This is a genomic window from Altericroceibacterium xinjiangense (assembly GCF_003958635.1).
Classification (GTDB): domain Bacteria; phylum Pseudomonadota; class Alphaproteobacteria; order Sphingomonadales; family Sphingomonadaceae; genus Altericroceibacterium_A; species Altericroceibacterium_A xinjiangense.
Genome location: NZ_RSEK01000003.1, coordinates 224,499 through 279,815 on the forward strand (window position 1 = coordinate 224,499; position 55,317 = coordinate 279,815).

At 63.6% G+C, this 55,317-nt stretch carries 57 protein-coding genes, 1 tRNA gene and 1 pseudogene (2 of these 59 running past the window's edge); 38 read left to right on the plus strand and 21 right to left on the minus strand.

Annotated elements, in window-relative coordinates; genetic code table 11:
• Together gshB and ELY13_RS05025 are read left to right on the plus strand one after the other, a co-directional pair.
• Positions 1 to 37 carry the final stretch of a glutathione synthase gene (gshB, locus tag ELY13_RS05020; protein ID WP_126172795.1) on the plus strand. The gene continues 929 nt to the left of window position 1, outside the view, so only the last 37 of its 966 coding nucleotides appear in the window; its start codon lies beyond the left edge, outside the window; the stop codon is at positions 35 to 37.
• A 55-nt stretch (positions 38 to 92) separates the two neighbouring features.
• Entirely contained in the window at positions 93 to 704 is a 612-nt protein-coding gene (locus ELY13_RS05025) for a DedA family protein (RefSeq protein WP_126172796.1), read from the plus strand.
• Positions 705 to 707: 3 nt separating this feature from the next.
• Here the strand turns inward: ELY13_RS05025 and ELY13_RS05030 are convergent, their stop codons facing one another.
• Genes ELY13_RS05030 through rph form a run of 4 tightly spaced genes read right to left on the minus strand, consistent with a single transcriptional unit; the run spans position 708 to position 4,113 of the window.
• A complete protein-coding gene (locus ELY13_RS05030) occupies positions 708 to 1,604 on the minus strand; it encodes a tyrosine recombinase XerC (protein ID WP_126172797.1) in 897 nt (298 codons plus the stop codon).
• Entirely contained in the window at positions 1,601 to 2,752 is a 1,152-nt protein-coding gene (gene hemW / locus ELY13_RS05035; protein WP_126172798.1) for a radical SAM family heme chaperone HemW, read from the minus strand. Before hemW ends, ELY13_RS05030 begins: the two co-directional genes overlap by 4 nt.
• Positions 2,753 to 2,761: 9 nt before the next feature.
• Complete coding sequence (rdgB, locus tag ELY13_RS05040; protein WP_126172799.1) at positions 2,762 to 3,388, minus strand: RdgB/HAM1 family non-canonical purine NTP pyrophosphatase; 627 nt, start codon at positions 3,386 to 3,388, stop codon at positions 2,762 to 2,764.
• An 11-nt stretch (positions 3,389 to 3,399) separates the two neighbouring features.
• Positions 3,400 to 4,113, minus strand: coding sequence for a ribonuclease PH (gene rph, locus ELY13_RS05045; protein ID WP_126172800.1), 714 nt, complete (start codon positions 4,111 to 4,113; stop codon positions 3,400 to 3,402).
• A gap of 79 nt (positions 4,114 to 4,192) precedes the next feature.
• On the opposite strand from rph, the gene hrcA reads away from it, so the two are divergent.
• The 3 genes from hrcA to ELY13_RS05060 all read left to right on the plus strand — a co-directional run bounded on the left by hrcA (position 4,193) and on the right by ELY13_RS05060 (position 6,187).
• Positions 4,193 to 5,236, plus strand: a complete 1,044-nt coding sequence (gene hrcA / locus ELY13_RS05050) for a heat-inducible transcriptional repressor HrcA (protein ID WP_126172801.1) — start codon at positions 4,193 to 4,195, stop codon at positions 5,234 to 5,236.
• Between the two features lie 10 nt (positions 5,237 to 5,246).
• Positions 5,247 to 5,822, plus strand: a complete 576-nt coding sequence (locus ELY13_RS05055; protein WP_126172802.1) for a nucleotide exchange factor GrpE — start codon at positions 5,247 to 5,249, stop codon at positions 5,820 to 5,822.
• A gap of 71 nt (positions 5,823 to 5,893) precedes the next feature.
• A complete protein-coding gene (locus ELY13_RS05060) occupies positions 5,894 to 6,187 on the plus strand; it encodes a glycine zipper domain-containing protein (protein ID WP_126172803.1) in 294 nt (97 codons plus the stop codon).
• Positions 6,188 to 6,220: 33 nt separating this feature from the next.
• On the opposite strand, the gene ELY13_RS15625 is transcribed toward ELY13_RS05060, so the two are convergent.
• Positions 6,221 to 6,373, minus strand: coding sequence for a hypothetical protein (locus ELY13_RS15625; RefSeq protein WP_206435981.1), 153 nt, complete (start codon positions 6,371 to 6,373; stop codon positions 6,221 to 6,223).
• A 106-nt stretch (positions 6,374 to 6,479) separates the two neighbouring features.
• Positions 6,480 to 6,956: a vgr related protein gene (locus ELY13_RS05070; RefSeq protein WP_126172897.1), complete on the minus strand. Its 477-nt coding sequence runs from the start codon at positions 6,954 to 6,956 to the stop codon at positions 6,480 to 6,482.
• Between the two features lie 251 nt (positions 6,957 to 7,207).
• On the opposite strand from ELY13_RS05070, the gene ELY13_RS05075 reads away from it, so the two are divergent.
• Positions 7,208 to 7,801 (plus strand): hypothetical protein, encoded by a 594-nt coding sequence (locus ELY13_RS05075; RefSeq protein WP_126172804.1) that lies wholly within the window; start codon positions 7,208 to 7,210, stop codon positions 7,799 to 7,801.
• 363 nt (positions 7,802 to 8,164) lie between these two features.
• On the opposite strand, the pseudogene ELY13_RS05080 reads toward ELY13_RS05075, so the two are convergent.
• Positions 8,165 to 8,416, minus strand: a pseudogene (locus ELY13_RS05080) (vgr related protein); the annotation flags it as partial.
• A complete protein-coding gene (locus ELY13_RS05085; RefSeq protein WP_164549699.1) occupies positions 8,413 to 8,898 on the minus strand; it encodes a copper chaperone PCu(A)C in 486 nt (161 codons plus the stop codon). The pseudogene ELY13_RS05080 and the gene ELY13_RS05085, both read right to left, overlap by 4 nt.
• A gap of 177 nt (positions 8,899 to 9,075) precedes the next feature.
• On the opposite strand from ELY13_RS05085, the gene dnaK reads away from it, so the two are divergent.
• The 11 genes from dnaK to rnr all read left to right on the plus strand — a co-directional run bounded on the left by dnaK (position 9,076) and on the right by rnr (position 23,314).
• On the plus strand, positions 9,076 to 11,016 hold the full coding sequence (gene dnaK / locus ELY13_RS05090; RefSeq protein WP_126172806.1) for a molecular chaperone DnaK: 1,941 nt from the start codon (positions 9,076 to 9,078) through the stop codon (positions 11,014 to 11,016).
• A gap of 75 nt (positions 11,017 to 11,091) precedes the next feature.
• A complete protein-coding gene (dnaJ, locus tag ELY13_RS05095) occupies positions 11,092 to 12,201 on the plus strand; it encodes a molecular chaperone DnaJ (protein ID WP_126172807.1) in 1,110 nt (369 codons plus the stop codon).
• 47 nt (positions 12,202 to 12,248) lie between these two features.
• Complete coding sequence (gene radA, locus ELY13_RS05100; RefSeq protein WP_126172808.1) at positions 12,249 to 13,613, plus strand: DNA repair protein RadA; 1,365 nt, start codon at positions 12,249 to 12,251, stop codon at positions 13,611 to 13,613.
• A gap of 10 nt (positions 13,614 to 13,623) precedes the next feature.
• The gene (locus ELY13_RS05105) at positions 13,624 to 14,181 is read left to right on the plus strand and encodes a CvpA family protein (RefSeq protein ID WP_126172809.1); all 558 of its coding nucleotides are present in this window, start codon (positions 13,624 to 13,626) and stop codon (positions 14,179 to 14,181) included.
• The gene (locus tag ELY13_RS05110) at positions 14,178 to 14,609 is read left to right on the plus strand and encodes an iron-sulfur cluster assembly scaffold protein (protein ID WP_126172810.1); all 432 of its coding nucleotides are present in this window, start codon (positions 14,178 to 14,180) and stop codon (positions 14,607 to 14,609) included. The genes ELY13_RS05105 and ELY13_RS05110 overlap by 4 nt, the downstream gene beginning before the upstream one ends.
• Before the next feature lie 28 nt (positions 14,610 to 14,637).
• Positions 14,638 to 16,281, plus strand: a complete 1,644-nt coding sequence (locus ELY13_RS05115; protein ID WP_126172811.1) for an MFS transporter — start codon at positions 14,638 to 14,640, stop codon at positions 16,279 to 16,281.
• Positions 16,268 to 17,314, plus strand: coding sequence for an alanine racemase (alr, locus tag ELY13_RS05120; RefSeq protein ID WP_420897417.1), 1,047 nt, complete (start codon positions 16,268 to 16,270; stop codon positions 17,312 to 17,314). The genes ELY13_RS05115 and alr overlap by 14 nt, the downstream gene beginning before the upstream one ends.
• 117 nt (positions 17,315 to 17,431) lie before the next feature.
• The gene (gene phaR / locus ELY13_RS05125) at positions 17,432 to 17,998 is read left to right on the plus strand and encodes a polyhydroxyalkanoate synthesis repressor PhaR (protein WP_126172813.1); all 567 of its coding nucleotides are present in this window, start codon (positions 17,432 to 17,434) and stop codon (positions 17,996 to 17,998) included.
• Between the two features lie 55 nt (positions 17,999 to 18,053).
• Entirely contained in the window at positions 18,054 to 19,601 is a 1,548-nt protein-coding gene (locus tag ELY13_RS05130; protein WP_126172814.1) for an aminoacyl--tRNA ligase-related protein, read from the plus strand.
• A gap of 44 nt (positions 19,602 to 19,645) precedes the next feature.
• Entirely contained in the window at positions 19,646 to 21,022 is a 1,377-nt protein-coding gene (locus ELY13_RS05135) for a M28 family peptidase (RefSeq protein WP_126172815.1), read from the plus strand.
• 21 nt (positions 21,023 to 21,043) lie between these two features.
• Complete coding sequence (rnr, locus tag ELY13_RS05140) at positions 21,044 to 23,314, plus strand: ribonuclease R (RefSeq protein WP_126172816.1); 2,271 nt, start codon at positions 21,044 to 21,046, stop codon at positions 23,312 to 23,314.
• Between the two features lie 4 nt (positions 23,315 to 23,318).
• Here the strand turns inward: rnr and ELY13_RS05145 are convergent, their stop codons facing one another.
• Positions 23,319 to 23,771, minus strand: coding sequence for a universal stress protein (locus ELY13_RS05145; protein WP_126172817.1), 453 nt, complete (start codon positions 23,769 to 23,771; stop codon positions 23,319 to 23,321).
• Between the two features lie 128 nt (positions 23,772 to 23,899).
• Between ELY13_RS05145 and ELY13_RS05150 the strand changes: the two genes are divergently transcribed.
• The 4 genes from ELY13_RS05150 to ELY13_RS05165 all read left to right on the plus strand — a co-directional run bounded on the left by ELY13_RS05150 (position 23,900) and on the right by ELY13_RS05165 (position 27,539).
• The gene (locus tag ELY13_RS05150; RefSeq protein ID WP_126172818.1) at positions 23,900 to 25,186 is read left to right on the plus strand and encodes a pyruvate dehydrogenase complex dihydrolipoamide acetyltransferase; all 1,287 of its coding nucleotides are present in this window, start codon (positions 23,900 to 23,902) and stop codon (positions 25,184 to 25,186) included.
• Between the two features lie 270 nt (positions 25,187 to 25,456).
• Positions 25,457 to 25,831 carry an acyl-CoA thioesterase gene (locus ELY13_RS05155; protein ID WP_126172819.1) on the plus strand — a complete coding sequence of 125 codons (375 nt, stop codon included), beginning with the start codon at positions 25,457 to 25,459 and terminating at the stop codon, positions 25,829 to 25,831.
• A gap of 17 nt (positions 25,832 to 25,848) precedes the next feature.
• Positions 25,849 to 27,261, plus strand: a complete 1,413-nt coding sequence (lpdA, locus tag ELY13_RS05160) for a dihydrolipoyl dehydrogenase (RefSeq protein WP_126172820.1) — start codon at positions 25,849 to 25,851, stop codon at positions 27,259 to 27,261.
• Between the two features lie 53 nt (positions 27,262 to 27,314).
• Complete coding sequence (locus ELY13_RS05165; protein ID WP_126172821.1) at positions 27,315 to 27,539, plus strand: hypothetical protein; 225 nt, start codon at positions 27,315 to 27,317, stop codon at positions 27,537 to 27,539.
• Here the strand turns inward: ELY13_RS05165 and ELY13_RS05170 are convergent.
• A tRNA-Ser gene (locus ELY13_RS05170) sits at positions 27,540 to 27,629 on the minus strand.
• 105 nt (positions 27,630 to 27,734) lie between these two features.
• On the opposite strand from ELY13_RS05170, the gene ELY13_RS05175 reads away from it, so the two are divergent.
• The 10 genes from ELY13_RS05175 to mazG all read left to right on the plus strand — a co-directional run bounded on the left by ELY13_RS05175 (position 27,735) and on the right by mazG (position 36,764).
• Positions 27,735 to 28,694 carry a DUF8021 domain-containing protein gene (locus tag ELY13_RS05175; RefSeq protein WP_126172822.1) on the plus strand — a complete coding sequence of 320 codons (960 nt, stop codon included), beginning with the start codon at positions 27,735 to 27,737 and terminating at the stop codon, positions 28,692 to 28,694.
• Positions 28,695 to 28,785: 91 nt separating this feature from the next.
• Positions 28,786 to 29,817: a lytic murein transglycosylase gene (locus tag ELY13_RS05180; protein ID WP_126172823.1), complete on the plus strand. Its 1,032-nt coding sequence runs from the start codon at positions 28,786 to 28,788 to the stop codon at positions 29,815 to 29,817.
• A 221-nt stretch (positions 29,818 to 30,038) separates the two neighbouring features.
• Complete coding sequence (locus ELY13_RS05185; RefSeq protein ID WP_241233547.1) at positions 30,039 to 31,091, plus strand: D-alanyl-D-alanine carboxypeptidase family protein; 1,053 nt, start codon at positions 30,039 to 30,041, stop codon at positions 31,089 to 31,091.
• Positions 31,088 to 31,726, plus strand: coding sequence for a dTMP kinase (gene tmk / locus ELY13_RS05190; protein WP_126172824.1), 639 nt, complete (start codon positions 31,088 to 31,090; stop codon positions 31,724 to 31,726). Before ELY13_RS05185 ends, tmk begins: the two co-directional genes overlap by 4 nt.
• Entirely contained in the window at positions 31,723 to 32,682 is a 960-nt protein-coding gene (locus tag ELY13_RS05195) for a DNA polymerase III subunit delta' (RefSeq protein ID WP_126172825.1), read from the plus strand. The genes tmk and ELY13_RS05195 overlap by 4 nt, the downstream gene beginning before the upstream one ends.
• Positions 32,675 to 34,222, plus strand: coding sequence for a methionine--tRNA ligase (gene metG, locus ELY13_RS05200; RefSeq protein ID WP_126172826.1), 1,548 nt, complete (start codon positions 32,675 to 32,677; stop codon positions 34,220 to 34,222). Before ELY13_RS05195 ends, metG begins: the two co-directional genes overlap by 8 nt.
• Complete coding sequence (locus ELY13_RS05205) at positions 34,222 to 34,998, plus strand: TatD family hydrolase (RefSeq protein ID WP_126172827.1); 777 nt, start codon at positions 34,222 to 34,224, stop codon at positions 34,996 to 34,998. The genes metG and ELY13_RS05205 overlap by 1 nt, the downstream gene beginning before the upstream one ends.
• Positions 34,995 to 35,762: an MBL fold metallo-hydrolase gene (locus ELY13_RS05210; RefSeq protein WP_126172828.1), complete on the plus strand. Its 768-nt coding sequence runs from the start codon at positions 34,995 to 34,997 to the stop codon at positions 35,760 to 35,762. The genes ELY13_RS05205 and ELY13_RS05210 overlap by 4 nt, the downstream gene beginning before the upstream one ends.
• Entirely contained in the window at positions 35,759 to 35,929 is a 171-nt protein-coding gene (locus tag ELY13_RS15160) for a hypothetical protein (protein WP_206435982.1), read from the plus strand. The genes ELY13_RS05210 and ELY13_RS15160 overlap by 4 nt, the downstream gene beginning before the upstream one ends.
• Before the next feature lie 79 nt (positions 35,930 to 36,008).
• The gene (mazG, locus tag ELY13_RS05215) at positions 36,009 to 36,764 is read left to right on the plus strand and encodes a nucleoside triphosphate pyrophosphohydrolase (RefSeq protein ID WP_126172829.1); all 756 of its coding nucleotides are present in this window, start codon (positions 36,009 to 36,011) and stop codon (positions 36,762 to 36,764) included.
• A 63-nt stretch (positions 36,765 to 36,827) separates the two neighbouring features.
• Here the strand turns inward: mazG and hflX are convergent, their stop codons facing one another.
• The 7 genes from hflX to dusB all read right to left on the minus strand — a co-directional run bounded on the left by hflX (position 36,828) and on the right by dusB (position 45,986).
• On the minus strand, positions 36,828 to 38,153 hold the full coding sequence (gene hflX, locus ELY13_RS05220) for a GTPase HflX (protein WP_126172830.1): 1,326 nt from the start codon (positions 38,151 to 38,153) through the stop codon (positions 36,828 to 36,830).
• Positions 38,150 to 38,716, minus strand: coding sequence for an RNA chaperone Hfq (gene hfq / locus ELY13_RS05225; RefSeq protein ID WP_126172831.1), 567 nt, complete (start codon positions 38,714 to 38,716; stop codon positions 38,150 to 38,152). The genes hflX and hfq overlap by 4 nt, the downstream gene beginning before the upstream one ends.
• A 104-nt stretch (positions 38,717 to 38,820) precedes the next feature.
• The gene (gene ntrX / locus ELY13_RS05230) at positions 38,821 to 40,203 is read right to left on the minus strand and encodes a nitrogen assimilation response regulator NtrX (RefSeq protein ID WP_126172832.1); all 1,383 of its coding nucleotides are present in this window, start codon (positions 40,201 to 40,203) and stop codon (positions 38,821 to 38,823) included.
• 19 nt (positions 40,204 to 40,222) lie between these two features.
• On the minus strand, positions 40,223 to 42,424 hold the full coding sequence (locus tag ELY13_RS05235; RefSeq protein WP_126172833.1) for a sensor histidine kinase: 2,202 nt from the start codon (positions 42,422 to 42,424) through the stop codon (positions 40,223 to 40,225).
• Positions 42,425 to 42,500: 76 nt separating this feature from the next.
• Positions 42,501 to 43,910: a sigma 54-interacting transcriptional regulator gene (locus ELY13_RS05240; protein WP_126172834.1), complete on the minus strand. Its 1,410-nt coding sequence runs from the start codon at positions 43,908 to 43,910 to the stop codon at positions 42,501 to 42,503.
• A 16-nt stretch (positions 43,911 to 43,926) separates the two neighbouring features.
• The gene (locus ELY13_RS05245) at positions 43,927 to 44,973 is read right to left on the minus strand and encodes a two-component system sensor histidine kinase NtrB (protein WP_126172835.1); all 1,047 of its coding nucleotides are present in this window, start codon (positions 44,971 to 44,973) and stop codon (positions 43,927 to 43,929) included.
• Positions 44,970 to 45,986, minus strand: a complete 1,017-nt coding sequence (gene dusB / locus ELY13_RS05250; protein ID WP_126172899.1) for a tRNA dihydrouridine synthase DusB — start codon at positions 45,984 to 45,986, stop codon at positions 44,970 to 44,972. The genes ELY13_RS05245 and dusB overlap by 4 nt, the downstream gene beginning before the upstream one ends.
• A gap of 76 nt (positions 45,987 to 46,062) precedes the next feature.
• On the opposite strand from dusB, the gene ELY13_RS05255 reads away from it, so the two are divergent.
• Genes ELY13_RS05255 through ELY13_RS05265 form a run of 3 tightly spaced genes read left to right on the plus strand, consistent with a single transcriptional unit; the run spans position 46,063 to position 48,257 of the window.
• Entirely contained in the window at positions 46,063 to 47,211 is a 1,149-nt protein-coding gene (locus tag ELY13_RS05255) for a bifunctional 2-C-methyl-D-erythritol 4-phosphate cytidylyltransferase/2-C-methyl-D-erythritol 2,4-cyclodiphosphate synthase (protein ID WP_126172836.1), read from the plus strand.
• Positions 47,212 to 47,223: 12 nt separating this feature from the next.
• A complete protein-coding gene (locus ELY13_RS05260) occupies positions 47,224 to 47,763 on the plus strand; it encodes a hypothetical protein (protein ID WP_126172837.1) in 540 nt (179 codons plus the stop codon).
• Positions 47,760 to 48,257, plus strand: a complete 498-nt coding sequence (locus ELY13_RS05265) for a CinA family protein (RefSeq protein WP_126172838.1) — start codon at positions 47,760 to 47,762, stop codon at positions 48,255 to 48,257. Before ELY13_RS05260 ends, ELY13_RS05265 begins: the two co-directional genes overlap by 4 nt.
• On the opposite strand, the gene ELY13_RS05270 is transcribed toward ELY13_RS05265, so the two are convergent.
• Together ELY13_RS05270 and lipA are read right to left on the minus strand one after the other, a co-directional pair.
• The gene (locus ELY13_RS05270; RefSeq protein ID WP_126172839.1) at positions 48,218 to 48,679 is read right to left on the minus strand and encodes a type II toxin-antitoxin system RatA family toxin; all 462 of its coding nucleotides are present in this window, start codon (positions 48,677 to 48,679) and stop codon (positions 48,218 to 48,220) included. The genes ELY13_RS05265 and ELY13_RS05270 overlap by 40 nt on opposite strands.
• Positions 48,679 to 49,611, minus strand: a complete 933-nt coding sequence (gene lipA, locus ELY13_RS05275) for a lipoyl synthase (RefSeq protein WP_126172840.1) — start codon at positions 49,609 to 49,611, stop codon at positions 48,679 to 48,681. The genes ELY13_RS05270 and lipA overlap by 1 nt, the downstream gene beginning before the upstream one ends.
• Before the next feature lie 58 nt (positions 49,612 to 49,669).
• On the opposite strand from lipA, the gene ELY13_RS05280 reads away from it, so the two are divergent.
• From ELY13_RS05280 to ELY13_RS05290, 3 genes are all read left to right on the plus strand, one after another.
• Positions 49,670 to 50,320 carry a carbonic anhydrase gene (locus ELY13_RS05280; RefSeq protein ID WP_126172841.1) on the plus strand — a complete coding sequence of 217 codons (651 nt, stop codon included), beginning with the start codon at positions 49,670 to 49,672 and terminating at the stop codon, positions 50,318 to 50,320.
• Between the two features lie 80 nt (positions 50,321 to 50,400).
• The gene (locus tag ELY13_RS05285; protein ID WP_126172842.1) at positions 50,401 to 51,111 is read left to right on the plus strand and encodes an NYN domain-containing protein; all 711 of its coding nucleotides are present in this window, start codon (positions 50,401 to 50,403) and stop codon (positions 51,109 to 51,111) included.
• Between the two features lie 59 nt (positions 51,112 to 51,170).
• On the plus strand, positions 51,171 to 51,965 hold the full coding sequence (locus ELY13_RS05290) for a DUF1206 domain-containing protein (protein ID WP_126172843.1): 795 nt from the start codon (positions 51,171 to 51,173) through the stop codon (positions 51,963 to 51,965).
• A gap of 277 nt (positions 51,966 to 52,242) precedes the next feature.
• Here ELY13_RS05290 and ELY13_RS05295 read toward each other — a convergent pair whose 3' ends face one another.
• Both ELY13_RS05295 and mutL read right to left on the minus strand, forming a co-directional pair.
• Positions 52,243 to 52,653 (minus strand): hypothetical protein, encoded by a 411-nt coding sequence (locus ELY13_RS05295; RefSeq protein WP_126172844.1) that lies wholly within the window; start codon positions 52,651 to 52,653, stop codon positions 52,243 to 52,245.
• A gap of 163 nt (positions 52,654 to 52,816) precedes the next feature.
• Complete coding sequence (gene mutL / locus ELY13_RS05300; protein ID WP_126172845.1) at positions 52,817 to 54,631, minus strand: DNA mismatch repair endonuclease MutL; 1,815 nt, start codon at positions 54,629 to 54,631, stop codon at positions 52,817 to 52,819.
• Between the two features lie 180 nt (positions 54,632 to 54,811).
• Here mutL and ELY13_RS05305 point away from each other — a divergent pair, with 180 nt between their 5' ends.
• Positions 54,812 to 55,317 carry the start of a rod shape-determining protein gene (locus ELY13_RS05305; protein ID WP_126172846.1) on the plus strand. It continues 544 nt past the right edge of the window, so only the first 506 of its 1,050 coding nucleotides appear in the window; it begins with the start codon at positions 54,812 to 54,814; its stop codon lies off the right edge, out of view.

A 55,317-nucleotide genomic window follows, 5' to 3' on the forward strand; every position in this document is an offset into this window, starting at 1 on the left:
GATTGAGCGGCGCTTTGCCGCCATGGTCCGGGCCTGACGCGATTTTTGCCCGCCTTCGGGATAGCCGTGCTGCCTGATCCGTTGGAGCCGGAATGAACGATTTCGTCATCCGCATGATTGAGCAAGGCGGCTACTGGGGCGTCGCGCTCTTGATGGCGCTGGAGAACATCATCCCGCCGATTCCCTCGGAAGTGATCATGGGCGTGGGGGGCGTGCTGGTCGCACGCGGATCGATGGAGTACTGGACCCTGCTGCTGGTCGGAACTGTCGGCGCGACGGCCGGAAACTACCCGTGGTACTGGATCGGCCACAAGTGGGGATACCAGCGGCTCAAACCCTTCGTTAACCGATACGGGCGCTGGCTGACCGTCGACTGGCGTGACGTAGAAAAGGCCGCGCGGTTCTTCGAACGCCACGGCCAGTGGGTCGTGTTCGTCATGCGGTTTTCCCCGTTCCTGCGCACGATCATCTCGCTTCCGGCTGGCCTCACTCACATGCCGGTGTGGCGCTTTCTGGTGTTCACCTTCGTCGGCACCGCGATCTGGAACGCGCTGCTGATCGAGGGCGGGCGAAGGCTGGCGCCGTTGATCGAGAAGTACGAGGCGTGGGTGAACGGCATCGTGCTGGTTCTGGTGGTGCTGGCGCTGGCTTCGTACGTCTACCGCCTCGTCACGTGGAAGCCCTGCGACGAGGATGGCGAGTAGCGCTCAGCCCCGCTCTCGCGGGTGGGCGTTGCGGTAGGTGTCGAGCAGCACGGCCGCATCCACTTTCGTGTAGATCTGCGTCGAGCCAAGGCTCGCGTGGCCGAGCAGTTCCTGCAAGCTGCGCAAGTCCACCCCGGCGCCGAGCAAGTGCGTCGCGAAGGAATGGCGCAGCGCGTGCGGCGTGGCGCTGTCCGGAAGCCCCAGAAGCCCGCGCACCTTGGCAACCGCCTTTTGCACCGCGCCTTGCCCCAGCGGGCCGCCCCTGGCTCCGCGGAACAAGGCACTGTCGGGGCTGAGCGGCCACGGGCACTGCCGGACATAGTCGGCCACCGCGTCGCGCACGATCGGCAGTATCGGCACCACGCGCTGCTTGCCGCCCTTGCCGGTCACGCGTAGCGTTTCGCCGAGCGCCGCGTTCTGCCCTGTCAGCGACAGTGCCTCCGCGATGCGCAGGCCCGCACCGTACATCAGCAGGATCACCGCGCGGTCTCGCGCGCCGATCCATTCGGCCGAAGCAAGCGCCGTCACTTCTTCTGCCAGATTGACCGCGTCGTCCGGAGTGACCGGCCGAGGCAGGCCCTTCTTGACGCGCGGCCCCCTGAGGCGCGGCGCAGAAGCATCGGGCTCGCCCGCCTGTTCGCGGGCAAAGGCGAGGAAGGACTTCAGCGCCGAAAGCTCCCGGGCGGCGGAAACGTTGCCGATGCCTTTCGCCCGCCGCGCCGCAAGCTGGGTTCGCAGCGATGCCGCGTCGATCCGCGCGGCCGCGCCCCAGTCCTCCGGCTCCAGAACGTCCAGCAGCCGGGCCGCGGCGGCAAGATAAGCCCGGACGGTGTGCGGAGATCGGCGGCGGGAGCCTTGCAGGTAATCGCGCCATTGCTCAAGAAAGTCGGCGCGGGTCATGCGCTGACGAGCGCTTCGGGCACCAGTTCGCCCAGCAAGGCATCGAGCAGGGGAAAGCCCTTTGGCGTGATGCCGATCCGGTCGGTATCGGACCAGGCAAGCCCAAGGCTTTGGTACAGCCCCAGCCGCCCGGCATCGATCAGGTCATCCCGCGCGAAGTCAAAGCGCCGAGACACTTCGGCCAGATCGACTCCTTCGGCCAGCCGCAAGCCCATCAGCAGCGCTTCGGACGCTTGTTCCGCCTGGCCGAGCGTGCGTTCCTCCCGAATTCCGTTCCCGCCCTGCGCGACCGCTTCCAGCCAGTTCTCCGGCTTCTTGTGCCGGACGGTCGCCGCGCCGCGCCGCCGACCGTGCGCACCGGGGCCGATCCCGCAATAATCGCGGTATCGCCAATAGGTAAGATTGTGGCGGCTCTCTTGCCCCGGCCGGGCATGGTTGCTGATCTCGTAGGCGGAGATTCCGGCGGCCCGGGTAAGCTCCTGCGTCAGCTCGTACATTTCGCCTGCCGGATCATCCTCCAGCGGAATGAACTTCGCCTGCCGCACATCGGTGGCGAACCGCGTGCCGGGTTCGATCGTCAGCTGGTACAGCGAAAGGTGCCCCGTCCCGAACGCCAGCGCCCGTTCCAGCTCGGCTTGCCATTCTGCGGCGGTCTGTCCCGGGCGGGCATAGATCAGGTCGAAGCTGACCCGGTCGAAGGCCCGCTGCGCAATGTCGAGCGCCGTCAGTCCTTCGGCCAGCGAATGCGCCCGGCCGAGAAACCGGAGCGCCTCGTCATCAAGGGCCTGTATGCCAAGCGAGAGCCGGTTAACTCCCGTCTTCGCCAGCGCATCGAACCGCGCCGCTTCTACGGAATTGGGATTCGCTTCCAGCGTGATCTCGATGTCCGGGGCGAAGCCCCACAGCCGCTGGGCTTCGGCCAGCAGCGCCTCGACCAGATCGGGCGGCATCAGCGAAGGCGTGCCGCCGCCGAAGAAGATCGATTCCAGCGGTTCGCCCCCGGCCAGATCCGCTTCGTGGCGCATGTCGGCCAGCAAGGCTTCCCGCCAGCGGCCGAAGTCGACTTGCTCCCGCACGTGCGAATTGAAATCGCAGTACGGGCACTTGGCGACGCAGAACGGCCAGTGGATGTAGAGAGCGCGGGCCACGGGCGCAGTCTAGCTTTCGAACTGGTCGGCCACCAGCTTCGCAAAGGCATCGGCGCGGTGGCTGATGCGGTGCTTCTCCGCCGGATCGATTTCGGCGAACGTCCGGTCATGGCCCACGGGCACGAAAACCGGATCGTACCCGAACCCGACACTCCCGCGCGGCGGCCAGGTCAGGGTGCCGTCCACCCGGCCTTCATAGACGGCGTGTTCCCCGTCTGGCCAGGCGAGGGCGAGCACGCAGGAGAACCACGCCTCGCGCGATGCGTCCGCCCCTTTGGCCTGGAGCATTCCTTCGACTTTGCCCACCGCCATGAACCAGTCCCGCCCCGGTTCGCCTTCGAACCATTGCCGCTCCGCCCAGTCGGCGGTGTAGACGCCCGGACGGCCATCGAGCGCGGCAACCGACAAGCCGCTGTCGTCCGCCAGCGCGGGAAGGCCGGACGCTTCGGCGGCGGCCCGCGCCTTGATCAGTGCATTCGCCACGAAGGTCTGCCCCGTTTCCGCCGGTTCGGGCAGCCCAAGCGAGCCAGCGGAGAGGCACTCCACGCCATAAGGCGCGAGCAAGGCTGAAATCTCCTTCAGCTTGCCCGCGTTATGGGTGGCGATGACGATCTTGGTGGAGCCGATCTTGCGCATGGCCTTCCTCGTTACCGAACCGCTGCGTCCTGTGCGGCGAAGATCCGCTCACACCCGATGCGAGCGAGGCGCAGCAGGCGCAGCAGGCCTTCTTCGTCATAGCACGCGCCCTCGGCGGTGGCTTGCGCCTCGGCGATCTTGCCGCCTTCCAGCAGCACGAAGTTGGCGTCCGCGTCGGCGCTGCTGTCTTCGATGTAGTCGAGATCGAGCACTGGGGTGCCCTGATAGATCCCGCAGGACACCGCCGCGACCTTCGATTCAAGCGGATCTTCCTTGATCGCGCCATCGGCCATCAGCTTATTGACCGCCAGCCGCAGGGCGACCCACGCACCGGAAATCGCCGCCGTGCGCGTGCCGCCATCGGCCTGGATCACGTCGCAATCGAGCACGATCTGCCGTTCGCCCAGCTTCTGCATGTTGGTGACGGAGCGCAGCGAACGGCCGATCAGCCGCTGGATTTCCTGCGTCCGGCCCGATTGCTTGCCCTTGGCTGCTTCCCGGCTTCCTCGGGTGTGGGTGGCGCGGGGCAGCATGGAGTATTCCGCGGTAACCCAGCCTTGGCCCTTGCCGCGCAGGAACGGCGGGACCTTTTCCTCGACGCTCGCGGTCACGAGCACGCGGGTGTCTCCGAACGAGATCAGGCAGGACCCTTCCGCGTGCCTGGTAAAGCCGGTCTGAATGTCGATGGCGCGCATTTCGTCGGGCGCCCTGCCGGATGGTCTCATGAAAAGCTCCTGTTCAATCGGGAACTGCCCTAGGCGCTATGAGCTTGAGCGGGCAAGGGCAGGCGTTAGATAGATAGCGATGGTTACCACACCCATCTCCGAACTGAACGATCGCGCACGGGAGATCTTCCGCCTCGTGGTGGAAGGCTATCTCGCGACCGGCAGCCCTGTCGGATCGAAGGCGCTGGCCGGCGAAGCGCGGGTAAACCTTTCGCCGGCTTCGGTTCGCTCGGTGCTGGCCGATCTCGAATCGCTTGGCCTGCTCGCTGCGCCCCACACCAGCGCCGGGCGGATGCCGACGGAAACGGGCCTGCGGCTGTTCGTGGACGGGATGATGCAGGTGGCCGAACCCACCGCGCAGGAACGCGCCGCGATCGAACAGCGCTTGTCTCGCCCCGGCCCGATCGAGCAGGCGCTCGAATCCACCAGCGCGCTTCTGTCCGATCTGTCCGCCGCCGCGGGCGTGGTTATGGTTCCCCGCCGGGAACCAAGCCTGTCGCAAATGAACCTGATCCAGCTCGATTCGGCCCGCGCGCTGGCCGTGCTGGTCGGGGAAGATGGAAGCGTGGAGAACCGGTTGGTCGAGATCCCGGCGGGCGCATCTGCCTCCGCGTTGCAGGCTGCCACCAATTACATCACCGCGCGGCTCGCCGGGCGAACCCTTGCGGAAGCGGCAAAGGCGATGCGGCAGGAAATCGTCTCCGGCCGGTCTGAGCTCGACGCAGCCAGCAGCGATCTGGTTGAGCGCGGCCTTGCCGTCTGGAGCGAGGACGCGGCCCGCCGTCCGGTGCTGATCGTGCGCGGGCAGTCCAAGCTGCTGGACGAAGATGCGCTGGGGGACCTTGAGCGGATTCGCTCCCTGATCGACGATCTTGAGAACAAGCAATCGGTCGCCGACTTGCTGGACCGGGCCCGGGACGCGCAGGCGACTCGCATTTTCATCGGATCGGAGAACCGGCTTTTCGCGCTGTCCGGCTCCTCCGTGATCGCGTCCCCCTATCGGGATCGCGAAGGACGAGTGGTCGGCGTGGTGGGGGTAATCGGCCCGACGCGGTTGAATTACGCGCGAGTCGTTCCCATGGTGGATTTCACTGCCCGCAGCCTGGGCAAGCTAATCGGATGAACGGGAGACCATGGTCGAAAACGGCAATACCCGCGATGAAGCGGCCGAGAAGGAATTGAACGGTGTCCCCGAGGACATGATCGACGGCGACGAGGCCGAAGATCAGGAAAACCCGGGCGAGGAGTTGGCTCGCCTGCGCGACCAGCTCGAAGCCGCAAAGCAGGAAGTGCTCTACGCCAAAGCGGAAGCGCAGAACGTGCGCCGCCGGGCGGAAAAGGACGTGGCCGATGCCCGCGCCTACGCGACCACCGGCTTTGCCCGCGATATCCTGTCGGTGTCGGACAACCTTGCCCGCGCGATCGACGCCATCCCTGAGGACCTGCGCAGTAATGACAAGCTGAAAGGCCTGGTTACCGGGATCGAGGCGACGCGCCGGGAACTGGAGAAGGTCTACGGCCAGCAGGGGATCACCCGCATCGAAGCGGTTGGCCTGCCGCTCGACCCGAACCGCCACCAGGCGATGATCGAGATCCCGACCGCGGATGCGGAGCCGGGCACGATCGTGCAGGAAATGCAGGCCGGCTACATGATCCGCGACCGCTTGCTGCGTCCCGCGATGGTCGGAGTTGCGCGGAAGCCGGATTGATACGCAGGGGAGGAACTCATGGTGCGGTTGCCCGTAGGTGCCTGAACAGGGAATCTAGGGAGTAGTCCGACATGAATACCAAGTTCCTCCTCGCGCCGGCCGCTTTGGTCTCAGCGCTTTCGCTTGGCGCTTGCGCTGAAAACTATGCCGCCGAAGGTGGTCTGGCCGGCGCCGCGCTTGGTGCGGGCGTCAGCGCCGTGACCGGAACTGACCTTGTCACGTCTGCCGCTGCCGGTGCGGCCGCTGGTGCTGCCGCCGGGTACTTTCTCGACAAGAACGACCAGTGCGACGGGTACGACCGGAACGGGCGTCTCGATGACGATTGCTACGGAACACGGGGCTATCCGGTAAACCGCCCGTACTGATCGGCTGGATCAGGCAAGTCTGACTTAGATGGATCAGGCCGCGCCGGGGAAATCGACCAGCTGCCGATAGGCGGCAGGGTCGGTCACCCCGCGCGGCCTGATCCCGTTTTTGAGCAGGAAGGCATGGCGGACGATTTCCGCCTGCTGCTCGATCCCATAGTCGGTCAGGGACCAGCCCGGCTTCAACGCATAGCCGTACCGGCACCCGGGATGGCGGCGGGTGACCAGATACCATTCGCCGCGAGCCTGAGTCTGCCAGACATGGGTAAACTCTTGTGCGGTTACAAAAGCGCTACGCCTTTGAGATCTCTGGAGTTTTGAAATCCACAACGGCGTCTAGTTCGGCCAAACTTGGAGCCTTGTCCAAGGGATAGCCGTTGCGCCGCAGGAATGCGTGACGCACCAGTTCGGCCTGCTGCTCTATTCCATAACGCTCCAACGGCCACCCTGGCTGATACTCGTAACCGTATCGGCAGAAGGGATGCCGCATCAGGATAAGATACCAGCGGCCTTTGCGCTGGACTTGTAGAACGTGGGTCAGCTCATGGATCAGCAAGCCCTGTAGGGCCAGCGGCTCCTTGCTGTAGTCCTCGCTCCACCTCTTGCTCTTTGGGTGGACCCATATGTGGCCGTTCGGGGCCATCACCACATTGCTGGGTTGGAAGGGAAACCACTTCTTCCGGTTGATCGTGACGCCATCTAGCTTGAGAGCATCCCCGAAAACAGAGTGGGCGAGTTCGCGTTCGCCAGGAGTAAGAATCCGCCTCATCACCGCATGATGTGACCCGTTGCCCGAGAGTTCAACGGGGATGCCCTTCGGCTGGTTCAAATGTCCGCGATTGGGTGGAAAGCGAATTAGCGAGTTGCCCGAGTTGCAGGCGTCGAGATCACGATAGCAGTCGTTTGCGGAGGCATCGTGTATCGGCCGATCACGATGCCATTGCCGACCTTTGTAAGCGACTTATAAACTAGCTCGAGCGGCGGGCTTTAGTCCTCTGTATGTTGTACCGGGAGAACAGAGTGGCCAGCAGACTTATCGTTACGTTGATTGGGCTAGTCTCACTCTGCTCGGCCAGTGTTTTGGTGGCGGGTTCGGACCTCACGTCTGAAACAGTGGGACCGTTTGTCGTCGAAAGCGAGCATTGGACTCGGGATGGTCCCCCTGACCCGCATTTTCCAAGCCAATCAAAGCACGTCCGACTGATCTGGAAATCAAATGACGGCAAAGTTGAAGCGTTGCTTGAGGGCAATGGAAATATCATTAAATATGAATATACTATGCGCCCGAGCGAAAAAATGACCTGTTTCGTCAATCTAGGTCTTCTTCCAATGGATGCAGTGCCGTCTGATGGAGAATTCTGGGACGTTCAGTCGGCCAGATTTGACGAGGTTAGTGCTGAGGGATGTGACGAATTGGCTGATGCTGAGGTTACTAAATACCAGGCTGAGATGCGCGCGGCGCTTCCATCCGCACCTGCGGCTTTCGATTTGTGGAGGATGCACTCGGCCAACTTCTTTGCTTCAGAGCGCCGCTGTCTTGAATTGGAACGTCTCAATCCACCTCACTTCCAATTTCATCGATCTTGCAAAACCTATTCCGATCAGCCTCACTAGAAAGATCCCAAAGCAGTTGGAATCGCCTGCTGACTTGAATCGCTGTAAACCAATGCGCTATAGCGCCCGATTAGATGCAGTCAGATCGAGACCGCTGTAAGCTGCAGTTGGACGGCGTAGCGCCTAGTCTTTAGCCATTGCACTGATGATCGCTTCTGCTACTGCCGGTCCTTCGTGAGATCTCCATCTAATCGATTGGGCGCTTCCGGGCCTTTACCTGAATGTCGCGAAATGGGTGGAAAGCGGAAGCCCCCGAATATCGGTGCGCGGGGATAGCTGTCGGTCGAGCGCATCCTTGGCCGTGTCAGTTTCCGAAACTGAGTTCACGCCCAAGTTGGAGCCAAGCTGCACGATCTTTGAAGTTGTCATCTCGTGAATGAACAAGCCCTGCCGCAGCAGCGGCTCGGCGGCGAAGTCATCCGAATAGGCTTCTCCTCCGGGATGGAAGTGGATGTGCCCGCGCGGGGCCATCGTGATCTTGCGCGGCTGGAAGGGAAACCACTTACGGCGGCGGATCCGGACCTTCGAATAGTCGATCGCGCTCCCGAACACTGTCCGGGCAAGCGCCACTTCGCCCACTGTCAGGCACCGCTCCCCGCCGGGCGGGCAGCTCAGCGTTCGTCACCCGCTGCGCGCACTTGGGCCGGAAAGCTCACCTTGTCCCCTCCGACGAACGTCAGTGTCACTTCCGCCGTGCTGCCGGGCGCGAGCGCGGGATCGAGGTTCATCGCCATCACATGCAGACCGCCGGGTTCGAAACGCACCGTGGAGTTCGGTCTGACCGCCACTTCCGAGACTGCGCCCATGCCGCTGTCGCTCATGGTGTGAACCATTGCGCTCTCGGCGCCGGTCACGAATGCGGCTTCGATTGCCTTGTCCGCGGCCCCGGTGTTCGCAATGTCGAAATAGACCGCCGCCGGGTTGCCGGGGACGGCGGGCAGCATGATCCGGCCGTTGCTGACCGCGATGCCGTCCGGCGCATCGGGCGCGGTGTCCTGCACCGAAGTTTCGGCCACGGGTTCCTCGCCGCGGTCGCACGCAGCAAGGCCAAGCACGGCAATCCCGAGCGTCAGCCCGGCAAGAATGGCGGATTTCATGGACTTCCCTCCGGTGTTTCGCGGCCGATTTCTAGCCGGAGCCATCCCTTGTGCCAAGGGAAACCACTCCTATATCGCGCACCGGATTGAGTTACGAAATGAGCCGCCGACCGGTTCCGCCTTGGACGGGGAACCGCCCGCGCGGTGTCCAATGTTACGAACAGGAATGGGGAAACCATGGCTAAAGTAATCGGTATCGATCTTGGCACGACCAACAGCTGCGTTGCGGTGATGGACGGGGGCAAGCCAAAGGTCGTCGAAAATTCCGAAGGCGCGCGCACCACGCCTTCCATCGTCGCCTTCACCAAGGACGCGGAGCGCCTGATCGGCCAGCCCGCGAAGCGGCAGGCGGTGACCAACCCCGACAACACGGTTTTCGCGGTCAAGCGCCTGATCGGCCGCCGTTTCGACGATCCACTGACCAAGAAGGACATGGAGCTCGTCCCCTATGACATCGTCAAGGGCGCGAACGGCGATGCCTGGGTCGAAGCGGGCGGCAAGGACTACAGCCCCTCCCAGATTTCTGCCTTCATCCTGCAGAAGATGAAGGAAACCGCCGAAAGCTACCTGGGTGAAAACGTCACCCAGGCGGTGATCACGGTTCCCGCGTACTTCAACGATGCCCAGCGCCAGGCAACCAAGGATGCCGGCCAGATCGCTGGCCTTGAAGTGCTGCGCATCATCAACGAGCCGACCGCGGCCGCGCTCGCCTATGGCCTCGACAAGGAAGAAGGCAAGACCATCGCCGTCTATGACCTTGGCGGCGGCACGTTCGACATCTCGATCCTCGAGATCGGCGACGGCGTGTTCGAGGTGAAGTCGACGAACGGCGACACCTTCCTGGGCGGTGAGGATTTCGACAGCACGATCGTCGAGTATCTGGCCGAGCAGTTCCAGAAGAAGGAAAACATGGACCTGCGCAAGGACAAGCTTGCGCTCCAGCGGCTGAAGGAAGCGGCGGAAAAGGCCAAGATCGAGCTGTCGAGCACGCAGCAGACCGAAATCAACCTGCCCTTCATCACCGCTCGCATGGAAGGCGGCAGCACCACTCCGCTGCATCTTGTGGAGACCCTGTCCCGCTCGCAGCTGGAAAAGCTGGTCGACGGATTGATCCAGCGCACGCTCGAACCTTGCAAGAAGGCGCTGGCCGATGCCGGCATCGACAAGGGCAGCGTGGACGAAGTTGTGCTAGTCGGCGGCATGACCCGCATGCCCAAGGTTCGTGAAGTGGTGGAAAGCTTCTTCGGCAAGAAGCCGCACACCGGCGTCAACCCGGATGAAGTCGTGGCGATGGGCGCGGCGATCCAGGCCGGCGTGCTGCAGGGCGACGTCAAGGACGTCCTGCTGCTCGACGTGACTCCGCTGTCGCTGGGCATCGAGACCCTGGGCGGCGTGTTCACCCGGATGATCGATCGCAACACCACGATCCCGACCAAGAAGGCGCAGGTCTACTCGACCGCCGATGACAACCAGCAGGCCGTGACGATTCGCGTGTTCCAGGGCGAACGCGAAATGGCGGCGGACAACAAGATGCTCGGCCAGTTCGACCTGGTCGGAATCCCGCCCGCACCGCGCGGCGTGCCGCAGATCGAAGTGACCTTCGACATCGATGCTAACGGCATCGTCAACGTGTCGGCCAAGGACAAGGGCACCGGCAAGGAGCAGCAGATCCGCATCCAGGCGTCGGGCGGCTTGTCCGACAACGACATCGAGCAGATGGTCCAGGACGCGGAAAAGTTCGCAGCCGAAGATAAGCAGCGGCGCGAAGTGGCCGAAGCCCGCAACAATGCCGACAGCCTTGTCCACGCGACCGAAAAGCAGCTTCAGGAACACGGCGACAAGATCGACGCGTCCCTGAAGAGCGAGATCGAAAGCGCCGTGGCCGACACCAAGACGGCGCTGGAAGGCGACGATGCCGAGACGATCAAGTCCAAGGCCCAGTCGCTGAGCGAAGTCGCGATGAAGCTGGGCCAGGCGCTTTACCAGACGGAGCAGGCCCAGACCGAAGCCGCTGCGGGCCCGGGCGCCGGCACTTCCGGCCCGGGCACGTCCGCTCCGGAAGGCGATGACGTGGTCGACGCCGAGTTCTCCGAAGTGGACGACGAGAACAAGGGCTGATTGTCCTGATGAAAGACCCGGCCGCCACCGGTGCCTCGTGCGCCGGTGGCGGATCGGTTTAGGGGCGGGGACATCATGGCTGCGACTGAAATCGACTATTACGAACTGCTTGGCGTCGAACGGGGTGCCGATGGCGCGACGATCAAGTCCGCTTATCGCAAGTTGGCGATGCAGTATCATCCCGATCGCAATCCCGGGGACAAGGAGAGCGAGGCGCGCTTCAAATCGATCAGCGCGGCTTACGACTGTCTCAAGGACCCGCAAAAACGCGCTGCTTATGACCGGTACGGCCACGCGGCCTTCCAGCAGGGCGGTGGCCCGGCCGATTTCGGCGACATCGGCGATATCTTTGAAACAATCTTCGGCAATGCCTTCACGGGCGGGCGGACGAACGCCCGGCGCGGCGCCGATCTGCGGTATGACCTTGAGATCAGCCTAGAAGATGCGTTCCATGGCAAGAAGACCGAAATAGAAGTCGAAGTGTCCGCCTCTTGCGAACCGTGCGGCGGTTCGGGCGCGGAGCCGGGCACCTCCCGGCGCACCTGCAACTTGTGCCGCGGCCACGGCAAGGTCCGCGCGCAGCAAGGCTTCTTCGTGATCGAGAAGGCGTGTCCCAACTGCCACGGGCGCGGCGAAGTGCTGGAAAAACCCTGCGGCGGCTGCCGCGGGGAAGGACGGGTCGACAAGCCCCAGCAGCTGGAGATCGACATCCCGCCTGGCGTCGACAACGGCACCCGCATCCGGCTGGCCGGAAAGGGCGAGGCCGGGCCGTTCGGTGCACCTCCGGGCGATCTCTACATCTTCCTGCACGTTGCTCCGCACCGCTTGTTCCAGCGGGAAGGGACGACGCTGGTCACCCGCTGCCCGATCAGCTTCACCACTGCCGCGCTTGGCGGGGCGATGGAGATTCCGGGTGTCGACAGCGAACGGATCACCATCGACATTCCTTCGGGTATCCAGTCGGGTAAGCAGCTGCGCCGTCGCGGCGCGGGCATGCCGGTACTGCAGGGCCGGGGACGCGGGGACATGGTGGTGGAGATTCACGTCGAAACCCCCACCAAGCTCAGCGGCCGCCAGAAGGAATTGCTGCGCGAATTCCAGGAAACGGAAACCGGGGAAGAATGTCCGGAAAGCGCCGGGTTTTTCGCCAAGCTCAAGGGCTTCTGGCACGATCTGAAAGATTGATCGGCAGGGGTGCTTGCGTTCCCCTTCCGTTCTGATAATCGGTCGGTATGGTCAAGACAAAGCGCCGTTATGTCTGCCAGTCGTGCGGCAGCGTCTCCCACCGCTGGCAGGGCCAGTGCGGCGATTGTTCGGAATGGAACACGCTGACGGAAGACGCGCCGGCGACGGTGTTTTCGCAGAAGCATGATCTGTCCAGCGGCGGGCGCGCGGTCCAGTTCGTGGCGCTGGACGTTCCGGGGGAACGGCTGGAACGACGCAGCACCGGTCTTGCGGAATTCGACCGCGCGCTCGGCGGCGGCCTCGTTCCCGGCTCCGCGATCCTGATGGGGGGCGATCCGGGGATCGGCAAGTCCACCCTGCTGCTGCAGACCGCCGCGCGAGTCGCGGAAAAAGGGCAGGACGTCGTCTACATCAGCGGGGAAGAAGCCGCGGGGCAGGTGCGGATGCGCGCGGCCCGCCTGGGCTATGCCAACGCCCCGATCCGCCTCGCCTCGGCCACATCCGTGCGCGATATCCTCACCACCCTGGGCGGGATGGACCCGCCTTCGCTGCTGGTGATCGATTCGATCCAGACGATGCATTCCGACACGATCGAAGGCGCGCCGGGCACCGTAAGCCAGGTGCGCGGCTGCGCGTTCGAACTGATCCGCTATGCCAAGGAAAACGGCGTTGCGCTCGTGCTGGTGGGGCACGTGACCAAGGATGGCACCATCGCCGGTCCGCGCGTGTTGGAACACATGGTCGACGTGGTGATGAGCTTCGAAGGGGAGCGCAGCCATCAGTACCGCATCCTCCGCGCGCTGAAGAACCGCTTTGGCGCGGTGGACGAAATCGGCGTGTTCGCGATGGTCGAACAAGGGCTGGAGGAAGTGTCCAACCCCTCGATGCTGTTCCTGTCCGGCCGTGATGAGCCGATTGCCGGCAGCGCGGTGTTCCCCGCGCTGGAAGGCACGCGCCCTGTGCTGATCGAGATCCAGGCGCTGATCGTCCGCTTGCAAAGCGGGGCCACCCCGCGCCGGGCGGTGGTCGGCTGGGATAACGGGCGGCTGGCGATGCTGCTCGCGGTGCTGGAAGCGCGCTGCGGCCTCAACTTCTCCGCGGCGGAAGTCTATCTCAACGTCGCCGGCGGCTACCGCTTGTCGGACCCGGCCGCCGATCTGGCGGTGGCCGCCGCGCTGGTTTCCGCGCTGGCGGACAAGCCGCTGGCGTCCCGGTCCGCATGGTTCGGGGAGATATCGCTCGCCGGGGAAGTGCGCCCGGTTGCCCACGGCGGCTTGCGCCTGCGCGAAGCGGCAAAGCTGGGCTTCGAGCTGGGATTTGGTCCGGCCGAAGTCAGTGCGCCGTCCGGTATCCGCTACAATTCACTGTCGCGGCTGCCGAAGCTCGTTGACCATATCATGGCATCGGCATAGCCCTGCCGGCGTGACGGGTTTCGATATTCTGGTGCTGGTTGTCGTCGGAGGGGCGGCAGTGGGCGGCTTCCTGCGCGGCTTCGTCCAGGAAACGCTCTCGCTGATGGCGTGGGTGCTGGCGATCTTTGCGATCCGGCTGTTCCACACCGACCTCACCACGGTGCTTTACGATTACATCGATTCGCCTTCCGGCGCGACGATCCTTGCCTTCGTGCTGTTGCTGGGCGTGCCCTATGCAGCGATGAAGCTGATCGCGGGGTATGCCGGTCGCCGGTCCCGCAGGTCTGTCCTCGGCCCGGTAGACCGCGTGCTCGGCTTCGCGTTCGGCGCGCTGAAGGGCGTGGTGATCGTGGTGATGGTCTTCTCGCTGGTGGTGCTGGGCTTCGATCTCGTCTGGGGGCCCGGCGGGCGCCCGGACTGGATCACGCAGGCGCGAACCTACCGTGCGGTCAACGCCAGTTCCAACGCGATGGTTCAACTCGTCCGCGAACGGCAGCGCCGCTGGAAGGAAGAGGCCGAGGAAGCCGAAGAAGCCGAAACCGAGACTGAGGCCGAGGTCGCCGCGTGAGCGCGGAAAAACTCTACACGCCCGAATTGCTGGCCCTGACGCTCGAACTCGCGCAGCATCGGTTCGATGAAACCCTGCCGCTGCACGGGCAGGCCCGCTCCCAAAGCTGCGGCAGCACGCTGGCTATGGCCATACAAACCGACACTGCGGGCCTGATCGCGAGCTTCGGCATGAAGGTTCAGGCCTGCGCGATCGGGCAAGCTTCCGCGGCGATTTTCGCCCGCCATGCCTTGGGCAAGAACGCGCAGGAAACAGGCGAGGCGCTCCACGCGATCGAACGCTGGCTTGCCGGGGAAGGGGCGCTGCCGGCTTGGCCCGATTTCGCGATGCTGAAACCAGCCGGTGCCTATCCGGGCCGCCACGGGGCGATCCTGTTGCCGTGGCGCGCGGCGGCCGATGCCCTTTCCACGCCGCCTACTGCCCGCTAGTCCCCGGGACAGGGGAGGATACACCATTATGGCCAGCACAGCCCAGCCCGTGGCCCACCGGCCCAGCGCGTCCGACATCCGGCTCGTGATCGCGGCATCGTCGGCCGGGACGGTGTTCGAGTGGTACGATTTTTTCATCTACGGCACGCTTGCCGCGCTGATCGGCAACGCGTTCTTCCCGGCGGACAACGAAACGCTGCAATTGCTGCTCGTCTGGGCCGGATTTGCCGTCGGGTTCGGCTTCCGCCCGCTCGGCGCAATCCTGTTTGGCTTTCTGGGGGACAAGCTGGGGCGCAAGTACACCTTCCTCGTCACCGTCACCCTCATGGGTGTCGCGACGGCGGGCGTGGGCCTTGTACCCAGCGCTGCCTCTATCGGACTGGTGGCACCCGTGATCGTGATCCTGCTGCGCATTGCGCAGGGCCTTGCGCTTGGCGGCGAATACGGCGGGGCGGCGATATACGTTTCCGAACATGCCCCGCCCGACAAGCGGGGGTTCTACTCCAGCTTTATCCAGGCGAGCGTCGTCGGCGGATTTGTGCTGTCGATTGCGGTGGTGCTCGCCTGCCGATCGGTGATCCCGGCGGAGGAATTCGTCGCCTGGGGCTGGCGCGTGCCGTTCCTGCTGAGCATCGTCCTGCTCGGCGTGTCGCTGTGGATGCGGCTCAAGCTGTCGGAAAGCCCGGTGTTCCAGGCCATGAAGGAAGCCGGGGAAACGGCGAAGAACCCGTTTGTCGAAAGCTTCACTTATCCCGGCAACAAGAAGCGGATCTTCGTCGCCTTGTTCGGTGTCACCGCCGGGCTGACGACACTGTGGTACACCGCGTTCTTCTCCAGCCTGTCGTTCCTCAAGGGTCCGATGCGGGTGGACGACACGACGGCCGAGATCATCCTCGGTGTCGCGGGATTGATCGCAATGGCGTTCTATATCCTGTGGGGCCGGATTTCCGACCGGATCGGCCGCAAGAAGCCGATCGTCTGGGGCAACGCGCTGGCGCTGGTCCTGCTGTTCCCGCTGTTCTGGATGATCGGCAGCTTCGCCAATCCGGGGTTGCAGGAAGCTGCGCGGAACGCGCCGGTTACCGTGACCGGGCCGGATTGCCGGTATGATCCGTTCGCCAGCGCGCAGACCACCCGCTGCGGCAAGCTGCTGGAAGATCTGACCGCAGCCGGGGTGCCCTATACCTTGTCCGAAGGCGGGGCGCTGGCGGTCAACATCGGATCCGATCCCCTCCCGCTCGATAGCTGGAACTGGAACGATGCCGCCGCGCGCCGGGGCCAGCTGGAACAGGCGCTGACGGGTGCAGGATACTCCTTCGCCGACGTCACTCCCTCGCTGCCGCGCATCCTCGGGATCGTTGCTGCCCTGCTAGGCCTCGGCATGCTGTCGGCGATGAACTACGGCACCGTCGCGGCGCTGCTGACCGAGATGTTCCCGCCGAAGATCCGCTACAGTTCCATGTCCATTCCCTATCACATAGGCGCAGGTTATCTCGGCGGGTTCCTGCCGCTGATTTCCAGCTACATCGTCGCCCGCAGCGGCAACGCTTACGCGGGGCTCTGGTACACGTGGGTGATCGTCGCCATCGCGCTGCTGGTCAGCGCCTGGGGCCTTGCCGGGGGGCCGCCACGGGAGTTCGCCGCGAAGGATGTTGACGATGCACCGGCCTGACGCACCGCCTCCCACGCTGCGGCTGCGGATCGACGAAGAGGCGCTTGCAAGCAACTGGCGTACGCTTGATCGCCTGTCCGGCTCTGCCCGTGCCGGCGCGGCGGTGAAGGCCGATGCCTATGGCCTCTCGGCGGCAAAGGTTATCCCGGTTCTGCGCGACGCGGGCGCGAACGACTTCTTCGTGGCCCATTGGGGCGAGGTGGGCGAGTTGCTGGACCACGTTCCCGCAAGCCGGATCTCGGTCCTTCACGGACCCGCAAATGCGCAGGATTCGGCCTACGCCCGCGCCCTCGGCGTTCGGCCGGTCATCAACAGCCTGCACCAGGCAAAGGTCTGGATCGAGTGTGGCGGCGGCCCGTGCGACCTGATGATCGACACCGGGATGAACCGCCTCGGCGTGCGACCGGAGGAACTGGGCGACCCGCTGGCAGGCCGGCTGGAAATCGAAACCGCGCTGTCGCATCTTGCTTCGGCGGATGAGGACAGCGCGCTCAACCCCCTCCAGCTTTCCCGTGCCACGCAGGCCTTCGCCGCCGTCTCTGCAAAGGAGCGCAGCCTCGCCAACAGCGCCGGTATCGCGCTGGGCAAGGATTACGCGTTTGACCTCACCCGGCCAGGCCTTGCGCTGTACGGCGGGGTGCCGCGCGGCGAACTGGCGGGAAGTATCCGCCAGGTGGTCACGCCCGAAGCGGCCATCCTGCAAGTGCGCACCGTGCAACCGGGAGAGACGATCGGTTACAACGCCACCTTCACCGCCGACCGGCCCGTGCGCGCCGGGATCGTCTCGATCGGGTATGCCGACGGGTTCCTGCGGTGCTGGTCGGGCAAGGGCGTGCTGCGGGCAGGGGAAGCGGACTTGCCGCTGCTTGGCCGCGTGTCGATGGACATGGCCGTTATCGATCTCTCTCAGGCGCCGCACCTGCGGGAAGGAGATTGGGTGGAAATCCCTTGGCATCTGCCGGAAGCAGCCGCGCGCAGCGGACTGTCCCAGTATGAACTGCTGACCACGCTTGGCCACAGGTTTTCCCGTTAGGCACACTCAAGCCGTGTGGAATTTCAGGCGAGGGACGTCGCCGTCCACAGGTATCTTCATTGCACCGCACATGTTGCAGGTGCTAAGTACAATTTATTCGCAGGTGGAGGAACGCCGATGGCCGATAAGGACGAAGCGGGGCAGAACCCCGTCATCATCAAGAAATACGCCAACCGGCGGCTCTACAACACCCAGAGCTCCAGCTACATCACGCTGGACGATCTCGCGCGGATGACGCGCAACGGAGTCGATTTTCAGGTGCTCGACGCCAAGAGCGGCACCGACATCACCCACGGCATCCTCACCCAGATCATCATGGAAGAGGAAGCAAGCGGGGAACAGATGCTGCCGATCAGCTTCCTGCGGCAGCTTATCTCGATGTACGGCAACTCGATGCAGTCGCTGATCCCGCACTACCTCGAAGCCTCGATGGACAACTTCCGGGCCAACCAGAAGAAGATGCAGGACAGCATCCGCGCCAGCATGGGAACCGAAACGGTCGCCAAGCTGACGGAAACCAACATGGCGATGTTCAACGCCGCGGCGCAGGCCTTCATTCCGGGCCAGAACCGGGTGGCCGAACCGAAGTCGGACACGTCGGAGCCGCAGATGCAGTATGAAATCGACGCACTGCGCGCACAAATGGCGGAAATGCAGAAAAAGCTGGATAAGCTTGGCAAATAGCCCGCGCCGGGCCATCCGGCGCCCTTGCTCCTCCAGTTGATTCGAGATCTGCGCCGTGTCCAAGCCTGCCATTCGCCACGCCCTTTCCACCCGGCGCGAAGACGATTTCGCCGCCTGGTACCAGGAAGTGATCTCCGCTGCCGACATGGCGGAGGAATCCGGCGTGCGCGGCTGCATGGTGATCAAGCCATGGGGCTGGGGCATCTGGGAACGGATGCAGCGCCTGCTGGACGATCGGATCAAGGCGGCCGGCGTGCAGAATGCCTACTTCCCGCTGTTCATCCCGCTGAGCAATTTCGTGCGGGAGGCGGAGCACGTCGAAGGCTTTGCCAAGGAAATGGCGGTCGTCACCCATCACCGGCTGATTGCGGACGGCAAGGGCGGGCTGATCCCCGATCCCGAAGCCAAGCTGGAAGAACCGCTGATCGTGCGCCCGACCTCGGAAACGATCATCGGCGACGCGATGAGCCGCTGGGTCCAGAGCTGGCGCGACCTGCCGTTGCTGCTGAACCAGTGGGCCAACGTGGTGCGCTGGGAAATGCGAACGCGCATGTTCCTGCGAACCAGCGAATTCCTCTGGCAGGAAGGCCACACCGCGCACGAAAGCCGCGAAGACGCGAAGCGGGAAACGATGCGCGCGCTGGAGATGTACCGCGCGTTTGCGGAGGAAAACCTGTCGCTGCCGGTGATCGCGGGCGAAAAGCCCGAGAATGAGCGCTTCCCCGGAGCCCGGGAAACCTGGTCGATCGAGGCGATGATGCAGGACGGCAAGGCGCTGCAGGCGGGCACCTCTCACTACCTCGGCACGAGCTTTGCCGAAGCGGCGAACATCCGGTTCCAGGACCGCGAAGGCGGGCAGCAGCATTGCCACACCACTAGCTGGGGCTTGTCCACCCGCATGGTCGGCGGGATCATCATGACGCATGGCGATGATGACGGGCTGCGCGTGCCGCCCGCCGTCGCGCCGTTCCAGGTCGTGATCCTGCCGATGCTGCGGGACAATGACGGCGATGCGCCGCTGATCGCTTATTGCGAGCAACTGCGCGATGCCGTCGCTGGCACCTACGCGCTGGGCGAATCGGTGCGCGTGCTGCTTGACCTCAAGCCCGGCAAGGCCGCGGCCAAGCGGTGGGACTGGGTGCGCAAAGGCGCGCCGGTGATCATCGAAGTCGGCACGCGGGACATGGAAAACGGCAAGGTCAGCCTGCTGCGGCGGGACCGCTTGTGGGGTGAGGACGCCAAGCCTGCCTTTGCCACGCCTTTGCGGGATGAGGCGGCTTCGCAGATCCCCGGCTTGCTGCAGGACATCCAGACCAGCTTGTTCGAGGAAGCGCGCGCCCGGCGCGAAGCGAACATCGTGCGTGGGATCGACAGCTTCGAGAAGCTGGCCGACTTCTTCAGCGCCGACAAGCGCTACCCCGGCTGGGCGGAAGTCCAGTGGGCAAAGCCGACCGGCGCAGCGCTGGATTCAGTGGTCGAACGCCTCAAGGCGCTGAAGCTGACGTTCCGCAACGTGCCGATGGACGCAGCGCCCGTGGATGGCGCTTGCCTGTTCACCGGGGAGCCGGCGGTTGAACGGATCTACGTCGCCCGCGCCTATTGATCGTAAGGACTTGCCCCCGATGGTTTCAGCGGTAACAAGGAGCCATGCATAAGCTCCTGATATCGGCCGCGCTGCTTGCGGTCTCGTCCGCCGCCGCCGCGCAGACCACGCGGACCGCTTCGGCTCCGCCTGCCGCTGCCGGGGCTGCATCCGTTGCAGCCGCAAGCGTTTCCGAACAGCGCCTGCGGCAGGACGTGGAAACGCTCGTTTCCTTCGGGACGCGGCATACCTTGTCGGAACAGGATAACCCGCGCCGCGGGATCGGCGCGGCGTGGACCTGGGGCGAGAACGAGTTCCGCAAGATCAGCCAGGAATGCGGCAACTGCCTGGAAGTGGTGCTGCCGGAAACCACCGTGTCCGGGGACCGCATTCCCGAACCTGTCCGCCTGATCGATGTGGTCGCAATCCAGCGCGGCACGGAACGGCCGAACGAAGTCGTGATCGTTCAGGGCCACATCGATAGCCGCGCTTCGGACGTAATGGACGCCGTCAGCGATGCGCCGGGCGCGAACGACGACGCCTCCGGCACCGCGCTGGCGGTTGAGGCGGCCCGGGTGCTGAGCAAGAACACCTATCCCTCGACCATCGTCTACGCCCTGCTGACCGGGGAAGAGCAGGGGCTCTACGGCGGGAAGCTGCTGGCAAATTATGCGAAGCAGCAAGGCTGGACAGTCAAGGCAGTGCTCAACAACGATATCGTCGGCGGATCGTGCGGGTCGGACGGTTTCTGCGATGCGCAGAATGTCCGCGTGTTTTCCGAAGGCCCGCGGGCCGATGCCGGGGACAAGGACAGGGCCGCGATGCGGCGCAACGGGGGTGAGAACGACAGTCCCGGCCGCAACTTGTCCCGCTACATCGCCGGGCTCGCCGCGCAGGAAGCCGGCGCGCTGGACGTGCGGCAGATCTGGCGCACGGACCGCATGGGACGCGGCGGGGACCAGATTCCGTTCCTCGAACACGGCTTCCCCGCCGTCCGCTTCACCGTTGCGGTGGAGGACTACGAACACCAGCACCAGGACCTGCGGGTGGAGGACGGCGTCACCTACGGCGATACGATCGAGGAAATGGACTTCCCGTACCTGGCCAACGTCACGCGGCTGAACGTGCGGGCGCTCGACGCGCTGGCCCGCGCGCCGCTGCCGCCTTCGCCGGTGGCCGAAGCCGCGGTGCAGACCTTCACCGATATCCGGTGGGACCCGGTGCCCGGCGCGGCGCGCTACAACGTCTGGCGCCGCCGGACCGACCAGCCCGCCTGGGAAGCCGAGCCCATCGCCCGAACGGATCAGGCCGCGCTGCGGCTGGAAGGCCTGCGCGGGGACGACTGGATTCTCGGCGTCAGCTCGGTATCGGCACAGGGGGCGGAAAGTCCGGTTGCCAGCGCTGTGCCGGGCGGCGGCTTCCACCCGCTGGAAAAGCGCTGACACCTCGCCCATATAAGGGGCATGGCTGATAAGCACTCCCGCGGTCTTCCGACGAAGGCCGAGATACTCGAATTCATCCAGGGCTCCGATACGCCCGCAGGCAAGCGTGAAATCGCAAAGGCCTTCGGGCTGAAGGGTCAGGAAAAGATCGCCCTGAAGCACGTGCTGAAGGACATGGCCGAAGAAGGCCTGATCGACGGCAAGCGTACTGCCTATCACCGCATGGGCGGCGTGCCGAAGGTCACTGTACTGCGCGTGGTCGATATCGAGGATGGAGAGGCAATCGCCATCCCCGACACCTGGTCGCCGGATGACGCTACCCCGCCGCCGCGCCTGCGGCTGGTCGAACACAAGAAAAGCCCAGCGCTGCGCAAGGGCGACCGCGTGCTTGCGCGGACGGAAGAAACCGGCAGCGGCTGGCGGGCCCACCCGATGAAGAAACTCCCCAACCGCCTGGAAGCGATGCTGGGTGTGGTGGAATTCGACGGTTCGGGCAAGCCGTGGCTCGCCCCGGTGGACAAGCGAGTGCGCGATTCCAGCGCGATTGCCGATCTCGGCGGCGCGGAAGCTGGCCAGCTCGTGCTTGCGGAACCGGTGGGCAAGTCGCCCCGCGCCGGCGTGAAGGTCACGGAAGTGCTCGGCGATCCGCTCGCCCCCAAGTCCTACAGCCTGATCGCAATCCACAAGTTCGGCATCCCGCACACCTTCCAGCCCGAAACGCTGGAGGAAGCCGAAACCGCCGCCAAACTGCCGCTGAGCGAAGACCGCCGAGAGGACCTGCGCGCGCTGCCGATCGTCGCGATCGACCCGGCCGACGCGCGCGATCACGATGACGCGATCTGGGCCGAACCGGATGGTGAGGGCGGCTTCAACGCCATCGTCGCGATTGCCGACGTATCGTTCTACGTCCGCCCCGGCGGCGATCTGGACCGCGAGGCCCGCAAGCGCGGCAACTCGGTCTATTTCCCGGATCGTGTCGTGCCGATGCTGCCCGAAGTGCTGAGCGCGAACGTCTGCTCCCTGCGCGAAGGCGAGGACCGCGCCTCCATGGTCTGCCACATGCGGATTTCCCCGCAAGGGAAGGTGAGCGACTGGCGCTTCACTCGCGCGCTTGTCCGGATTTCCGAAGTCATCGCCTATGAAGACGCGCAAGCCCGGATCGATAGCGGCGAGGCGGCGGAAAACCTCCAGAACCTCTGGGCCGCGTGGAAGCTGCTGTACCAGGCGCGCGAGAACCGCGATCCGCTGGAACTGGAACTGCCCGAACGTCGCGTCATGCTGGACGAGGAAGGCCGCATCACCGAAGTCGCGGTACGCGAACGGCTCGATGCCCACCGCGTGGTCGAGGATTTCATGATCGCCGCCAACGTCGCCGCGGCCAAAGCGCTGGAAAGCAAAGTCGCCCCGGTCGTCTACCGCGTTCACGAGACGCCGAGCCGGGAGAAGCTGATCGCGCTCAAGGACTACCTTGAAACGTTCGGCCGCAAGCTGGCGCTGGGGCAAGTCATCACGCCCAGCTTGTTCAACCGGATGATCAAGGACGTGTCCGATCCGGCCGAAAAGGCGCTGGTGATGGAAGCCGTGCTGCGCAGTCAGACGCAGGCCTATTACGGTCCGCAGAACGCCGGCCACTTCGGCCTCGCGCTCGGCAGCTATGCCCATTTCACGTCCCCGATCCGGCGGTACGCCGACTTGCTGATCCACCGCGCGCTGGTGGACGCGTTCGATCTTGAACAACCGAAGCCCAAGGACCGTCTGCCGGCATCCTCCGGCTTGTCGGAAAAGGACCGGGCGGACTTGTCCAAGGTCAGCGACGCGATCAGCGTGACCGAACGGCGCGCGATGGAGGCGGAACGCGATACCATCGATCGCTACGTCGCGGCCTGGCTCTCCGCCCGTGTGGGCGAGGTCTTCCCCACCCGGATCACCGGCGTGCAGAGCTTCGGCTTCTTCGCCACCATTGTCGGCCTCGGCGGGGACGGGCTGGTCCCGGTCTCCACGCTCGGCAACGATTACTTCCGCTATGACGAGGCCGCCCGCGCCCTGGTTGGCGAAAATACGGGCGAGCGGTTCGGTCAGGGCGATATGCTGGAATTGCGGCTGGCGGAAGCCAACCCGCTGACCGGGGCGCTGAAGTTTGAGCTTCCGGACAACGAAGGCGCGGTCGAACCGCGCGGCCGGCGACCGGAAACGAAGAAACGGCGCAGCGACGGGAAACCTGCGGGCAAAAAGCCGCTGCAAGGCAAGCGCGGCCGCCCCGGCAACATCCGGCACCAGGGCCGCAAGCGCTAGACGTTCAGCTCAGCCGGTCGATCTCATCCTCGGTCAAGCCGCCGGGGATCAGGAAGACCGGGCAGGGCAGGTTCCCGGCATGGGCGGAGAAGTGCGTCACCAGCGGGCCGGGGTTGCCCCCGCTGGCCGCGCCGAGCACCAGGGCTGCGACTTCCGGGTGTTCGGCGAGATAGTCCCGAATCACCGCTTCCCCGTCGCCGACCCGTACGGCGATCTGCGGCATTCGGCCCATTTCGCTCATCAGCGCACCCGCGGCGCTGGTGGCGAGCACTTCGGCCCGGTCGCGGGCTTCGGCCTCGATCGTGGCCTGCACGCCGGCAAAGGCATTGAAATCCTGACGGGGGACGAGTGCCACGATGTGAACCGCGCCGCCGGTATCGGCTGCGCGCCGCGCGGCAAAGCGCAGCGCGACCAGTGCTTCAGCCGTTTCGTCGACCACGACCAGATAGACGCGCATCGTTCTACTCCCCCTGCCGCGCGGTATCCGACGAATGGACAAAACGCGCAAGGCACCTTGCCCGGGGGCGGTAAATTGGCCACAGACCGATCAAGGGAAATTCGCCAGACAGGACACGCGCACTCACCATGCCCATTGCCATCAAGATGCCCGCCCTTTCCCCGACCATGGAGGAGGGAACGCTCGCCAAATGGCTGGTCAAGGTCGGCGATACGGTTTCCGCCGGCGACATCATGGCGGAAATCGAAACCGACAAGGCGACGATGGAATTCGAAGCGGTCGATGAAGGCGTGATCGCCGACATCGCCGTGCCGGAAGGCAGCGAAGGCGTGAAAGTGGGCACCGTGATCGCCACCCTTGCCGAAGAAGGGGAAGATCCGGCTTCGGTGAAACCGGCCAGCGCAGACGCGGCCCCCGCGCCTGCACCGAAAGACGAGCCGAGCGCCCAGGCTGCAACGCTGACCGCCGCTTCCGCTCCTGCGCCAAGCTCAAGCCCGGCCCCGGCAGCATCGGGAGACCGTGTAATCGCGTCCCCGCTGGCCAAGCGGATCGCCGCACAAAAGGGCCTCGACCTTTCGAGCGTGAAGGGCAGCGGCCCCAACGGGCGGATCGTCAAGGCTGACGTAGAAGGCGCGCAGGCGACCGCCGCTCCGGCAGCCGCAGCGCCCGCTCCGGCTCCTTCCGCAGCACCGGCAGCCGCGCCCGTTCAGGCGCAGGACTTCGGCATTCCGCACGAAGTCGAAAAGCTGTCCGGCATGCGCAAGACGATTGCGCGGCGCCTTACCGAGTCCAAGCAGCAAGTGCCGCACATCTACCTCACGGTCGATATCCGGCTGGACGCGCTGCTCAAGTTGCGGAGCGATCTCAACAAGGCTCTGGAAGCGCAAGGGGTCAAGCTGTCGGTCAACGACATGCTGATCAAGGCGTTGGCCAAGGCACTGGTCGCCGTGCCGCAGTGCAACGTCCAGTTCGCGGGCGACCAGCTGCTGAAGTTCAGCCGCGCCGACATCTCGGTTGCGGTGTCGATCGAAGGCGGCCTGATTACGCCGATCGTGGCGGACGCCGGAGCGAAGGCCATCTCCGCCATCTCCACCGAGATGAAGGACCTTGCCACCCGGGCCCGCGAAGGCAAGCTGCAGCCGTCCGAATATCAGGGCGGCACCGCCAGCTTGTCGAACATGGGCATGTTCGGGATCAAGCAGTTCGAAGCGGTGATCAACCCGCCGCAGGCGATGATCATGGCAATCGGCGCGGGCGAAAAGCGTCCCTACGTGGTCGATGACGCACTGCAGATCGCTACGGTGATGAGCGCAACCGGCAGCTTCGATCACCGCGCAATCGACGGCGCCGATGGGGCGCAGCTGATGAAGGTATTCAAGGAGCTGTGCGAAAATCCGCTGGGGCTGGTGGCCTGAAGGCTGTCCTACCGCCCCGGTTCGTGCCTCGCTGCGCCTGATGAGCTTCCAACCCCGCCAGACCGAGTCGTATCTTCGTGTGCGGCACCGGACTGGGCGGAGTGCGGCGCACGTTTATGTCACCGGGGCGAAAGAACATTTTAATTTCCTGGTGGCACGATTCCGTCACTCAGCCGACGCTAACCGGTTGATCGGAAATGAGAATATCAGAATGACACGAGCAGGGGCGAGTGTCAGTTATGTCAACCTCAGAAGCGGGGGAAACTGCCGATGACCGAAAAAAGGGATCCCGCAATTCGCGTCACGGCCATGCCGGCCGACGCGAACGCCTATGGCGATATCTTCGGTGGTTGGTTGATGAGCCTGATGGATTCCGGTGCGGGCCTCGTCGCGGCGCGGCGCTCCACGGGCAGGGCTGTCACCGTGGCCATGGACGGGATGCAATTCCACGAGCCGGTGAAGGTGGGCGATGAAGTTTCGGTCTATTGTGAGATCGAGAAAGTCGGCCGCACCAGCATGACCATCGCGGTCGAGGCGTGGCGCCGGCCGCGTGAAGGCGAAGAAGCGGCCAAGGTGACGCAGGCCGTGTTCACTTTCGTCGCGATTGATGAAAACGGGCGGCCCCGCGATGTTGGGCCGGGTTGAAGCTTAGGAGCAGGCAAGTGGCAGACAGCTATGACGTGATCGTTCTCGGTTCCGGCCCCGGCGGATATGTCGCGGCGATCCGCTGCGCGCAGCTGGGCCTCAAGACCGCGATTGTTGAGCGGGAACTGCTCGGCGGCATTTGCCTCAACTGGGGCTGCATCCCAACCAAGGCGCTCCTCCGTTCAGGCGAGGTGTTCCACCTGATGAAGCACGCCAAGGATTATGGCTTGGCCGCCAAGGAGATAGAGGCCGATCTTGATGCGGTCGTGAAGCGCAGCCGCGGCGTGGCGAAGCAGCTTAACAGCGGCGTCACCGGGCTGATGAAGAAGAACAAGATTGCCGTCCACATGGGCACCGGATCGCTCAAGGACGCCACCACGCTGGAAGTGAAAGGCGAAAAGGGTACCGAGACCCTGAAAGCCAAGCACATCATCGTCGCCACCGGCGCGCGGGCGCGGGATCTCCCCTTTGCCCCGGCGGACGGCAAGCGGGTGTGGACCTATCGCCACGCGATGACCCCGTCCGAAATGCCCAGCAAGTTGCTGGTGATCGGATCGGGCGCCATCGGGATCGAGTTCGCCAGCTTCTACAATGACATGGGCGCGGAAGTTACCGTGGTTGAGATGCTCGACCGCATCGTTCCGGTGGAAGACAAGGACGTCTCCGCCGCGCTCGAAAAGTCGCTCACCAGGCAAGGCATGAAGATCCTGACCGGCGCTTCGCTGGAAAGCATGGACGTGAAGGCCAGCGGCGTCTCCCCCAAGATCAAGGGCAAGGACGGCAAGGTCGTGGCTAGCGATTACAGCCACGTGATCGTGGCCATCGGGATCCAGCCGAACACGGAAAACGTCGGCCTTGAAAAGCTGGGCGTGAAGCTGGACCGCGGGTTTATCCAGATCGATAATTACGGGCGCACCGGCGTCAAGGGGCTGTGGGCCATCGGCGACTGCGTGCCGGGGCCGTGGCTGGCGCATAAGGCCAGCCACGAAGGCGTGACCGCGGCCGAATCGATCGCGCAGGAGCTGGGCAACAAGGACGTGCACCCGCACCCGCTCGACCGGCAGAACATTCCGGGCTGCACATACTGCCACCCGCAGATCGCCAGCGTCGGGATGACGGAAGCGAGAGCAAAGGAAAGCGGCTACGACGTGAAGGTCGGCACCTTCCCGTTCATCGGCAACGGCAAGGCGATCGCACTGGGGGAGCCGGAAGGCTTCATCAAGACCGTGTTCGACGCGAAGACCGGCGAATTGCTCGGCGCGCACATGATCGGTCCGGAAGTGACCGAATTGATCCAGGGCTACGTCGTCGGCAAGACGCTGGAAACCACTGAGGCGGAACTGATGAACACCATCTTCGCCCACCCCACGTTGTCGGAAGCGATGCACGAAAGCGTGCTCGCCGCCCACGGCCGGGTAATTCATATCTAGGACCGGGAAATCTTGTCGTTGTCCGCGCGTTGCCTCTTCAAAGGAGAAAACGCGTGGCCAACGACAAGCCGATCGACCTCGATAGCGACAACGAAAGCGAGAACAGCGTCCTCTACAACGCGACTCGCAAGCAATCCTCCGTCAGCCCGGAAGACTATCCCAAAGCCGTCAGACAGGACCGCGCCGGCATCGCCCTGCCTGACAAGAAAATGCCAGACAAGAAAGTCGCCAAGACAAGCGGAAAGATCGATCCCGGCCCGATCCGGGATAGCAAATGATGGCGGACAGGGTGGGATTCGAACCCACGGTGGGCTTGCACCCACGGCGGTTTTCAAGACCGCTGCCTTAAACCACTCGGCCACCTGTCCGTGGCATGTCGGCTAGCGCCGAAACACAGTCTTGTCACCACGTGACTCACTCCGCTTGTCAGGATAGGAAAAGACAGGCGCCAAAGGGCGTGCAGGGGAGGGGCCATGACCATCCATCAGATGGTCTCCGGCAACCCGCAGTTATTGGAGCCGTTCAGCGGACTAGGAGAGGGTCTGAACATGACAGGGATTGTGAAAAGCGTTGCATTGGCCGTGGGGGCGCTGACTGCGCTTGGGCTTGCCAGCCCGGCGGCTGCGCAATTCAGTGGCGGCACCTGCGCTCCGGAAGCGCTGCAGGCCGTGACCGACAAGTTTTTGGAAGCCCAGCGAACCGGCGACACGACCCTTCTGCCGCTTGGCGAATGGCTCGATTACAACGAGAACAACAGGCCTGCATCGATGCTCAGCGGTATCCTGCGCAAGCCGCAGACTATCGACTGGTATCGGGTTCACTACGACACCACCGCCTGCCGCAGCTTCATTGAGATGATCGTTACCAACCCCGATCATCCGTACGTTTTGGCTACTCAACTGGATGTGCGCGGCACCAGCGTAGGCCGGATCAACACCATCATCACAGACAAGGGTGACTGGCTGTTCGATGCCGCCAAGACGCTGGAATATACCAAGGCCGAAAACTGGGAACCTATCCCGGAAGCGCAGCGCAACACGCGCAAGGAACTGATCGCAGCCGCCGACGCGTACCTGGACCTGTTCAGCGACAAGACCGTACAGGTGCCTTGGGGAACGCCCTGCGCCCGGCTGGAAGGCAGCGCCTACACCGCCAAGGGAACGGCTCAGGACTCTTGCAACGTCGGGGTACCGGAAAACGTGGAGATGGCTGATCGCTCCTACGTCGTAGATCCGGAGCTCGGAAGCGTTGGCGTTTTTCTGAAGATGGGCGAGAATGCCCGGCCGGACAGCCACTTGTTCCGGATTGAAAACGGGAAGATCCGCTATATCCACACAGTCACCAATTGCGGTGACCAGGATAACTGCGGCTTCTCGCCCTTTGCCGAGATGCTGCAGCGCAACCCAGACATTCACCCCAGGGTGGGAGGGTGAGTCGGTCAATTCCGGCGCGCTGACCCTTCCATTCGCCGCATGGGTGCGGTTGAGGGATTTTCAGCGCGTTCACGGCATGCAAGGGTGGGGAATGCGATTTCGTTTCCCTATCCTTGCCCGCCTCTTGTCTGCTGCCGTCGCTCTCTCCGTCGCGAACACGCCGGTTTCCGCGCAACGGGCACCCTTCAGCACCTATCTTGAGCAAGTCGCCGCGAAGGCCCGCAGCGAGGGTGTGAGCGAGAGTACGATCGAGCGCATGCTCTCCGGCCTGACTCCCAATGAGCGGGTCATGGCGCTCGACAGCGACAATGCTCCGTCGACGGGATCGAACCGCGGCTTCCCGCCGATGGCCCCCTATCTCGAAACGCACAACACGGCGTCCCGGATTGCGGCTGGTCGGCGCATGTACAATCAAGTTCAGCCGCTCGCCGCCGAAGTGCAGCGCCGGTACGGCGTTCCGCCGGAAGTCCTTCTGGCGATCTGGGGTCACGAGACCAACTACGGCTCCTACAAGGGCAACTTCGACCTTGCTCGCTCCCTCGCGACGCTGGCTTGGGAGGGGCGGCGCCGCGAATTGTTTGAGCGGGAGTTGATCGATCTGCTGAAAATCGCCGATCGGGGTGTCCCGCGTTCTCAACTGGTCGGCAGTTGGGCAGGCGCATTCGGCAATCCGCAGTTCCTGCCCAGCGTCTATCTGCGGCTGGCCGTGGACGGCGATGGCGACGGCGCGGCCGACATCTGGAACAGTGAGGCCGATACGCTGAACTCGATTGCGAATTATTTCCGGGATGCCGGATGGCGCCCCGGCCAGCCGTGGGCTGTGCGCGCGTATGTTCCCAACAGCGTGAACCGTGCTGCACTGGAATCCAGCGTGAACGCTCCGGTGTGCCCGCGCGTGCACGTGCGGCACAGCCGCTGGATGACCGTTCGCGAATGGAAGCAGCTTGGCGTGATCCCCCGGGCGCCCATTGCGGATGATGCCATGGTAGCGCTGTTTGAGCCGGACGGCCCGGCGGCTCCCGGATATCTGCTGACCCAGAACTACCGCGTGATCCTCGAGTACAACTGCTCGAACTACTACGCGATGAGCGTGGGACTGCTTTCGGACGAGATTGCGCGGTAAGCTGCAAGCTTTCTCGCCATCCTGCGAGGTGGAAGCTACAGTGGGGGCGAATCTGACAATGCGTATGAAGGCGCCGGAACTTGCGTTCCGGCGGTGGGGCCGGTGTGAAGAACTTCTCGCGATTTTACGTGGCCGCGGCGTTGTTGGCGGCAGCGGTTCCTGCAGGGTTGGGAGCAGCCACTCTGGGATCGCAACAGCCTCCTGTTCCCGACGATCTGCCGGTGGCGCTGCTTCGCGATCTCAGTTCCGGCCAGACCTTGTTCTCCAAGGAACCTGACCGCCGGTTCATTCCCGCCTCGGTGACAAAGGTGATGAGCGTCTACACGGCGTTCAGGTTGATGGACGAAGGAAAGATCGATCCGGCAAGGCAAGTCGTAATCACCAAGGAACTCGCAGACGCGTGGTCGGGCAAGGGTTCCAGCATGTTCCTGAAAGCGGGAGACAAGGTCAGCATGGGCCAGCTGCTGCTTGGGGTGACGACCGTTTCGGCAAATGATGGAGCCGTCGCGCTGGCGGTAAACTCCGTCGGCTCCATGGATCGCTGGCTCGATCTGATGAACGCCTACGCAGCGGACTTAGGCATGCGAGACAGCCACTTCGGGCGCCCCAATGGCTATCCCGATGGCGGCGAGACCTATACCTCCGCCAACGATCTGGCCCGATTGGCAAGAGCGCTCACGCAAGACTATCCCGGACTGTACCACCGGTACTTCGGAAACCACGGGATGACGTACAATAACATCACCCAGGCCAATCACGATCCGGTAACCGGCGTGGTGGAAGGGGCCGATGGAATGAAGACGGGCTGGACGCGGGAGGCAGGCTACACCTTCCTTGGCTCCGCTGAGCGGGGCGGCCGCCGGCTCGTGGTCGTCGTAGCAGGGGCCGACAACCATTACATCCGGGACCAGACGTCACGCGATTTGTTGCGCTGGGGGTTTGATGCCTTCGGCACGCGCGTGCTGCTTCCGAAGAACCAGAACGTGGGGCAGGCCGTGGTGCAGGAGGGCGCAAGCGAGCGGGTCGGATTGCTGGTCAAGGAAGAAGTCCGGGCGAGCGTTCCCACCGGCGCCTCGCTGGGGAATGTGACGTTGACGATGCGGTATCGCGGGCCAGTCGAAGCTCCGATCACGAAAGGTCAGGAGATTGGCACACTGCGCGTGGCCGTTGCCGGTGCGCAGCCCTACGATGTGCCGCTGCTCGCGGCGGAGAGCGTAACGGAAGCGGGGTTCTGGCAGCGTCTGCAGCGCGGAATTACCGGCCTGTTCTCGTGACGCGAGGTCGCTTTGTCGCGCTGGAAGGGGGAGAGGGAGCGGGAAAGTCCACTCAGGCCAGGATGCTTGTCCAAACGCTGTCGGACAAAGGTATGAAGGCTGTGCTGACCCGCGAGCCCGGCGGTACTCCGGGCGCGGAGGCGATACGATCGCTGCTGCTCGATCCGAATGGGGAAGGGTGGGGACCCGAAGCTGAGGCACTGCTGTTCGCCGCCGCGCGTTCCGACCACGTCGCGCGCTTGATCCAGCCGGCGCTCAGCGAAGGAAAGTGGGTGATAAGCGACCGCTTTCTCGATTCCAGCCGCGCCTACCAGGGAGGCCAGGGCGGGCTGGACGACGAAGCTGTAATGAGCCTTCACCGGATCGGATCTTCCGGGCTGCTGCCGGACATGACCGTTCTGATCGAGATCGATCCCGACGCAGCGGCCGAAAGGCTGGCGAAGCGCGATGCGGGTGCGACCGACCGGATCGGCGGCCGCGATGAGGCCTATCACCGGAAGGTGGCCGAAAACTTCCGCCGATTTGCCGCCGCCGAGCCGCATCGTTTTGTCGTCGTCTCCGGCGATGGAAGTCCGGAGAATGTCCACGATCGTATATGTCAGGCGTTGATGCCGCTGATAAGGCACGCTGCATGAGCTATAGCGGCCATGAGCAAGCGGCGCGCGAATGGCGCTCTGCGCTTTCAAGCCCGCGGATGCACCACGCGTGGTTGCTGACCGGCCGACGCGGGATTGGCAAGATGGGTTTCGCTCTGGAAGCCGCGCGCGAACTCGTCGGTATCACGAGCGAACTTCAGACCGAGAACCACCCGGACATTCTCGTCCTTTCGCACCTTCCTTCCTCCGCGGACGAGGAGAAGAAAAGGGAGCAGGGCAAGCCGTACCAGAAACGCCGGAACATCACGATCGATCAGGTCCGCGCTGTGCAGCAGCGTCTCGTAACCCGACCTACCTTGGGCAGCCATCGCGCGATCATCATCGATCCAGTCGACGATCTGGAGAGGAATGCCTCAAACGCGTTGCTGAAAAGTCTTGAAGAGCCGCCGGCCGGCACGTTCTTCCTGCTCATCTCGCACAACCCGGGCCGTTTGTTGCCGACGATCCGCTCCCGCTGCCGAACCTTGCGGTTTTCCCCGCTCGGTGCCGAACAGATCGACAGCGTTCTTCGGCAAAATGCGCCTCAGGCCGACGTTGCAAGCCGGCGCGCTGCGATCACAGCCTCTTCGGGTTCTGTCGGTGCGGCGCTGGACTTCGTCGAGCTCGATCTTGGACGTATACATCTGCTGATGGAAGAGATCGCGCGGGAAGGGGACCGGGACTTCGCGCGGCGCGGTGCTCTCGCGGATGTCATCGGCGCCCGACCGGATCGGGAGCGGCAGATGGCGGCGATGGAGCTGGCCCGTTCGGTGGTAGTCGGTACGATGGAAAGCACTCGTCACGACCGAATTCCGCTGTTGACGGAGACCTACGCTCGGATCAACCGCCTTGCCGCGCAGGCGCCTGTCTTCAATTTCGATGCCGGCCTGCTCGTGATGCAAATCGGGACCTTGCTCGCGTCACTCGCCGTGCCTAGGGAAACGCCCCATGGCTGAGCCCTTTTATCTGACGACCGCGATCCACTATCCCAACGGCAAACCCCACATCGGGCACGCCTATGAGACCATTGCTGCCGACGTGACAGCGCGCTTTCAGCGGCTTCGCGGCCGCGAAGTCCGGTTCCAGACCGGAACCGACGAGCACGGCCTGAAGATGGCGCAGAAGGCCCGCGACCTCGGGATCACTCCCCGAGAGCTGGCGGACGAAATGTCGGGCCACTTCAAAGCTTTGTTCGACATTCTGAACATTTCGTATGACCGGTTCTTCCGAACGAGCGAGGAAGCCCACCACCTCGCGAGCCAAGCCCTGTGGCAGGCGATGAAAGACAACGGCGATCTTTATCTCGATCGATACGAAGGGTGGTACTCGGTCCGGGACGAGGCCTACTATGACGAAAGCGAGCTGACCGACGGCGACGACGGCGAGAAGCTCTCTCCTCAGGGAACACCGGTCGAATGGACGGTGGAGGAAAGCTGGTTCTTCCGCCTGTCCGCTTACCAGGACAGGCTGCTCGCCCACTATTGCGAAAATCCGGATTTCATCCGACCTGACGGGCGGCGCAATGAAGTGGTGCGGTTTGTCGAAGGGGGATTACGCGATCTGTCGGTTTCCCGGACCACGCTCGACTGGGGTGTAAGAGTACCGGATTCCGAGAGCCACGTTATGTACGTCTGGGTCGATGCCTTGACGAATTACCTCACCGGTCTCGGATACCCGGAAAAGACGGAAGACTTCTCGAAGTTCTGGCCTGCAGACGTGCACCTGATCGGCAAGGACATCGTCCGCTTCCACGCGGTCTACTGGCCCGCCTTTCTCATGAGCGCGGGCATAGAGCTTCCCGAGCAGATATTCGGCCATGGCTTCCTGCTCAACCGAGGGCAGAAGGAAAGTAAGTCGCTGGGCAACGTCACCGATCCGGTCCAGCTCGCAGAGCGTTACGGCGTCGACGTACTGCGCTATTTCCTGCTGCGAGAGTTCACCTTTGGGCAGGATGGAAGCTATTCCGCCGAAGCCATCGTCAACCGGGCCAATTCGGAACTCGCCAACAGCTTCGGCAATCTTGCCCAGCGGGTGATGAGTTTCATCGCCAAGAATTGCGATGGGGTGGTTGCCGCTACAGAGCCACCGCAGGAAGCCGATGAAATCGTGCTCTGCAAGGTGCGCAAGGCGTGCGTGGAGGAACTGCCCGCTGCTTTCGAAAAGCTTGCCTTCACCGCAGGTCTTGAAGCCTGGATGCAGGCGGTATTCGCCTGCAACGCCTATGTGGACGAGCAGGCGCCATGGGCACTGCGCAAAACCGACCCGGAGCGGATGAAGCGGGTGCTCGCAACCTTGTGTAGCTGCATTCATGATCTGGCAGTTGCTGTCTCTCCAGTAATTCCGACTGCTTCCGCGCAAATCCTCGACTCTTTGTGCATTCCGGCGGACGAACGCGACTTCGGCTCGCTTGCGGAGGATCTCACCGCCGCGGCAATTCGGGTGAACAACCCGAAGCCGGTCTTTCCCCGGCTGGAATTGGCTGAGGAAGCGACTTGATGCTGATTGATAGCCACTGCCACCTTGAGTACGAAGGGTTGATCGAAGAGCAGCAAGCCGTGCTTGCTCGTGCGCGGGATGCGGGGGTGAAGGGATTCCTCAACATCTCCACCCGCCGGAGCGAGTGGGATCGGGTGATCGGCACCGCTGCCGACAATCCGGATGTTTGGGCCAGCGTCGGCATCCATCCCCATGAGGCTGACGGTCACGCGGATCTTGGCGAGGCGGCCCTGCTCAAAGCCTCGGAGCATCCCAAGGTAATCGGTATCGGTGAGACGGGGCTCGATTTCTTCTACGACAAGTCCGATCGTGAAGTGCAGAAATCGCTGTTTCGCGTGCATATTGCAGCGTCGCGGGCGACCGGGCTTCCCTTGATCATCCACACGCGTGAAGCGGAAGATGCGACGGCATCGATCTTGGAGGAAGAAATGGGGAAGGGGGCTTTTCCGGCTCTGATTCACTGCTTCACCGCTTCGGCCGCGTTCGGGCGAAAGATGCTTGAACTGGGGCTAACCGTCTCGATTTCAGGCATAGTTACCTTCAAGAACGCCAAGGAACTGCAGGAATTTACTCGAGAGATTCCGGACGATCGGCTTCTGGTGGAAACCGATAGCCCGTTCCTTGCGCCGGTGCCGTATCGCGGCAAAACGTGCGAGCCCGCCTATGTCCGGAGCACGGCTGAGTTCGTTGCGGAGCTCCGCGGACAGTCGGTCGACAGTTTGGCAGAAACGACCACGCGCAACTTCTTCACGCTGTTCGCGAAGGCGTCTGCATGAAGCTGGTCATGCTGGGGTCCGGCACATCGACTGGCGTGCCGCGGATCGACAATGACTGGGGTGAGTGCGACCCTGATGAACCGAGGAATCGCCGCTCTCGCGTCTCTATCATTGTGGAGAGCAACGGAGGCGAGCGGCTGCTGGTCGACACCTCACCCGATTTGCGGCAGCAGATGCTTTCCAACCGGATCGAGCGTCTGGATGCGGTGTTCTGGACTCACGATCACGCGGACCACTGCCACGGCATCGATGACCTGCGGGTGTTGCGTTATGGCCGAAGTGCGCCGTTGCCAGGTTTTGCAGCATCGGAGACAGTCCGCAGGCTACGGCAGCGGTTCGGCTACATCTTTTCCGGCCAGTACGGCTATCCCACCATTGTTCAGATCGACACCCTCGACCGAATGAGGATCGTTGCCGGCTTTTCGGTGCGATCCTGCCAGATGCCGCATGGGCCGATCGAGAGCACGGGGTATCGCTTCGACGCCGACGGGAAATCAATCGGGTACGCGACTGATTTCAGCGAGATCACCAACGAGATGGTCGATCTGTTTAGCGGGGTCGATCTGCTGGTCAGCGATTGTTTGCGCCGCGATCCGCATCCAAGCCATGCGCATGTCAGCATGGCGCTCGATCTGGCGATGCGCTGCCGCGTAGGCCGGACGGTTCTGACGCATCTCGACAAGAGCATGGACTACATGACGCTGTCCCGAGAAATTCCTGAAGGCACAGAAGTCGGTTTCGACGGCCTGGAGATCATCCTGTGATCGGCGGCGGGTGGGCTTCGCTGATCTGGCTTGCAGGCGCTCTGGTCCTCGGGGTGGCAGCCATGCGGCAGCAGCGTGTGAATGCGCGCAAGCTGATCATGTACGCGGTGCTGTGGACAGTGCTTTTCGCAATCGTAGCGTACGTGTTCGACCAGACGGCTCGTTGACACGTCATCGATATCGCCTGCTGGTTTAACATAATACATATTATCGTCGTTCGATGTTTTCGACCCGAGGTGAATCCTGATGTCCGACCAGCTTGACCGCCTCTTGTCGATCATGGCTCGCCTGCGCGATCCGCAGGACGGATGCGAATGGGACGTCGCGCAGACCTTTTCGACAATCGCGCCGTACACGATCGAGGAAGCCTACGAAGTTGCCGACGCGATCCAGCGCGACGACATGGCGGACTTGCGCGGCGAACTTGGCGATCTGCTCCTGCAAGTCGTGTTCCACGCCCGGATAGCCGAGGAAGCCGGGACTTTCACCTTCGAAGATGTTGCGCAAGCGATCTCCGACAAGATGTTCGCGCGGCATCCGCACGTGTTCGGAGATCAGCTCGAGGACGGCCCACCCGCTCGATGGGAGGAACTGAAAGCCGCCGAACGGGAGGAAAAAGGCCAAAGGAGCGCGATGGACGGCGTGGCCCTTGCCCTTCCGGCTCTCATGCGGGCGGAAAAGCTGCAGAAGCGCGCCGCGCGTGAGGGTTTCGACTGGCCGGACCCGAGCGGCCCTGCGGACAAGGTGCGTGAGGAGATGGAGGAACTCGCTTCTGCGTCGCGTGACAAACAAGCGGAGGAAGCGGGTGACTTGCTGTTTGCCGCAGTGAACCTGGTCCGCGCCTACGGCATCGCTCCAGAAGAGGCCCTCAGAGCGGCGAACCGCAAGTTCGAACGGCGTTACCGCGCGATGGAAGCCTTGGCCGAAGGACCGATGGCGGATCTTGCTCTGGATCAGCAGGAAGCCTTGTGGCAGCAGGTTAAACGGGATGAAGTCAGCTGAAGCTCTCGCGACCCGTTCAGACCGTCCGTCCTGAGATGTTCTGAGCCGACAAGCGCCAGAGCCTTATTCCTCCATTGCTTCAAAGCGGCCGTACTCCTTGTCCGTCAGGCGCACTTCAATGCGCCGGAGAGGACCGGTCGACCCCTCGCCTGCGTCTTCTTCCTCCAGCACTTCTCCGTGGGCGTGAAGCCAGGCAATCTTTTGGCCATCGCTCGCCGGCAGAGTGATCGTGTGCCGACGCGCGCCGGTGGTCAGTCGTTTGCTGAGATCGTTCAGCAGCCGATCCACACCAAATCCGTCCTCGGCCGAAATTGGGATCACATCGTCCTGCGCGTCCGCGGCGCCCTGCAGTTCTTCCCGGCGCTCCTCTGACAGCAAGTCCCACTTGTTCCACACTTCGACGATCGGAATAGCGCTTTCCCCGCCCTCGCCGTCGAGGATTTCCAGGTCAGTCAGCACTTCCAGCACCTGCCGCTTCTGCATGGCGGTGTCGGGGTTCGCAATGTCGCGGACGTGCACGATCACATCCGCGGCCGTGACTTCCTCAAGCGTGGCGCGAAACGCCGCGACCAGCTGCGTCGGAAGATCGGAGATGAATCCGACGGTGTCCGACAGGATTGCCTTCTCGACTCCAGGCAGGCGGATGGCGCGCATGGTCGGATCCAGCGTGGCGAACAGCATGTCTTCGGCCATCACTTCCGCGCCGGTCAGGCGGTTGAACAACGTGGACTTCCCGGCGTTGGTATAGCCGACCAGCGCGATGACCGGCCATGGCGCCCTTCCCCGCCGGTCCCGGTGCAGCGCACGCGTTCGGCGGACTTGCTCCAGTTCCCGCCGCAACTTGGCCATGCGGCCCCGGATCAGGCGCCGGTCAGCCTCGATCTGCGTTTCGCCCGGACCACCGAGGAATCCGAAGCCGCCGCGCTGCCGCTCGAGGTGAGTCCAGCTCCGCACGAGGCGACTGGCCTGGTAATCGAGATGCGCCAGCTCCACTTGCAGGCGCCCTTCGGCGGTGGCGGCGCGCTCTCCGAAAATCTCCAGGATCAGGCCTGTGCGGTCGATCACCTTGCGCTTCAGCTTGTCTTCGAGATTGCGCTGCTGAATGGCAGACAGCGATCCATCGACGATTACCAGCTCGGCCTCGCCCTGTTCGCAAGCCGTTGCTATCCGCTCGATCTGCCCTTCGCCGAACAAGGTGGCGGGGCGTACGTCGCGGATGGGCACGATGAACGCGTCGGCGACGACTATCCCGATCGCCAGCGCCAATCCCTTCGCCTCTTCCAGACGGACTTCCGGATCTTCCGCGGAGCCACGGCGTCCGCGGATATCCGGGCAAACCACCAAGGCCCGCGCGCCGCGGGCGACTTCCTCTTCCGGTTCCGCGCTCAGCGCCCGTCCTCCCCATCGTCATCCGCATCGGTCATCAGATCCACCGCCGACGCCGGCTGAATGGTGGAAACTGCGTGCTTGTACGCGAGCTGCACGTATCCTTCCCTTTCGAGCAGGGTGCAGAACAAGTCATAGGCAGCAATGCGCCCCTGCAGCATGACCCCGTTCACCAGGAACATGGTCACCTGCACTCCGGCATCGCGGACCCGGGACAGGAACACGTCTTGCAGCAGCCGCGGCTTCTTTGCTTCCCCGCCGCCGCCGAAGATCTGTGCATCGACCGGGTGGCCGGGCATGATCGTGGAAATGGCGTGCTTGTAGACCAATTGCGACTGACCATCGCGGCGCAGCAGGATCGAGAAGTTGTCGAACCAGGTTACGATGCCCTGTAGCTTCACGCCTTTTACCAGGAACATCGTGACCGGGATTTTCTCCCGGCGAAGATAGTTGAGAAACTGGTCCTGGAGGTTCGCCGCTTTCTGGCCCCCTGCGGTCGCAGCTGCAGGTGCCGGGGTAGGAGCCGGAGCGGGTCGGGGACGGGCGGTCAGCTTTTCCTTGGTCATTTCCTGACTTTCATTTCTTGGCGGCCGCGTTTGCGGTCCGCGGTGTGGCTCCAGTCACCTCTTCCAACTCCCAGGGGTATTCCGCCTGTTTCCGGGCCGCGTGTCTAGCCTTTTCCGTTGTCTTCCCGCTCTCCCATACCCAAAAGCTTGAGCTTCCGATGCAAGGCGGACCGTTCCATTCCGATGAACCCCGCAGTCTTCGAGATGTTTCCCGAAAAACGGCGAATCTGGATGCGCAGGTATTCCCGTTCGAAGCTCTCGCGCGCTTCGCGTAGCGGGACGCCCAGCAGCGACGAGATTCCCGCTCCGTTTTCCGATGAGCCTCCGGTGACTTCCTCCGGCAGCATGTCCGGTTCAATCCTGTCCATCCGGTCTCGCGGAGCAAGGATGACGGTCCGTTCCACGACATTGCGCAACTGGCGCACGTTGCCGGGCCAGTCGTAGGCCTGCATTGCGGTTATCGCCTCCGACGTGATGTCCGGCGCCGGCAGCCCTTGTTCGCGTGCGAACCGGGTGAAGAAGTGGTCCGCCAGAGCCGGTATATCGTCACGCCGGTCAGACAAGGAAGGTACGGCGACCGGCACGACGTTGAGCCGGTAGAACAAGTCTTCCCGGAAGCGCTTTTCCTCGATTTCCCGCTGAAGATCCCGGGAACTGGAGGAAACTACCCGCACATCCGCCCCGATCTGCCGGTTGCCCCCTGCCCGCACGAAGCTCTGGTCCGTCAGCACGCGCAGGATCCGGGCCTGAGTGCTGGCAGGCATGTCGGCGACTTCGTCGAAATAGAGCGTCCCGCCATCTGCCATTTCCAGCAGTCCCGGGCGGACCAGCTTGCCCTCGGCTTCCTCGCCGAACAATTCCGCCTCGAACCGCTCGGGCGTGATCCGGGCGGAATTGACCGTGACAAAGGCCTTGTCGGCACGCGGGCTCCAGGAATGCAGCAGCCGGGCGGCGACTTCCTTGCCCGCCCCGGCCGGCCCGGTAATCAGCACTCGGCTACCGGTGTTGGCGACACGTTTCAACGTGGCGCGGACTTGGTTGATTACGGGCGAATTGCCGGTGAAGCCTTCGTACCGGGAAAACCCTTCGCGCAGCCGCGCGTTTTCCCGCCTGAGGCGTTCGGTCTCGGTCGCCCGCTCAACCAGCAGGAGCAGCCTTTCGGCCTCGAACGGCTTCTCGATGAAGTCCATCGCGCCCCGGCTTACGGCAGAGACCGCCGTATCGATGTTTCCGTGGCCGGAGAAGATGATGACCGGAAGCTGCGGCTCGCGCAGCTTGATGGCATCAAGCACCTCGAGCCCGTCCATCGGGCTGCCATGCAGCCACACATCCAGCAGCACCAGACTGGGCCGGCGTTCATCGATCGCCGCCAGCGCCGAGGTGCTATCGCCTGCCGTGCGACACTCATACCCCTCATCCGACAGGACGCCGGCCACCAGTTCGCGAATATCCTGCTCGTCGTCCACCACCAGGATGTCGAGCGCCATTATCGTTTCCTCTCACTGTTCATTCGGCCGCTTCGCTTCCTGCACTCTCCGCCAGCGGGTGGAGTGCAAAGCGCAGTGTCACGCGCGTTCCGCCACCGGGAGCGGGTGCAAAGCCCATATCTCCCGAATGCTCCTCGACAATCTTGTTCACGATCGCGAGGCCGAGCCCGGTGCCCTTTTCCCGCGTCGTGAAGTAGGGTTCCAGGATCCGCTCCCCGCCCTTTGGCAAGCCGATGCCGTTGTCGGACACGGTCACCGTCAAATACTGGTCATCGGCTGCGACTTCCACTGCGATCGCTCCGCGATAGTCCGCTTCCTGCTGGCGCGCGCGCGCTTCGACCGCTTCGCTGGCGTTCTTCAGCACGTTGGTCATCGCCTGGCCGAACTGATGCCGGTCGCATTCCACTTGAGGAATGTCGCCATGCGCAGTGAACCGGAAATCGATCCCGGACCGGGCCACTTCCTGAAGGAACAGGGCCTGGCGGACGAGGTCGACGGGATTTTCATGCCGGAACACCGGCTTCGGCAGCCGAGCGAAGGAGGAAAACTCATCCACCATCTTCCTCAGGCCTCCAACCTGGCGAATGATCGTGCTGGTCAGTTCCTCAAACAGTTCGCCGTCCGTCTGGATCTGCTTACGGTAGCGGCGGTTAAGCCGTTCGGTCGCGAGCTGGATCGGGGTTAGCGGATTCTTGATCTCGTGCGCGATCCTGCGCGCGACATCGGACCACGCGGCGCGCCGCTGATCCAGCAATTGCCGGGTAATGTCCTCGAAAGTGATCACACAGCCTTCCGTGGCGGGGGACAGCTTGACCGCCAGCGTCAGCAATTCGCCAGACCGGTCATACTGGACAAGGCCGGTGCCCTTCCCGCTTTTCAGAAGGACATCGATTTCCGGTGCTATATCCTCCAGCTTCATGCCCACCGACGCAGGGCCAGTGCTGCCGAGGAGCAGTTCCTGGGCCGAGCTGTTCATCAGCAGGATAAGCCCGCTCCGATCAATTGAGACAATCCCCGCCGTGATCGACTCGAGCACCGCCTCGATGAAGGCTCTCCGCTCATCCAGCTGACGGTTGGCGCCGACCAGCGCGGTGTTCTGCTGCTGGATCTGCGATGTCATCCGGTTGAAAGCGCGGTTGAGCAGCCCGATTTCGTCCGGCCCGGTGCGTCCCTCTACCCGGACGGCGTAGTTGCCGCCGCCTACCTCGCGGGCCACGCCGACAAGCTGCGTCAGCGGCCGCACCTGACGGTCAGCGAAGCGCAGGGCAAACCACACCGACAGCCACACAAGGGCAAGGGACACAGCGAACAGCGCCAGATTGAACCGCAACTGCAGGGTCCGCGTGCTGGCGGTAAGAGCCTCATAGGCCTGTAGCACGCTTTGGGCGCGCTTCCACTGGCTCAGCGCCCGGACATCGGAATCGCGCGCGTTGTAAAGATACAGCCCGGCTTCCCGGTCGATCGGAGTAACGGCTTCGATCCGGTCCTGACTTGCCTTGACCACAACCGGCTCACCGGCCTTGAGCGAGGCTATGATCTCGGGTGAAACGCGTTGGGGATCGGAGTTCTCGTCCGGATCGACGATGCCGACGATGCGCAGTTCGCCCGAAGGCTCCTGCTGCAAAATCGCGCTTTTACTCAGCTTGCGGTAAAGCACATGAAGGGAGTAGTCCTCCGCGAAGTCCGGGCTCGTGATTGGCTCCCGCTGGAGGTAGAATCGCAAGTCGCTGGCCATCGCCACGGTTTCGTTGCCGACATCCCGCTGGTTCTGGTCATAGTAGCCGCGCGCCAGATGATTGGCGTTTTCCACGATCCCGCGAGAGGAATCGGAAAACCAGAACTCCACGCCGGACTGGAACATGATGCTGGCGAACAAGGCGACCAGCAAGGTCGGGATCGCGGCCACCAGCGAGAAGAAGAACACCAGACGTACGTGCAGCCGGGCCGTCTTGTCGCCGGCCTTGCGGATTGCGAGCCGTCGGCCTCGCAGCACCAGAAGCGCCATCGCGGGGATCAGCGTGCCGATCAGCAGCGCCGCTGCCTGGCCGGACGGCATCAGCCCCGTGCGCGGCGATTCCGAAAGCGCAAGATAGGACGCCCCGGCCATCGTCAGCAGGCCGACACCGGCAAGGATCTCAAGCCAAGCGTACAGGTTTATCCGGCGCGCGGCCACCAGGGCATGGCGCCGCCAGCGCGGTGTGCGCCTTACCGGTCCGATCATTTCGGCAGCTGGCACGGGGTTGCCCATCGTTGCGGAGTTACAACGGGCCTGTTGCCCATTTGCAAGCTGTTTGTGATCAGGGCCGGCGGGAATTTCGGTCCGGGTCAATCGCAAGGTCGGACAACCGCTTTCTCAGGGTATTGCGGTTGATCCCAAGTACCTGAGCCGCCTTCAGTTGATTGCCGCCGGTTTCTTCCAGCACTCGCTCGAACAACGGACGTTCGAAGGCCGCGAGTGCAGAGTGGTACAGCGTCCCCGGCGCAGGAGCCGCCTCGGCCAGCCAGCGGTCGAGTGCACCGGCGATACTCCCTTGTACCGGTGCAGGCGAAGCGTCGGGGATTTCTTCCAGCAACGCAGAAATCGCTGCGGCGTCGACTGTCTCCTCCCTGGCGAGCAGAGCCAGCCGGTAGGCGAAGTTGCGCAGCTCGCGTACATTGCCGCGCCACGGCAGGGAGCGCAGCAGCTCGCCGCCTTCCGCCGCCAGCCGCCGCGACGGCAGCCCTTCTTCGGCAGCCTGATGCAGGAAGTGGTGAGTCAGCGGCTCGATGTCGTCCAGCCGATCCCGCAGCGGTGGCAGGTGTATCGGCACTACGTTGAGGCGGTAGAACAAGTCCTCCCGAAATCGCCCGTCGGCGATCATCGGGGCGAGATCGCGATTAGTCGCAGCGATGACTCGAATGTCGATCGCGATTTCATCGCGCGCCCCCACCCGCCGAATTCGACTGGACTGAAGTGCACGCAGCAGCCGGGTCTGTGCTTCGGCCGGCATGTCGCCGATCTCGTCGAGAAACAACGTTCCGCCGTTCGCCTGCTCGAACTTGCCGATGCTGCGAGTAACCGCCCCGGTGAAGGCGCCCTTCTCGTGCCCGAACAACTCGCTTTCGATCAGCTCCCGCGGGATCGCTGCGGTGTTTACAGCGACGAACGGGCCATCCTTGCGGTGCCCCAGCTGGTGGATCGCTTCGGCCACGAGTTCCTTGCCCGTCCCGGATTCGCCGAGGATGAGTACGCTCAGGTCATTGCGCAGCACCCGAGTGATCATCCGGTAGACATCCTGCATCGCCGGGCTGCGGCCGATCAGCGGCAGGGTTTCGGGTTGCGGGTCGGATGCCGTTGTGGCGTTTTTCCGCTCCGACGCCTGCAGGGCGGCACGAACAAGCTCGTCCAGGTCGAACGGCTTGGGAAAGTATTCGAACGCACCCGTGTCGCTGGCGCGAACTGCCGTGTCGAGCGTGTTCTGCGCCGAGAGAATTATGATGGGCAGATCGGGGCACGCGCTGCGGACATCCGGCAGGGTGGCGATACCGTCACCGTCTTCCAGCATCACGTCCGTCAGCATCACGTCGTAGCGATGGCGAGCCAGCAGCCCATCCCGCAGGCGGATTGCCCCACAGCAATCGACTTCGAAGCCTTCGGCCCGAAGCGCTGCGGTGATGATCCTGGCGATGGCGGGGTCGTCTTCTACCAGCAAGGCACGCCTGGTCATTCGGAGGGTCCTCGTCTCATTGGGCCGTCGGCAGGTGCACGCGGAAGTGCGTCTGCCCCTTTCCTTCGTCCCGGTCGTGGCTGACGCGCCCGCTCATGTCCCGCACGAGCTTGTTCACCAGCGCCAGGCCCAGGCCCTGCCCATTCTGCTTGCTGGAGACGAACGGTTCGAAGATGTGACCGCGCAAGGCGGCATCGATCCCGGGGCCATTGTCGCTCACCTGGATTTCAATCGGCAATTGCACCGGCTGTCCCAGCCGGATCAAGTTCACCACCAGGCCGCTGACGAACCGGGTTCGGATGACGATTTCCGGATTGCGCACGCCCCGGCAGGCGTCCCGCGCGTTGACCAGCAGATTGACCATCACCTGGACCAGCGCCCCTTCGTTGGCGAGGACTCGCGGAAGCGACGGATCAAACTCCTCCCGCACCGGGACGGACCCATCGGCGGCCCGCAAAGTGGCGCAGGCTCGCCGGATCGCTTCATGCAGGTTCACCGGCCCAACCGGTTCTGGCTGTTCGCGCCCCAAGCGCTGCATCCGGTCGATCAGCTGCGCGATCCGATCCACTTCGTCCACCACGATGCTGGTCAGCGCACGGTCGCTCTCCTCTAGATTGCGGGCGAGCAACTGGGCGGCCCCACGGATGGCCGACAGCGGATTCTTGATCTCGTGCGCCAGAACGGCAGGGCCGCGCAGGGCCCCCTGCGCCTTGCCTTCCATCAAGTCCCCCTGCCCCGCATCCGACAGCGTCACGATACGCCACCCGGCGGAGTGAGGCAGGGGCGACATCGTCAGGTTGACCTCGAGCACCCGCTCGCCGACGCGGATCTCGAGCGAGCGAGCCGCGATCTGTGCGTCCCCTTCCTCCAGCTTTTCGCGCACGCGTTGCTCTCCGGGCTCGAACACGGCGAACAAGGATTGCCCGATGAGACGGCGCGCGCTGATGCCGAGCAGGTTCTCGGCCGCGGGATTGACTTCGCGGATCACCAGGTCAGGCGAAAGCAGGATCAGCGCGAAAGTCAGCCCGGCGATCTGCTCTCGCGCATCGGGGGCCTGGATCACGCGGCCTGACGCTGGAGAAAAGGCTCATAGAACCGTTCCAGTTCGCCAAGCACTTGATCGGCATCGTCAATGAAGTTCACGTAGTTTCTGAACTCAGCCGACCCATGGAGGCCCTTGGTGTACCAGCCGAGGTGCTTGCGGGCGATGCGGACTCCGGCTTCTTTGCCATAATGGTTGAGCATCGATCGGTAATGCTCTGTGAGTACGGCATATTGTTCTGCATACCCCGGCGCGGGCAACCGTTCGCCAGTCTTCCACCAGTGCATGACCTGCCCCAGTAGCCAGGGTTTGCCATACGCGCCGCGCCCGATCATCACGCCGTCGGCGCCGCTCTGCTCCAGCGCGTCGGCTGCGTCGTCGATCCCGCAGATGTCGCCGTTGACGATCACCGGGATAGACACGGCGTCCTTCACTTTGCGGATGAACGCCCAGTCGGCGCTGCCCTTGTACATCTGGTTGCGCGTGCGGCCGTGGACGGTGATCATCTTCACCCCCAGATCTTCCGCGATGCGCGCCAGTTCGGGCGCGTTGAGGCTGGCATGATCCCACCCCATCCGCATCTTGACCGTGACGGGAACGGAGACAGCTTTCACCGTGGCCTCCATCAGCCGGATCGCAAGCGGCACCTCCCGCATCAAGGCTGATCCGGCGAAGCCGTTCACCACCTTGCGCACCGGGCAGCCGAAATTGATATCAATGATCGCGGCGCCGCGATCCTCATTGAGCCGAGCGGCTTCCGCCATGGAAGAAGGATCGCACCCGACGAGCTGCATCGAGACGGGTTCCTCGATCGCGTCCCAAGCAGTCTTCTGCAGCGACTGACGGGTTTCGCGGATCATCGCTTCGCTCGCGATCATCTCCGTCACGTTGAGACCTGAGCCGTACCGGCGCACGAGCGTACGAAACGGCAAGTCGGTCACGCCGGTCATGGGGGCGAGCACGACAGGGCAATCGATCCGGATTGGGCCGACGTCGATCGGCTTCAGCGCCGGCGGAGGTGGAAGCGGGGTCATCTGTGTCATGTGCCTAAAATATGGGCAGGCGCATAGAAGATTGCGAGGGGTGCCGCAAGCCGCTAGCGGGCCCGCCATGGCCCCTTCCCCAACGCAGCCGGTATGCTTTGCCGCCGTGATCGTCGCCGCCGGCAAGGGGCTGCGAGCCGGTCAGCCCATCCCGAAACAGTTCGCCTTGTGGCGCGGCAAGCCAGTAGTGCGGCATTCCGCTGAATCGCTCCACTTGGCCGGAGCCAATCCGATCATTGTCGCCATTCCCGAAGGCGCAGAGCAAGTGGCAGCCGAGGCGCTGGCGGGGATCCCGGTGCGCCTCGTAATTGGCGGCGCCACGCGGCAGGAGTCCGTCTGCCGGGCGCTTGAAAACCTGAGTGCAGACGCGCCGCACCATGTCCTTATCCACGATGCCGCGCGTCCCAAGTTGCCGCTGGCGGTGACCGGACGCCTGCTGGACGCGCTCAGCGAACATCCAGGGGCCATTCCCGTTTTACCTGTGGTCGATAGTCTTGCCCGATTTCAGGATGGCTTGATGGCTGGAACCGCCGCGCGTGAGGAACTGCGCCGGGTGCAGACCCCGCAGGCATTCCGCTTCCAGGACATACTTGCCGCCCATCGCGGTTGGCGCAGCGACCGGGACGCGGGCGACGACGCGCAAGTGCTCGCCGCGGCGGGGCAGACGGTGGCGCTGATTGAGGGAGACGAACGGCTGCGCAAGTTGACCTATGCCGAGGACTTTATGGCGGCAGCACCCGAAGCCCGCACCGGGATCGGCTTCGATGTCCACCGCCTGGTGGACGGGGAGGAACTGTGGCTGGCGGGGCTGCTGATCCCGCACGCCAAGGGACTTTCCGGTCACAGCGACGCCGATGTGGCGCTGCACGCGGTGGTGGACGCCTTGCTGGGGGCGGCGGCGCTGGGCGATATCGGCCAGCATTTCCCGCCCAGCGATCCGCGATGGAAGGGCGCGCGCTCCGACCAGTTCGTCGAACATGCCGTCAGGCTGCTTGACGAGGCCGGCTATCGGGTCGGCAACGTCGATCTGACGATTATCTGCGAAGCGCCCAAGATCGGTCCTCACCGCGATGCGATGCGGACGAAACTTGCCGCTCTCCTGCGCGTTGAGGCGAAACAGGTAAGTGTGAAGGCGACCACCACCGAACGGCTTGGATTCACCGGCCGCGGCGAAGGGATCGCCGCACAGGCGATCGCGACAGTGCTGCGCGGCTGAGACGAGGAACGGATGAAAGCGAAGATTCTGGCAGCGGCGGGTGCTGCGGCCCTGACGGTCCAGCCGCAAATAGCAGCGGCGCAAGCTTGCCTTTCACAGCCGGAAATCGCAGCGATCACTGTCTACGCGGTTCCGCCGGTGCTCGCGGGAGTGCAGGCGAAGTGCGGCGCGGAACTGCGGCCCGACGGCTTTCTTGCTCAGGAGGGGCCGGGTCTTTCCTCCCGCTATGCCGCACTGGCACCGCAGAACTGGCAGGTCGCCCGCAGCGCGCTGATGAAAATCGCGGAGAGCGCGCCGTCGCAAACAGCTGAGCAGCGCCAAATCTTTTCAACCTTGCGCCAGTTGCCCGACCAGGCGGTCCGCCCCGTGCTCGACGCATTGATCGTGCAGAAGCTCACGGAAGCCATCCAGCTTTCCAGCTGCGCCCAGATCGAGCGCGGGATATCTCTGCTCGCCCCCCTCGACCCGGCCCAGACAGGAGCGATAACGGCGTTCGTCCTTTCGCTCGTAAAGCCGGATGAGTTCCCGATCTGCGATCCTGCCCAGCCGTGACCGCTTCGCTTCTCCCGCCCGAAATTTACGACCTCGCGTGCAGGGTAGTGACGGAGAACGCGGCTGCAGGGCGAACGATTGCACTTGCGGAAAGCTGCACCGGAGGACTGGTCGCCGCGGCCATCACTGAAGTGCCGGGTTCTTCCGCCGTGCTCGACCGATCGTTTGTCACCTATTCCAATGAGGCCAAGCAGCAGATGCTCGGCGTGGCCGAGGACCTGATCGCCACCTTCGGCGCGGTTTCCATCGCTTGCGTCTACGCGATGGCGACCGGCGCGCTCGAGCACAGCAATGCGGACATCGCGATTGCCATCAGCGGCATCGCCGGCCCCGGGGGCGGGACCGATCAGAAGCCGGTCGGAACCGTGGTGTTCGCCCGCGCGGTCCGCGGCCAGGAAGACCCGGAAGCGGAATCGAAAGCCTTCGACGCGACTGACCGCGCCGAGGTGCGCCGTCAGGCGACGCTTTGCGCGCTGGAGCTTTTGTTGCCGTAAAGTTCGTCCGCGCGTGTCTCGAACGCGTTGACCATCTTGCGGAATGCCCGGTCGAAGTACTGGCCGGCAATCATCTCGAACATCTTGTTCTTGAACGCGAAATCTACGTTGAAGTCGATTTCGCAGCCACCATCCTCCAGCGGTCGGAAAACCCAGTGGTTATCCAGGTCCCGCAGCGGTCCGTCCACGTACTGAACACGGATCGAGTGCGGACGGTCCTTTTCCACTCGCGACGTGAATTTTTCACGCAGTGCCTTGAAGCCGACCAGCATGTCGGCAACCATCGCATTCTCCCCATCAGATCGAACGCGGGTGGCGATGACCCACGGAAGGAATTCCGGGTACCGATCCACGTCCGCGACGAGATCGAACATCTGCTCCGCACTGTAGGGGAGACGGCGAGTTTCCTGAATTCCGGGCATCAGCTCTTCCCCTTCAGCTTGTTCAGCCTGGCTTCGCGAGCAGAGCGCATTTGGGCAAAATCCTCCCCCGCATGATAGCTGGAGCGAGTGAGCGGGCTGGAGGCGACCTGCAGGAACCCCTTGGCCCGGGCGACCGCGCCATAGGCCTCGAACGTCTTGGGAGGTACGAATTCCTCGACCTTGGCGTGCTTAGGTGTGGGCTGGAGGTACTGGCCCATGGTCAGGAAGTCGACATCGGCGGAGCGCATGTCGTCCATCACCTGGTGCACTTCCAGACGCGCCTCACCCAGGCCGAGCATCACGCCCGACTTGGTGAAGATCAGCGGATCATGCGCTTTCACTTCCTCCAGCAGGCGGAGGGAAGCGTAGTAGCGGGCACCCGGGCGGATCGTCGGGTAAAGCCGCGGCACGGTTTCAAGGTTGTGGTTGTAGACGTCCGGCCGTGCGGCGCAGATCGCTTCCACCGCTGCACGCATCTTCCCGCGGAAATCGGGCGTCAGGATCTCGATCGTAGTCGCGGGGGTTTCGCGCCGCAACGCCTCTATCACGCGGACGAACTGCCCTGCCCCGCCATCGGGCAGATCGTCCCGATCGACTGAGGTCACCACGATGTGTTCCAGCCCCAGCCGGGCCGCGGCGGCAGCGACGTGTTCCGGTTCAAGCGGATCGACCGCGCCGGGCATCCCGGTTTTGACGTTGCAGAATGCGCAGGCCCGGGTGCAGGTATCGCCCAGGATCATCACCGTGGCGTGCTTCTTGGTCCAGCACTCCCCGATGTTGGGGCAGGCGGCTTCCTCGCACACCGTGTTGAGATTCAACTCGCGCATCAAGGCGCGCGTTTCGTGATAGCCTTTGCTCACCGGGGCCTTCACCCGGATCCAGTCGGGTTTACGCCGGGGCTCGGGCCGCGGGGCTGCAGACATGTCGTTCATCACCGCCCACTTAGGCAAGGCCCTTGCCAGAGGCAATCCTGCTCGGCATCATATGGGCATGAGCATAACCCCAAGTCTAGAACTCGCCGGCCTTGTTGAAGGCTACCGCCGCTTTCGCGAAAGCGCATGGAATCCCCGCCAGGAACGCTGGGCCGCGTTGGGCGAAGGACAAGAGCCCCGCGTGATGGTGATCGCCTGTTCCGACAGCCGGGTCGACCCTGCGCAGATTTTCGACGTCGATCCCGGCGACATCTTTGTTGTCCGCAACGTTGCGGCCATGGTGCCGCCGTTCGAAACGACGCCCGGCCACCACGGCGTTTCGGCCGCGCTGGAATTCGCCGTACAGGCACTGAAGGTGCGGGAAATCGTGGTCATGGGTCACGGAAAGTGCGGCGGGTGCAAGGCCGCGCTCACGCAGGAGCTTCATGGCACCGAACCGGGCCGTGGCGGCTTCATTGTCGACTGGATCGGCCTGCTGGATGGGGCGCGTGAGTCGGTGGTGCGGGAATACGGCACCGAAGGGCGCGATGCGGAACGCGCAATGGAGCAAGCCGGGGTCAAGGCCAGCCTGGCGAACCTGCGCACCTTCCCTTGCGTGCATGAGCTGGAAAGCCGGGGCAAGCTGAAGCTGCGGGGGGCTTTCTTCGCAATTTCGGACGGCGTTCTGCACCTGCTGGACGAAGACACCGGGGAATACTCCCCGGCCTGACGCATCGAAGAGGCTGCCTTCGGGCAGCCTCTTGCCCGCGCGTCCCTTGCCACTTCGGGACCACGGGCTATGGAGCCGCGATGCCTGAAGCTCCTCTCAAGAACATCGCCCTGCTGATCGATGCAGACAACGCCAGCCACCACGGGATAGACCCGGTTCTGACTGTGCTGGCTGAGCTTGGCCAGGTGAACATCCGCCGCGCTTACGGCAACTGGGCCAAGCCCGCGCTCGCCAACTGGAACAAGGTCAGCCATCGGTTCGGCTTGCAGCCGATCCAGCAGTTCGACCTCACCCGAGGCAAGAACGCCACTGACATGGCCATGACGATCGATGCGATCGACCTGCTTTATGACGGCAAGGTCGACGGGTTCGGTATCATGAGCTCGGACAGTGACTTCACTCCGCTTGTCACCCGCCTTCGGCAGGACGGGCTGATCGTCTACGGCTTCGGCAGCGAAAAGGCGCCCGAGCCGTTTCGTACCGCCTGCACCCGCTACATCGACGTCGACCAGCTGATCCGCACGTCGTCGGCCGAGGAAGGCAAAGGCGGTGATCAGACGTTCGATCAGGATCTGATCGATCTGCTCGGCGGCGCATGGAAAGCCGCGAGCCGCGACGACGAGGGATTCGCCCGGTTGCACGAAGTCGGTCAGATCGCTGGCAACCGCTCCAGCTTCGATGTCCGAAATCACGGCTACAAGCGCTTGTCCGATCTGGTTCGCGCCGCGAGCGAGAACTTCAAGCTGGAGCGGCGCCAGGACGGTCAGCTTTACGTCAAGCGCACCCGTTAGCCCGTCCGGCACCACTCGGCCGCTTCTTCGTTGTTGTTCTCTTACAGGCGGAGAGTGCGATGGTAGACAAGTCTGAGAAGTTTCGCTGGCTGGCACGGCTGGGGTTTGGCACCCGAGGCGTTGTTTACATCCTGATCGGCTACCTTGCCCTCGTTACCCCGTGGAAGACCGAAGGGACCAGGGGAAGCCTGGAATACCTGCAGGACCTTCCGCTCGGCACCACGCTCCTGTTCGTCTGTGCCGTCGGCTTGTTAGGTTATGCATTGTTCCGGCTGGGTTCGGCTCTGTTTGATTTCGAACACTACGGGAGTGATGCGAAAGGTGCGGCACACCGGTTTGCGCATGGCGTCAGCGGCATTGCCAACCTCGTGCTTGCTTATGCTGCGTTCCAGTTCGCGACGGGGGCGCGTCAGAGCGCCTCCGGTGACGGAGCGCAGGCGCAGGAAGCGGCGCAGACAGCTCTATCCGTTGATCTCGGCGGGTTAGCCATCGGTTTGATCGGGCTGTTTTTCCTCGCTTCGGCCTTTGACCAGCTGAAGAAGGCCGCGACCGGTGATTTCATGCGGCGTATCTCGCCGCGCGCACCGGATTTCGTCGAGTACTTCGGCCGGGCCGGCTACGCCGCGCGCGGTGCCGTGTTCGCAGTGATCGGCTGGTCCTTGATCCGCTCGGCCTGGTTCTCCAGCAGCGCAGAAGTCAAAACTCTGGGGGAAGCGCTGGGTTCACTGGGGGATCAGGGGATTGTTCATACGCTGATTGCGCTCGGGCTGTTGTTGTTCGGTCTCTTCGGTCTGTTCCTTGCTCGCTACCGGATCATCCAGGATCCCGATTCGCTCAGCGGAAAAGCGCACTAGCGCACGGGCGCGCGGCTATCGTTAGAACGCCGCCGAGAGGAGGTGGAGGCTGCATCGGAGGGGTCGCCTCCGATCAGCCAGACGCAGTGTCCGCACGCGGCCTGAGGTCGACTTTGCACTCAGCGGGATGCTTCAACAGGGTCCGGGCTACCAACAGGGTCTGGGCCGAAGGTGTCATTTCCGCCCGAACAGCTTCTCGACATCCCCCATTGAAAGTTTCACCGAAGTGGGAGCAGAAAACAGCGAATGTCCGCGATGGGTGGAAAGGCGACACTCGTCAGTTGCCGCTCAAGACAGCTTCGCCTGCCCGATGCTCACGCATCTGGACCAACTCATGCCGCAGCGCCTCCAGTGAGGCGTAGTCGGTCTGGAAGGTCGAGCGCAGGAAGTGCTCTGGCTCGTAAAGGTCTCTGATCCCGACGCGAACCTTCAGGTCTCCTGTCGGGCTGGATTGCTCGACCCGAAGGCTAAGAACAGCATCCGGCTCTTCCGCTTGGCCATATCCCCAAATCCATTCGGCGGAGTCCCCGAGAGGATAGCTTTCGAGCTTGGAGATAATCCCCGGCAACTCGTTCAGATTGGACCAGAAGAACCCGGAACCTGAAAACTGAGCGGTTCGCACGTCGAACCAGAGTTGCCCCACTTCGTCGGCGGGGTCAGGCATGTAGCGAAGAACCAGAGTGCTCATCGCGCCAATAGATCGGATGGCGCGAATGTCTGCAATGGGTCGTTTGCAGACATTCGCAATCATGGAAATGGTGTGGCTTTGGGCGGGAGGTCCACCTGCCGGTGACAAACCACGGTAGTTCCACCCTGAAGTGGCGGAATGGTGCCTATTGGTGTAAGTGCTTCTATTTACGGCCAAATAGCTTCTCGACATCCCCCATTGAAAGTTTCACCCATGTGGGACGGCCGTGATTGCACTGGCCGGAACGAGGAGTCCGCTCCATCTCGCGCAACAAGGCATTCATCTCCGCGACGGATAGGGTGCGCCCTGCCCTGACCGATCCGTGGCAGGCCATGGTGGCAAGGACATAGTCGATTTTTTCGTCCAGCAGCAGCGCCTCTCCATGACGGGCGAGATCGTCCGCAAGGTCCTGCAGCAGCTTGTGGGGGTCGCCTGAACGGATTGCAGGCGGCAAGGCGCGGACCAGCATGGCGCCGGGGCCGAAGCGCTCAATCGCCAGGCCCAGATCCGCGAACCGGCTGGCCTGCTCCTCCAACCGGTCGCAATCCGCTTCGTCCAGTTCGACCACTTCAGGCATCAGCAGGGGCTGGCTGGCCGCAACCTTGTCGCGGGCGCCCGCCGTGCGCAGGCGCTCAAGCGTCAGCCGTTCGTGCGCGGCGTGCTGGTCGACGAGGACGAGCCCATCCGCCGCTTCGGCCACGATGTAAGTCTTTGCGATCTGGCCGCGAGCGATCCCGAGCGGATATTCGTCCGCGTCTTGCGGCATTTCTTCCGCTGGTTCAGCTCGACCCTGCGGCACGGCCATGGCTTGTTCGTCTTGCGCACGCCATGCGCTCCCTGCTTCTCGCACGGCGGGCGAATGAACCGTCCAGTCGCGATCGAACATCGAGCGGAGCGCAGGAGAGGAGTCCACATTCGCGGATCCCGAGGGTGTGGGTTCCTGCTGCCATCGCTCCATTGCCGAAGCGTCGGGCCCCTGCGCGCTTCGGCGATCCCCAGTCGAGAGCGCCCGGCGCAGGCCGGAGACGATGAACCCGCGCACCCCGCTTGCGTCGCGAAAGCGCACTTCGGTCTTCGCCGGATGGACATTGACGTCGACATCCTCTGGCGGAAGCTGGAGGAACAATGCCAGCACCGCGTGCCGGTCCCGAGCGAGCATGTCGGCGTACGCCCCGCGCACGGCTCCCGTCAGCAGCCGGTCCTTTACCGGGCGACCGTTGACGAACAGGTACTGGTGGTCGGCCACGCCGCGATTGTAGGTCGGCAGCCCGGCCAGCCCGGTGAGGTGCAGCGCGTCCCTCTGGAACTCGATCTGGACAGAGTTGTCGGCCAGTTCGCGCGCGATAATCTGCGCGACCCGCGATTCCACGCTTTCCCCGCCCTGGAGGTTGAGAATACGCCGCCCGTCGTGCTCAAGGACAAAGCCGATGTCCGGTCGAGCCATGGCAAGGCGCCGGATGATGTCGAGGCAGGCTGCATACTCGCTGCGCGGCGTGCGCAGAAACTTGCGGCGGGCCGGAATGCGGTGGAACAGTTGTTCCATCCTCACCCGGGTGCCGAACGGCAGTGCTGCCGGCCCTTCTTCCAGTACGTCGCCGTGGTCGATCGTGCGCTTCCAGCCCTGCCTTGCCCCCGTGGGGCGGCTCTCGATCGTCAGGCGCGCCACGCTGGCGATCGATGGCAGGGCTTCTCCCCGAAAACCGAGGGTGCGGACGTGTTCTATCGCCTCGTCCGGCAGCTTCGAGGTCGCGTGCCGTTCCAGCGCGAGGATGATTTCTTCCGGCGCCATGCCGCAACCGTCGTCCGTCACTTCGATACGGGACAAGCCGCCTTCGCTGATGGTCACCGCGATGCGCCGAGCCCCTGCGTCGATGGCGTTTTCCACCAGTTCCTTCAGCGCGGCGGCGGGGCGCTCCACCACCTCTCCGGCGGCTATGCGGTTGATCAGCGTTTCAGGGAGGCGGCGAATGATGGGCATCGACCGGAGCGATAGCGGCGAAAATCCCATAATTCGAGGTTATCGGGGTAAAACACCTTTCTGCGGGCACAATTTTTTTAGCCTTTGGTTGCACTTCACGTTAAGGAGCCGCACTTGTGCCGCGTTCGCGGTGGTCCTGGGCGGCAACCCGCGTAAAGTCCCGAAACTACGGATAACTCGATGAGCTCATTCTTTTCCCGGTATTTCAAGTTCGGATCCCAGAACATGGCGATCGATCTGGGCACGGCCAACACGCTGGTCTACGTCCAGGATCGCGGCATCGTGCTCAATGAGCCTTCCGTGGTTGCGATCGAAACCCTTAACGGCATCAAGCGGGTCAAGGCCGTGGGCGACGATGCGAAGCTGATGATGGGCAAGACGCCCGACAGCATCGAGGCGATTCGTCCGCTGCGCGACGGCGTGATTGCGGACATCGAAATTGCGGAGGAGATGATCAAGCACTTCATCCGCAAGGTGAATGGCAAGAAGACCAGCATGTTTCGCCCGCCGGAGATCGTCATCTGCGTGCCGTCGGGCTCGACCTCGGTCGAGCGTCGCGCGATTCGCGACGCCGCCTCCAACGCCGGTGCATCCGAGGTCTACCTGATCCTGGAACCGATGGCTGCCGCGATCGGGGCGGACATGCCGGTGACCGAGCCTGTCGGCTCCATGGTGGTCGATATCGG

What these genes read in the sequence shown, in the direction of transcription:
- ELY13_RS05025 (WP_126172796.1), top strand. Translation starts at nt 93, where the DNA reads ATGAACGATTTCGTCATCCGCATGATTGAGCAAGGCGGCTACTGGGGC.
- ELY13_RS05030 (WP_126172797.1), bottom strand. Translation starts at nt 1,604, where the DNA reads ATGACCCGCGCCGACTTTCTTGAGCAATGGCGCGATTACCTGCAAGGC.
- rdgB (WP_126172799.1), bottom strand. Translation starts at nt 3,388, where the DNA reads ATGCGCAAGATCGGCTCCACCAAGATCGTCATCGCCACCCATAACGCG.
- rph (WP_126172800.1), bottom strand. Translation starts at nt 4,113, where the DNA reads ATGAGACCATCCGGCAGGGCGCCCGACGAAATGCGCGCCATCGACATT.
- hrcA (WP_126172801.1), top strand. Translation starts at nt 4,193, where the DNA reads ATGGTTACCACACCCATCTCCGAACTGAACGATCGCGCACGGGAGATC.
- ELY13_RS05055 (WP_126172802.1), top strand. Translation starts at nt 5,247, where the DNA reads ATGGTCGAAAACGGCAATACCCGCGATGAAGCGGCCGAGAAGGAATTG.
- ELY13_RS05060 (WP_126172803.1), top strand. Translation starts at nt 5,894, where the DNA reads ATGAATACCAAGTTCCTCCTCGCGCCGGCCGCTTTGGTCTCAGCGCTT.
- ELY13_RS05070 (WP_126172897.1), bottom strand. Translation starts at nt 6,956, where the DNA reads ATGAGGCGGATTCTTACTCCTGGCGAACGCGAACTCGCCCACTCTGTT.
- ELY13_RS05085 (WP_164549699.1), bottom strand. Translation starts at nt 8,898, where the DNA reads ATGAAATCCGCCATTCTTGCCGGGCTGACGCTCGGGATTGCCGTGCTT.
- dnaK (WP_126172806.1), top strand. Translation starts at nt 9,076, where the DNA reads ATGGCTAAAGTAATCGGTATCGATCTTGGCACGACCAACAGCTGCGTT.
- dnaJ (WP_126172807.1), top strand. Translation starts at nt 11,092, where the DNA reads ATGGCTGCGACTGAAATCGACTATTACGAACTGCTTGGCGTCGAACGG.
- radA (WP_126172808.1), top strand. Translation starts at nt 12,249, where the DNA reads ATGGTCAAGACAAAGCGCCGTTATGTCTGCCAGTCGTGCGGCAGCGTC.
- ELY13_RS05115 (WP_126172811.1), top strand. Translation starts at nt 14,638, where the DNA reads ATGGCCAGCACAGCCCAGCCCGTGGCCCACCGGCCCAGCGCGTCCGAC.
- alr (WP_420897417.1), top strand. Translation starts at nt 16,268, where the DNA reads ATGCACCGGCCTGACGCACCGCCTCCCACGCTGCGGCTGCGGATCGAC.
- phaR (WP_126172813.1), top strand. Translation starts at nt 17,432, where the DNA reads ATGGCCGATAAGGACGAAGCGGGGCAGAACCCCGTCATCATCAAGAAA.
- ELY13_RS05135 (WP_126172815.1), top strand. Translation starts at nt 19,646, where the DNA reads ATGCATAAGCTCCTGATATCGGCCGCGCTGCTTGCGGTCTCGTCCGCC.
- rnr (WP_126172816.1), top strand. Translation starts at nt 21,044, where the DNA reads ATGGCTGATAAGCACTCCCGCGGTCTTCCGACGAAGGCCGAGATACTC.
- ELY13_RS05145 (WP_126172817.1), bottom strand. Translation starts at nt 23,771, where the DNA reads ATGCGCGTCTATCTGGTCGTGGTCGACGAAACGGCTGAAGCACTGGTC.
- ELY13_RS05150 (WP_126172818.1), top strand. Translation starts at nt 23,900, where the DNA reads ATGCCCATTGCCATCAAGATGCCCGCCCTTTCCCCGACCATGGAGGAG.
- ELY13_RS05155 (WP_126172819.1), top strand. Translation starts at nt 25,457, where the DNA reads ATGACCGAAAAAAGGGATCCCGCAATTCGCGTCACGGCCATGCCGGCC.
- ELY13_RS05175 (WP_126172822.1), top strand. Translation starts at nt 27,735, where the DNA reads ATGACCATCCATCAGATGGTCTCCGGCAACCCGCAGTTATTGGAGCCG.
- ELY13_RS05180 (WP_126172823.1), top strand. Translation starts at nt 28,786, where the DNA reads ATGCGATTTCGTTTCCCTATCCTTGCCCGCCTCTTGTCTGCTGCCGTC.
- ELY13_RS05195 (WP_126172825.1), top strand. Translation starts at nt 31,723, where the DNA reads ATGAGCTATAGCGGCCATGAGCAAGCGGCGCGCGAATGGCGCTCTGCG.
- metG (WP_126172826.1), top strand. Translation starts at nt 32,675, where the DNA reads ATGGCTGAGCCCTTTTATCTGACGACCGCGATCCACTATCCCAACGGC.
- ELY13_RS05205 (WP_126172827.1), top strand. Translation starts at nt 34,222, where the DNA reads ATGCTGATTGATAGCCACTGCCACCTTGAGTACGAAGGGTTGATCGAA.
- ELY13_RS05210 (WP_126172828.1), top strand. Translation starts at nt 34,995, where the DNA reads ATGAAGCTGGTCATGCTGGGGTCCGGCACATCGACTGGCGTGCCGCGG.
- mazG (WP_126172829.1), top strand. Translation starts at nt 36,009, where the DNA reads ATGTCCGACCAGCTTGACCGCCTCTTGTCGATCATGGCTCGCCTGCGC.
- hfq (WP_126172831.1), bottom strand. Translation starts at nt 38,716, where the DNA reads ATGACCAAGGAAAAGCTGACCGCCCGTCCCCGACCCGCTCCGGCTCCT.
- ntrX (WP_126172832.1), bottom strand. Translation starts at nt 40,203, where the DNA reads ATGGCGCTCGACATCCTGGTGGTGGACGACGAGCAGGATATTCGCGAA.
- ELY13_RS05235 (WP_126172833.1), bottom strand. Translation starts at nt 42,424, where the DNA reads ATGATCGGACCGGTAAGGCGCACACCGCGCTGGCGGCGCCATGCCCTG.
- ELY13_RS05240 (WP_126172834.1), bottom strand. Translation starts at nt 43,910, where the DNA reads ATGACCAGGCGTGCCTTGCTGGTAGAAGACGACCCCGCCATCGCCAGG.
- dusB (WP_126172899.1), bottom strand. Translation starts at nt 45,986, where the DNA reads ATGACCCCGCTTCCACCTCCGCCGGCGCTGAAGCCGATCGACGTCGGC.
- ELY13_RS05255 (WP_126172836.1), top strand. Translation starts at nt 46,063, where the DNA reads ATGGCCCCTTCCCCAACGCAGCCGGTATGCTTTGCCGCCGTGATCGTC.
- ELY13_RS05260 (WP_126172837.1), top strand. Translation starts at nt 47,224, where the DNA reads ATGAAAGCGAAGATTCTGGCAGCGGCGGGTGCTGCGGCCCTGACGGTC.
- ELY13_RS05270 (WP_126172839.1), bottom strand. Translation starts at nt 48,679, where the DNA reads ATGCCCGGAATTCAGGAAACTCGCCGTCTCCCCTACAGTGCGGAGCAG.
- lipA (WP_126172840.1), bottom strand. Translation starts at nt 49,611, where the DNA reads ATGAACGACATGTCTGCAGCCCCGCGGCCCGAGCCCCGGCGTAAACCC.
- ELY13_RS05280 (WP_126172841.1), top strand. Translation starts at nt 49,670, where the DNA reads ATGAGCATAACCCCAAGTCTAGAACTCGCCGGCCTTGTTGAAGGCTAC.
- ELY13_RS05285 (WP_126172842.1), top strand. Translation starts at nt 50,401, where the DNA reads ATGCCTGAAGCTCCTCTCAAGAACATCGCCCTGCTGATCGATGCAGAC.
- ELY13_RS05290 (WP_126172843.1), top strand. Translation starts at nt 51,171, where the DNA reads ATGGTAGACAAGTCTGAGAAGTTTCGCTGGCTGGCACGGCTGGGGTTT.
- ELY13_RS05295 (WP_126172844.1), bottom strand. Translation starts at nt 52,653, where the DNA reads ATGAGCACTCTGGTTCTTCGCTACATGCCTGACCCCGCCGACGAAGTG.
- mutL (WP_126172845.1), bottom strand. Translation starts at nt 54,631, where the DNA reads ATGCCCATCATTCGCCGCCTCCCTGAAACGCTGATCAACCGCATAGCC.